51 protein-coding genes, 1 tRNA gene and 1 pseudogene (2 of these 53 running past the window's edge) are annotated in these 57,671 nt (G+C 70.9%); 35 read left to right on the forward strand and 18 right to left on the reverse strand.

Annotation, left to right across the window (positions count from 1 at the left end):
- Nucleotides 1–2,097, forward strand: the 3' portion of a protein-coding gene (gene fxsT, locus ACIGA3_RS27440) for an FxSxx-COOH system tetratricopeptide repeat protein (RefSeq protein WP_399720772.1). Its footprint begins 921 nt before the window's first position; the window shows 2,097 of its 3,018 coding nt (coding positions 922–3,018); the start codon falls outside the window, past its left edge; the stop codon is at nucleotides 2,095–2,097.
- A gap of 81 nt (nucleotides 2,098–2,178) precedes the next feature.
- Here the strand turns inward: fxsT and ACIGA3_RS27445 are convergent, their stop codons facing one another.
- The 4 genes from ACIGA3_RS27445 to ACIGA3_RS27460 form a co-directional block, all read right to left on the reverse strand.
- Complete coding sequence (locus tag ACIGA3_RS27445) at nucleotides 2,179–6,000, reverse strand: multifunctional oxoglutarate decarboxylase/oxoglutarate dehydrogenase thiamine pyrophosphate-binding subunit/dihydrolipoyllysine-residue succinyltransferase subunit (RefSeq protein WP_399720775.1); 3,822 nt, start codon at nucleotides 5,998–6,000, stop codon at nucleotides 2,179–2,181.
- Between the two features lie 316 nt (nucleotides 6,001–6,316).
- Complete coding sequence (locus ACIGA3_RS27450; RefSeq protein WP_399720777.1) at nucleotides 6,317–7,429, reverse strand: ATP-binding protein; 1,113 nt, start codon at nucleotides 7,427–7,429, stop codon at nucleotides 6,317–6,319.
- The gene (locus ACIGA3_RS27455) at nucleotides 7,426–8,166 is read right to left on the reverse strand and encodes a response regulator transcription factor (RefSeq protein ID WP_399720779.1); all 741 of its coding nucleotides are present in this window, start codon (nucleotides 8,164–8,166) and stop codon (nucleotides 7,426–7,428) included. Before ACIGA3_RS27455 ends, ACIGA3_RS27450 begins: the two co-directional genes overlap by 4 nt.
- 108 nt (nucleotides 8,167–8,274) lie before the next feature.
- Nucleotides 8,275–8,961, reverse strand: a complete 687-nt coding sequence (locus ACIGA3_RS27460; protein WP_399720781.1) for a spermidine synthase — start codon at nucleotides 8,959–8,961, stop codon at nucleotides 8,275–8,277.
- A 126-nt stretch (nucleotides 8,962–9,087) separates the two neighbouring features.
- Here ACIGA3_RS27460 and lon point away from each other — a divergent pair, with 126 nt between their 5' ends.
- A complete protein-coding gene (lon, locus tag ACIGA3_RS27465) occupies nucleotides 9,088–11,505 on the forward strand; it encodes an endopeptidase La (protein ID WP_399720783.1) in 2,418 nt (805 codons plus the stop codon).
- Nucleotides 11,506–11,567: 62 nt separating this feature from the next.
- On the opposite strand, the gene ACIGA3_RS27470 is transcribed toward lon, so the two are convergent.
- Nucleotides 11,568–12,386, reverse strand: a complete 819-nt coding sequence (locus tag ACIGA3_RS27470) for a lysozyme (protein WP_399720785.1) — start codon at nucleotides 12,384–12,386, stop codon at nucleotides 11,568–11,570.
- Nucleotides 12,387–12,614: 228 nt separating this feature from the next.
- On the opposite strand from ACIGA3_RS27470, the gene ACIGA3_RS27475 reads away from it, so the two are divergent.
- A complete protein-coding gene (locus tag ACIGA3_RS27475) occupies nucleotides 12,615–13,106 on the forward strand; it encodes a MarR family winged helix-turn-helix transcriptional regulator (RefSeq protein WP_399720787.1) in 492 nt (163 codons plus the stop codon).
- A gap of 73 nt (nucleotides 13,107–13,179) precedes the next feature.
- Here ACIGA3_RS27475 and ACIGA3_RS27480 read toward each other — a convergent pair whose 3' ends face one another.
- Entirely contained in the window at nucleotides 13,180–13,968 is a 789-nt protein-coding gene (locus ACIGA3_RS27480) for a protein phosphatase 2C domain-containing protein (protein ID WP_399720789.1), read from the reverse strand.
- A gap of 381 nt (nucleotides 13,969–14,349) precedes the next feature.
- On the opposite strand from ACIGA3_RS27480, the gene ACIGA3_RS27485 reads away from it, so the two are divergent.
- Genes ACIGA3_RS27485 through ACIGA3_RS27505 form a run of 5 tightly spaced genes read left to right on the forward strand, consistent with a single transcriptional unit; the run spans nucleotide 14,350 to nucleotide 19,964 of the window.
- The gene (locus ACIGA3_RS27485) at nucleotides 14,350–17,124 is read left to right on the forward strand and encodes a nitrate- and nitrite sensing domain-containing protein (RefSeq protein ID WP_399720791.1); all 2,775 of its coding nucleotides are present in this window, start codon (nucleotides 14,350–14,352) and stop codon (nucleotides 17,122–17,124) included.
- Entirely contained in the window at nucleotides 17,121–17,621 is a 501-nt protein-coding gene (locus ACIGA3_RS27490) for a roadblock/LC7 domain-containing protein (protein WP_399720793.1), read from the forward strand. The genes ACIGA3_RS27485 and ACIGA3_RS27490 overlap by 4 nt, the downstream gene beginning before the upstream one ends.
- A complete protein-coding gene (locus ACIGA3_RS27495; RefSeq protein ID WP_399720795.1) occupies nucleotides 17,618–18,040 on the forward strand; it encodes a DUF742 domain-containing protein in 423 nt (140 codons plus the stop codon). The genes ACIGA3_RS27490 and ACIGA3_RS27495 overlap by 4 nt, the downstream gene beginning before the upstream one ends.
- Complete coding sequence (locus ACIGA3_RS27500; RefSeq protein WP_399720797.1) at nucleotides 18,021–18,677, forward strand: GTP-binding protein; 657 nt, start codon at nucleotides 18,021–18,023, stop codon at nucleotides 18,675–18,677. Before ACIGA3_RS27495 ends, ACIGA3_RS27500 begins: the two co-directional genes overlap by 20 nt.
- A 30-nt stretch (nucleotides 18,678–18,707) precedes the next feature.
- The gene (locus tag ACIGA3_RS27505) at nucleotides 18,708–19,964 is read left to right on the forward strand and encodes a styrene monooxygenase/indole monooxygenase family protein (protein WP_399720799.1); all 1,257 of its coding nucleotides are present in this window, start codon (nucleotides 18,708–18,710) and stop codon (nucleotides 19,962–19,964) included.
- A 44-nt stretch (nucleotides 19,965–20,008) separates the two neighbouring features.
- Here ACIGA3_RS27505 and ACIGA3_RS27510 read toward each other — a convergent pair whose 3' ends face one another.
- The 8 genes from ACIGA3_RS27510 to ligD form a co-directional block, all read right to left on the reverse strand.
- Nucleotides 20,009–21,055, reverse strand: a complete 1,047-nt coding sequence (locus tag ACIGA3_RS27510) for an NlpC/P60 family protein (RefSeq protein WP_399720801.1) — start codon at nucleotides 21,053–21,055, stop codon at nucleotides 20,009–20,011.
- Nucleotides 21,056–21,168: 113 nt separating this feature from the next.
- Nucleotides 21,169–21,480: a hypothetical protein gene (locus ACIGA3_RS27515; RefSeq protein ID WP_135789774.1), complete on the reverse strand. Its 312-nt coding sequence runs from the start codon at nucleotides 21,478–21,480 to the stop codon at nucleotides 21,169–21,171.
- A 4-nt stretch (nucleotides 21,481–21,484) separates the two neighbouring features.
- A complete protein-coding gene (locus tag ACIGA3_RS27520; RefSeq protein WP_399720802.1) occupies nucleotides 21,485–22,144 on the reverse strand; it encodes a TetR/AcrR family transcriptional regulator in 660 nt (219 codons plus the stop codon).
- Nucleotides 22,145–22,209: 65 nt separating this feature from the next.
- Nucleotides 22,210–23,148, reverse strand: a complete 939-nt coding sequence (locus ACIGA3_RS27525; protein ID WP_399720804.1) for a diiron oxygenase — start codon at nucleotides 23,146–23,148, stop codon at nucleotides 22,210–22,212.
- A gap of 129 nt (nucleotides 23,149–23,277) precedes the next feature.
- Nucleotides 23,278–24,735, reverse strand: a complete 1,458-nt coding sequence (locus ACIGA3_RS27530; protein ID WP_399720949.1) for a penicillin-binding transpeptidase domain-containing protein — start codon at nucleotides 24,733–24,735, stop codon at nucleotides 23,278–23,280.
- A gap of 32 nt (nucleotides 24,736–24,767) precedes the next feature.
- Complete coding sequence (locus ACIGA3_RS27535) at nucleotides 24,768–26,129, reverse strand: FtsW/RodA/SpoVE family cell cycle protein (RefSeq protein ID WP_399720806.1); 1,362 nt, start codon at nucleotides 26,127–26,129, stop codon at nucleotides 24,768–24,770.
- Between the two features lie 25 nt (nucleotides 26,130–26,154).
- The gene (locus ACIGA3_RS27540; RefSeq protein WP_399720807.1) at nucleotides 26,155–26,574 is read right to left on the reverse strand and encodes an SH3 domain-containing protein; all 420 of its coding nucleotides are present in this window, start codon (nucleotides 26,572–26,574) and stop codon (nucleotides 26,155–26,157) included.
- Between the two features lie 144 nt (nucleotides 26,575–26,718).
- Complete coding sequence (ligD, locus tag ACIGA3_RS27545; protein WP_399720809.1) at nucleotides 26,719–27,600, reverse strand: non-homologous end-joining DNA ligase; 882 nt, start codon at nucleotides 27,598–27,600, stop codon at nucleotides 26,719–26,721.
- Between the two features lie 65 nt (nucleotides 27,601–27,665).
- Between ligD and ACIGA3_RS27550 the strand changes: the two genes are divergently transcribed.
- From ACIGA3_RS27550 to ACIGA3_RS27560, 3 genes are all read left to right on the forward strand, one after another.
- Nucleotides 27,666–28,715 carry a Ku protein gene (locus tag ACIGA3_RS27550; protein ID WP_399720811.1) on the forward strand — a complete coding sequence of 350 codons (1,050 nt, stop codon included), beginning with the start codon at nucleotides 27,666–27,668 and terminating at the stop codon, nucleotides 28,713–28,715.
- A 454-nt stretch (nucleotides 28,716–29,169) separates the two neighbouring features.
- Nucleotides 29,170–30,237 (forward strand): hypothetical protein, encoded by a 1,068-nt coding sequence (locus ACIGA3_RS27555; RefSeq protein ID WP_399720812.1) that lies wholly within the window; start codon nucleotides 29,170–29,172, stop codon nucleotides 30,235–30,237.
- Nucleotides 30,238–30,401: 164 nt separating this feature from the next.
- Nucleotides 30,402–30,797 carry a hypothetical protein gene (locus ACIGA3_RS27560; protein WP_399720814.1) on the forward strand — a complete coding sequence of 132 codons (396 nt, stop codon included), beginning with the start codon at nucleotides 30,402–30,404 and terminating at the stop codon, nucleotides 30,795–30,797.
- 30 nt (nucleotides 30,798–30,827) lie between these two features.
- Here ACIGA3_RS27560 and ACIGA3_RS27565 read toward each other — a convergent pair whose 3' ends face one another.
- The 3 genes from ACIGA3_RS27565 to ACIGA3_RS27575 are packed head-to-tail and all read right to left on the reverse strand — an operon-like array spanning nucleotide 30,828 to nucleotide 31,807.
- Complete coding sequence (locus tag ACIGA3_RS27565; protein WP_399720816.1) at nucleotides 30,828–31,109, reverse strand: hypothetical protein; 282 nt, start codon at nucleotides 31,107–31,109, stop codon at nucleotides 30,828–30,830.
- Nucleotides 31,110–31,133: 24 nt separating this feature from the next.
- Nucleotides 31,134–31,547: a type II toxin-antitoxin system VapC family toxin gene (locus tag ACIGA3_RS27570; protein ID WP_399720817.1), complete on the reverse strand. Its 414-nt coding sequence runs from the start codon at nucleotides 31,545–31,547 to the stop codon at nucleotides 31,134–31,136.
- A complete protein-coding gene (locus tag ACIGA3_RS27575) occupies nucleotides 31,544–31,807 on the reverse strand; it encodes a CopG family transcriptional regulator (protein WP_399720819.1) in 264 nt (87 codons plus the stop codon). Before ACIGA3_RS27575 ends, ACIGA3_RS27570 begins: the two co-directional genes overlap by 4 nt.
- A gap of 341 nt (nucleotides 31,808–32,148) precedes the next feature.
- Between ACIGA3_RS27575 and ACIGA3_RS27580 the strand changes: the two are divergent.
- A pseudogene (locus ACIGA3_RS27580) lies at nucleotides 32,149–32,358 on the forward strand (hypothetical protein); the annotation flags it as partial.
- A 224-nt stretch (nucleotides 32,359–32,582) separates the two neighbouring features.
- On the opposite strand, the gene ACIGA3_RS27585 reads toward ACIGA3_RS27580, so the two are convergent.
- A tRNA-Arg gene (locus ACIGA3_RS27585) sits at nucleotides 32,583–32,654 on the reverse strand.
- A gap of 185 nt (nucleotides 32,655–32,839) precedes the next feature.
- Between ACIGA3_RS27585 and ACIGA3_RS27590 the strand changes: the two genes are divergently transcribed.
- From ACIGA3_RS27590 to atpD, 23 genes are all read left to right on the forward strand, one after another.
- The gene (locus tag ACIGA3_RS27590; RefSeq protein WP_399720821.1) at nucleotides 32,840–33,295 is read left to right on the forward strand and encodes a response regulator; all 456 of its coding nucleotides are present in this window, start codon (nucleotides 32,840–32,842) and stop codon (nucleotides 33,293–33,295) included.
- A gap of 81 nt (nucleotides 33,296–33,376) precedes the next feature.
- Nucleotides 33,377–34,432 carry an ArgS-related anticodon-binding protein NrtL gene (nrtL, locus tag ACIGA3_RS27595; RefSeq protein ID WP_399720823.1) on the forward strand — a complete coding sequence of 352 codons (1,056 nt, stop codon included), beginning with the start codon at nucleotides 33,377–33,379 and terminating at the stop codon, nucleotides 34,430–34,432.
- Between the two features lie 24 nt (nucleotides 34,433–34,456).
- Nucleotides 34,457–35,848, forward strand: coding sequence for a diaminopimelate decarboxylase (gene lysA, locus ACIGA3_RS27600; protein ID WP_399720825.1), 1,392 nt, complete (start codon nucleotides 34,457–34,459; stop codon nucleotides 35,846–35,848).
- Nucleotides 35,849–35,983: 135 nt separating this feature from the next.
- Nucleotides 35,984–37,276, forward strand: a complete 1,293-nt coding sequence (locus ACIGA3_RS27605) for a homoserine dehydrogenase (protein ID WP_399720827.1) — start codon at nucleotides 35,984–35,986, stop codon at nucleotides 37,274–37,276.
- A gap of 6 nt (nucleotides 37,277–37,282) precedes the next feature.
- On the forward strand, nucleotides 37,283–38,341 hold the full coding sequence (gene thrC, locus ACIGA3_RS27610) for a threonine synthase (RefSeq protein WP_399720829.1): 1,059 nt from the start codon (nucleotides 37,283–37,285) through the stop codon (nucleotides 38,339–38,341).
- Nucleotides 38,342–38,591: 250 nt separating this feature from the next.
- A complete protein-coding gene (thrB, locus tag ACIGA3_RS27615; RefSeq protein WP_399720830.1) occupies nucleotides 38,592–39,509 on the forward strand; it encodes a homoserine kinase in 918 nt (305 codons plus the stop codon).
- Between the two features lie 406 nt (nucleotides 39,510–39,915).
- Entirely contained in the window at nucleotides 39,916–41,928 is a 2,013-nt protein-coding gene (gene rho / locus ACIGA3_RS27620; protein ID WP_399720832.1) for a transcription termination factor Rho, read from the forward strand.
- Nucleotides 41,929–42,276: 348 nt separating this feature from the next.
- Entirely contained in the window at nucleotides 42,277–43,407 is a 1,131-nt protein-coding gene (locus tag ACIGA3_RS27625; protein ID WP_399720834.1) for an LCP family protein, read from the forward strand.
- A gap of 177 nt (nucleotides 43,408–43,584) precedes the next feature.
- Entirely contained in the window at nucleotides 43,585–43,806 is a 222-nt protein-coding gene (rpmE, locus tag ACIGA3_RS27630; RefSeq protein WP_388995447.1) for a 50S ribosomal protein L31, read from the forward strand.
- Between the two features lie 113 nt (nucleotides 43,807–43,919).
- Nucleotides 43,920–44,996, forward strand: a complete 1,077-nt coding sequence (prfA, locus tag ACIGA3_RS27635; RefSeq protein WP_399720836.1) for a peptide chain release factor 1 — start codon at nucleotides 43,920–43,922, stop codon at nucleotides 44,994–44,996.
- A 101-nt stretch (nucleotides 44,997–45,097) separates the two neighbouring features.
- Nucleotides 45,098–45,937: a peptide chain release factor N(5)-glutamine methyltransferase gene (gene prmC, locus ACIGA3_RS27640; RefSeq protein WP_399720950.1), complete on the forward strand. Its 840-nt coding sequence runs from the start codon at nucleotides 45,098–45,100 to the stop codon at nucleotides 45,935–45,937.
- A 52-nt stretch (nucleotides 45,938–45,989) separates the two neighbouring features.
- Nucleotides 45,990–46,637: an L-threonylcarbamoyladenylate synthase gene (locus ACIGA3_RS27645; RefSeq protein ID WP_161145756.1), complete on the forward strand. Its 648-nt coding sequence runs from the start codon at nucleotides 45,990–45,992 to the stop codon at nucleotides 46,635–46,637.
- A gap of 52 nt (nucleotides 46,638–46,689) precedes the next feature.
- Nucleotides 46,690–47,349 (forward strand): protein-tyrosine-phosphatase, encoded by a 660-nt coding sequence (locus tag ACIGA3_RS27650; protein ID WP_399720838.1) that lies wholly within the window; start codon nucleotides 46,690–46,692, stop codon nucleotides 47,347–47,349.
- Between the two features lie 118 nt (nucleotides 47,350–47,467).
- Nucleotides 47,468–48,706 carry a serine hydroxymethyltransferase gene (glyA, locus tag ACIGA3_RS27655; protein WP_399720840.1) on the forward strand — a complete coding sequence of 413 codons (1,239 nt, stop codon included), beginning with the start codon at nucleotides 47,468–47,470 and terminating at the stop codon, nucleotides 48,704–48,706.
- Between the two features lie 128 nt (nucleotides 48,707–48,834).
- Nucleotides 48,835–50,163: an MraY family glycosyltransferase gene (locus ACIGA3_RS27660; protein ID WP_399720842.1), complete on the forward strand. Its 1,329-nt coding sequence runs from the start codon at nucleotides 48,835–48,837 to the stop codon at nucleotides 50,161–50,163.
- 301 nt (nucleotides 50,164–50,464) lie between these two features.
- Entirely contained in the window at nucleotides 50,465–50,905 is a 441-nt protein-coding gene (locus ACIGA3_RS27665; protein ID WP_399720952.1) for a hypothetical protein, read from the forward strand.
- A 210-nt stretch (nucleotides 50,906–51,115) separates the two neighbouring features.
- Entirely contained in the window at nucleotides 51,116–51,952 is an 837-nt protein-coding gene (gene atpB, locus ACIGA3_RS27670) for a F0F1 ATP synthase subunit A (protein ID WP_399720844.1), read from the forward strand.
- Between the two features lie 75 nt (nucleotides 51,953–52,027).
- Nucleotides 52,028–52,276, forward strand: coding sequence for an ATP synthase subunit C (locus tag ACIGA3_RS27675; protein ID WP_030610088.1), 249 nt, complete (start codon nucleotides 52,028–52,030; stop codon nucleotides 52,274–52,276).
- A 38-nt stretch (nucleotides 52,277–52,314) separates the two neighbouring features.
- Nucleotides 52,315–52,860 carry a F0F1 ATP synthase subunit B gene (locus ACIGA3_RS27680; protein WP_217461617.1) on the forward strand — a complete coding sequence of 182 codons (546 nt, stop codon included), beginning with the start codon at nucleotides 52,315–52,317 and terminating at the stop codon, nucleotides 52,858–52,860.
- Nucleotides 52,857–53,672, forward strand: coding sequence for a F0F1 ATP synthase subunit delta (locus ACIGA3_RS27685; protein WP_399720846.1), 816 nt, complete (start codon nucleotides 52,857–52,859; stop codon nucleotides 53,670–53,672). Before ACIGA3_RS27680 ends, ACIGA3_RS27685 begins: the two co-directional genes overlap by 4 nt.
- Before the next feature lie 134 nt (nucleotides 53,673–53,806).
- Entirely contained in the window at nucleotides 53,807–55,399 is a 1,593-nt protein-coding gene (gene atpA, locus ACIGA3_RS27690) for a F0F1 ATP synthase subunit alpha (protein ID WP_399720847.1), read from the forward strand.
- A 21-nt stretch (nucleotides 55,400–55,420) separates the two neighbouring features.
- Nucleotides 55,421–56,338, forward strand: a complete 918-nt coding sequence (locus ACIGA3_RS27695; RefSeq protein WP_399720848.1) for a F0F1 ATP synthase subunit gamma — start codon at nucleotides 55,421–55,423, stop codon at nucleotides 56,336–56,338.
- Nucleotides 56,339–57,671: the 5' portion of a F0F1 ATP synthase subunit beta gene (gene atpD, locus ACIGA3_RS27700; RefSeq protein ID WP_399720849.1), read on the forward strand. The gene runs 104 nt beyond the window's last position; 1,333 of the gene's 1,437 nt are visible here — the first part of the coding sequence; its start codon is at nucleotides 56,339–56,341; the stop codon falls past the right edge of the window.

The raw sequence follows: 57,671 nt of genomic DNA on the forward strand, positions 1-57,671 counted from the left end.
CCCGGCCACGTCCTCATCACCTCCCGCAACCCCGAGTGGAGCGAGCACAACAGCAGGCTCCTCGAAGTCCCCGTCTACGACCGGGACGAGTCGGTCGCCTTCATCCGCCGCCGCGCGCCCCGGCTCAGCGAACCCGACGCCGACCAGCTCGCCCAGGCCCTCGAGGACCTGCCGCTGCTGCTCGACCAGACCGCGGGCTGGCTCAACGACTCCGACCTGTCGGTGGAGGAGTACATCGCCCTGCTGGACGGCGGGATCGACCAGGACGTGGTCAAGGTGTCCGCGGACTTCCCGCTCGCCTTCCAGACCGCCTGGTCGATACTGCTGAACAAGCTCCGCGAGACCGTCCCCGAATCCGTCGACCTGCTCCGGCTGTGCACCTTCTTCGCCCCCGGCTTCATCCCGGTCCGGCTACTGAAGGACATGAACCACGACGACCTGCCCGAACAGCTCGCCGGACTGCTGGACGACCCGCTGCTGTGGAACAAGGCCGTCAACCAGCTCCGCCAGTACTCCGTGGTCCGGCTGGAGTCGCACGAGGCCATGCTGGACGAGGTCGTCGCCTCCGGCGAGTCCGTCTATCTGCACCGGATGGTCCACCAGATCGTGCACAAGGACATGCCCGAGGCCGACCGGAAAGAGTTCATCGAGGTGGTCCGCCGCGCCCTGGCCGAAGCCGACCCCGGCCGCCCCACCGACACCCGCAACTGGGACGCGTACGCCGAGATCGTCCCGCACCTCAAATACGCCGACGTGCTGCGCAGCAAGGACCGCAAGGTGCAGGGGCTGGTGCTCAACTGCCTGCGGTACATGCTGTTCGCGGGGGAGTACACCGCGGGCGTCAACCTCGGCGGCCGCGCCCTGCGCTCCTGGCGCGCACTGCTCGGCGAGTCCCACCCCCGGGTGTGGGAGGTCACCTACCACTACGCCAACCTGCTCCGCTCGGCCGGCCGCTTCCAGGAGACCGAGGCCATCGACCGGGCCGCCCGCGAGCAACTCCGCGCCGAACGGGGCGAACACGACCTCGACCATCTGAGGATGGCCGGCGGACTCGCCGCCGACCTGCGCGAACTCGGCCAGTACGACGACGCCCTCGAACTCGACCAGTGGCTGTACCCCACCTACCGCGAGCTGTTCGGCGAGCACGACTCCCGCACCCTCAACGCCCAGAACAACCTCGGCTTCACCCTGCGCCTCCTCGGCCGCTACGAGCAGGCCCGCGGCTTCGACACCCGCACCCTGGAGGCCCGCCGCCAGCTGCTCAAGGGCCGCCACCCCTGGACCCTGTTCTCCGAGGTCTCCTACGCCGTCGACCTGCGCCTGCTGGGCCGCTACTCCGAGGCCGAGTCCATCCAGGCCAAGAACGTCCGCGAGTACCGCATCGTCATGGGCCCGGACAACCAGAACACCCTGCGCGCCGAGCACAACCTCGCCCTGTGCAAGCTGCGCGGCGGCGACCGGGCGGCGGCGGGCGGGCTGCTCACCCGCGTACTGGAAGGGCTGGAGCGCAAGCTCGGCGACACCCACACGCACACCCTGGCCGCCGCCGTCAGCCAGAGCTGCTTCGCCCGCGAGCACGGCGACATCGACCAGGCCCGCGAGGCCAGCGAATCCGTCCTCGCCCGCTACGAACTGCTGCTGCCCGAGGGCCACCCCTTCATCATCGGTGCCCGCGCCAACCACGCGCTGGTGCTGCGCAGCGTCGGCGAACGCGACCACGCCCACGTGCTGATCGAGGAGAGCCTCGCCGACATGTCCGCCGCGCTCGGCGAGACCCACCCCTACGCCCTGGGCTGCGCCGTCAACGCGGCCGCGCTGCGCAACCTCGTCGGGGACACCGAGTCCGCAGCCGACCTCAGCCAGATCACCATCCTGCGCGCCACCGACACCCTCGGCCGCACCCACCCCCTCACCCTGACCGCCCGCGTCGCCTACGCGGCCGACCTGCGCGCCCTGCGCGACCGCCAGCAGGCGGAGAAGGTCGAACAGGAGGCCCTGGCCGACCTCGCCGCCACCCTCGGCCCCCAGCACGTCCACACCATCTCCGCCCGCTCCCGCAACCGCCCCTACTGGGACTTCGAGCCGCAGGCCAGCTGAGAGCGGACAACGCGGAAGGGCCCGGCCCCCCGGATCAGATCCAGGGGGCCGGGCCCTTCAACGCTGCTCAGCGAGCGGAGGTCAGGCTTCGAAGACCTCGTTCACCAGCTGCTCCTGCTCCGCCTGGTGGCGCTTCGCGGAGCCCACCGCCGGGGACGAGCCGTGCGCGCGCGAGATGCGCCGCAGCCGCTCGCCCGCCGGGACGTCGGCACCGACGGCCAGGTCCAGGTGGTCGATCAGGTTGAGCGCGATGAACGGCCACGCACCCTGGTTCGCCGGCTCCTCCTGCACCCACAGGTACTTCTCGGCGTTCGGGTACTTGTTGACCTCGGCCTGGAGCTCCTCGCCCGGCAGCGGGTACAGCCGCTCGATGCGGATGATCGCCGTGTCCGTGGCGCCGCGCTTCTGCCGCCCGGCCTCCAGGTCGTAGTACACCTTGCCCGAGCAGAAGACGACCTTGCGGACCGCCGCCGGGTCGACCGTGCTGTCGCCGATGACCGGACGGAACTCGCCGGAGGTGAACTCCTCCGCCTTCGAGGCGGCCGCCTTCAGGCGCAGCATCGACTTCGGGGTGAAGACGATCAGCGGCTTGTGGTCCGGGTTGTGGACCTGCCACCGCAGCAGGTGGAAGTAGTTCGCCGGCGAGGTCGGCATGGCGACCGTCATGTTGTTCTGCGCGCAGAGCTGCAGGAACCGCTCCGGGCGGGCCGAGGAGTGGTCCGGGCCCTGGCCCTCGTAACCGTGCGGCAGGAGCAGGACCACACCGGAGGTCTGGTTCCACTTCTGCTCGGCCGAGGAGATGAACTCGTCCACGACCGTCTGCGCGCCGTTGACGAAGTCGCCGAACTGCGCCTCCCACATCACCAGCGCGTCCGGGCGGGCCAGCGAGTAGCCGTACTCGAAGCCCATCGCCGCGTACTCGGAGAGCAGGGAGTTGTAGACGTTCAGCCGCGCCTGGTCCTCGGAGAGGTACTGGAGCGGGGTGTACTCCTCGCCGGTCTCCCGGTCGATGAGCACCGCGTGGCGCTGGCCGAAGGTGCCGCGCTGGGAGTCCTGGCCCGCGAGACGGACCGGGGTGCCCTCCAGCAGCAGCGAACCGATGGCCAGGGTCTCGCCCATGCCCCAGTCGATCGTGCCGTCCTCCACCATCGCCGCCCGGCGCTGGAGCTGGGGCTGCAGCCGCGGGTGGACGGTGATGTTGTCCGGGACGTTGACCTGGGACTCCGCGATCCGCTTGACGACCTCCGCGGAGATCGCGGTCGGGACCGCCGCCGGGAAGCCGTCCTTCGGCGCCGGGGACTCGCCCTGCGCCGGCTGCGACGTGACCTCGCGGACCTCGGTGAAGACCTTCTCCAGCTGGCCCTGATAGTCCTGGAGCGCCTGCTCGGCCTCCTCCAGGGTGATGTCACCACGACCGATCAGGGACTCGGTGTACAGCTTGCGCACCGAGCGCTTCTTGTCGATCAGGTCGTACATCAGCGGCTGGGTGAAGGCCGGGTTGTCCGACTCGTTGTGACCGCGGCGGCGGTAGCAGATGAGGTCGATCACCACGTCCTTGTTGAACGCCTGACGGAACTCGAAGGCGAGCCGCGCGACGCGGACCACGGCCTCCGGGTCGTCGCCGTTCACGTGGAAGATCGGGGCCTCGATCATGCGGGCCACGTCCGTCGCGTACATGGAGGAACGCGAGGACTCGGGGGCCGCGGTGAAGCCGACCTGGTTGTTGATGACGATGTGGACCGTGCCGCCGGTGCGGTAGCCGCGCAGCTGCGACATGTTCAGGGTCTCGGCCACCACGCCCTGGCCCGCGAAGGCCGCGTCGCCGTGGATCGCCACCGGCAGCACGGTGAAGTCCGTGCCGCCCTTGTTGATGATGTCCTGCTTGGCGCGGGCGACGCCCTCCAGGACCGGGTCGACCGCCTCCAGGTGCGAGGGGTTGGCGACCAGGGAGACCGCGATCTGCTCGCCGTCCAGGCCGGTGAAGGTGCCCTCGGCGCCCAGGTGGTACTTCACGTCGCCGGAGCCGTGCATCGACTTCGGGTCGAGGTTGCCCTCGAACTCCCGGAAGATCTGCGCGTACGACTTGCCGACGATGTTGGCGAGGATGTTCAGCCGGCCGCGGTGGGCCATGCCGATGATGACCTCGTCCAGGCGCGACTCGGCGGCCGAGTCGATGACCGCGTCGAGCAGCGGGATGACGGACTCGCCGCCCTCCAGGGAGAACCGCTTCTGGCCGACGTACTTCGTCTGCAGGAAGGTCTCGAACGCCTCCGCCGCGTTCAGGCGGCGCAGGATGCGCAGCTGCTCCTCGCGCTCCGGCTTGGAGTGCGGGCGCTCGACGCGGTCCTGGATCCACTTGCGCTGCTTGGGGTCCTGGATGTGCATGAACTCGATGCCGATGGTGCGGCAGTACGAGTCACGCAGCACGCCCAGGATGTCGCGCAGCTTCATCAGGGACTTGCCGGCGAAGCCGCCGACGGCGAACTCGCGCTCCAGGTCCCACAGGGTGAGCCCGTGCTCGGTGATGTCCAGGTCGGGGTGCTTGCGCTGCTGGTACTCCAGCGGGTCGGTGTCGGCCATGACGTGGCCGCGGACCCGGTAGGAGTGGATCAGCTCGAAGACGCGGGCGGCCTTGGTGACGTCGTCGTCGTGGGAGGCGTCGATGTCCTTGAGCCAGCGGACCGGCTCGTAGGGGATGCGCAGCGCCTCGAAGATGTCGTCGTAGAAGCCGTTCTCACCGAGGAGAAGGTTGGCGACCTGGCGCAGGAACTCGCCGGAGGCGGCGCCCTGGATGGTCCGGTGGTCGTAGGTCGACGTGAGCGTCATGACCTTGGAGACACCGAGCTTGTTCAGGGTGTCCTGGCTGGTGCCCTGGAACTCCGCCGGGTAGTCCATGGAGCCGACGCCCATGATCACCGACTGGCCGGGCATCAGGCGCGGCACGGAGTGCACGGTGCCGAGGCCGCCGGGGTTGGTCAGGGAGACCGTGACACCGGTGAAGTCGTCCATCGTGAGCTTGCCCTCGCGGGCGCGGCGGACGATGTCCTCGTAGGCCTGCCAGAACTCGAAGAAGTTCAGCGTCTCGGCCTTCTTGATGGCCGCGACGACCAGCTGGCGGTCGCCGTTGGGCTTCACCAGGTCGATGGCCAGACCGAGGTTGACGTGCGGCGGCTTGACCAGGGTCGGCTTGCCGTCCTTCTCGCCGAACGACCAGTTCATCGGCGGCATGGCCTTGATGGCCTGCACCATGGCGAACCCGATGAGGTGCGTGAAGGAGATCTTCCCGCCGCGGGCCCGCTTGAGGTGGTTGTTGATGACGATGCGGTTGTCGAACAGCAGCTTCACCGGGACCGCGCGGACCGAGGTGGCGGTCGGCAGCTCCAGCGAGGCGTTCATGTTCTTCACCACGGCGGCGGCCGGACCACGCAGCGTGACCAGCTCGGGACCCTCGGGGGCCTCCGTGGCGGGCGCTGCGGCGGCCTTCGGCTTCGCGGCCGGCTGGGCCGGCTTCGCCGGGGCCTGGGCGGCCGGAGCCGCCTTCGCCGCGGGTGCCTGGGCCGGAGCCTGGGCGGGCGCTGCGGCGGGCTTGGCAGCCGGAGCCTGGGCCTGGGCGGGCGCGGCCGGAGCCGGCGCGGCCTGGGCCGGTGGAGCGGTGGGGGTGGTGGGGGTGGTGCCCGCGGCCCCCGCGGCCGCGGTACCCGCCGGAGCCGGGGCGGCGGGCGCCCCCGGCTTGTAGTCGGCGAAGAAGTCCCACCAGGCACGGTCTACCGAATTCGGGTCCTGGAGGTACTGCTGATAGATCTCATCGACGAGCCACTCGTTCGGGCCGAAGGCCGCGGCGGGGTTCTTCCCGGCTTGGTCGTCGGTGGAGACGTTCGAGTTACTGGGGGACTGTGGCGACACGGCGGCAACCGCCCTCTTCCGCTTCACAAGGTGATGGACAGCGGGAATAAAGGCTACGCCTCCCTGAGCGGGAAGGTCAGGTCGGGCCCGTTCATCGTCGCGTAAGTCACATCGGGAACCGCGTTTCGGGCCGTGAAATGGCGGGAAACAAGCGGGGTTCCGCATGTGGGCGAAGGGCTGAGGGTGCGGCGGAGCGGGGCCGTGAGCGTCATCGCTCGGCGCATCGCGCGGGCCCGTCCCTGATCACACGCGTCCGGCTGCGCGAACGTCCGTGGATCTTGATCTTCCGAGCTGAACCCTACGTCAACTCGGAGCGTCAACTCGACGCCGGAACAGCTCCTGGAAGGGTGACGATGATCCGGCATCCGCGCTCGGATTCGGCCACACCGATCCGGCCGCCGTGCAGATCCACCGCCCAACGGGCGATGGCCAGCCCCAGACCGGTGCCGCCGTCGCTGCCCGGACCGTGCGGGCGGGTCACCTGGCCCCGGTTGAACCGCTCGAACACGCGGTGCCACTCCGACCGGGGGATGCCCGGACCCTCGTCCAGCACCTCCAGCTCCAGCGACTCCGGACGCGACCCGCGCCGGGCCCGCACCGTCACCCGGCCGTGCGGCGGGCTGTGCTTGACCGCGTTGTCTATGAGGTTCGCCACGACCTGGTGGATGCGCTCGGGATCGGCGTGCGCGGTCAGCTCCGGCGGGGACACGTCCAGGTGCAGATGCACGTCGGTACGGGTGTGGCTGCCGGAGCCGGAGGCGAGTCCGGCGCGCGCCGAGGCGACCATGTTGGCCTCCTTGAGCACCCCGGACAGATACGGCCACACCTCGAAGCGGCGGGCCTTCAGCGGGACCACGCCGTTGTCGAGGCGGGAGAGGTCGAGCAGGGTCTCCACCAGCCGGCCAAGACGGTCGGTCTGGCGCAGCGCGGTGCGCATGGTCTCGGGGTCGGCCTCGGTGACGCCGTCGACGATGTTCTCCAGCACCGCGCGCAGCCCCGCGATGGGGGTGCGCAGCTCGTGCGAGACGTTCGCCACCAGCTCCTTGCGCTGGAGGTCCTGTGCCTCCAGCTCGTCCGCCATGACGTTGATCGTCACGGCCAGGTCGCCGAGTTCGTCGCGGCGGCCCTCGCTCACCCGGCGCGTGTAGTCGCCGTGCGAGATGGAGCGGGCCACCGCGTTCATCTCGTCCAGCGGCGCGGTGAGCGAGTGGGCCACGAACTGGGTGATCAGCAGCGTGGCGATCATCGAGAAGACCGTGATGAAGCGCAGTTCGGTCTTGGTGTGCACCGCGATCATGGAGAGACCGGTGGTGATCAGCACCGAGATGACGACCAGCGCGCCCAGCTTGGTCTTGATCGAGAACGGGCGTACACCGCCCCAGGGTCCGCCCCCGGCGCGCCGGCGCCCCGCTTCCCGTCCCAGACTCACGGCGTCGGCGTCTCCAGCGCGTAACCGACCCCGTGCACCGTGCGGATGCGCTCGGCGCCGATCTTCCGGCGCAGCGCCTTGATGTGACTGTCCACGGTCCGGGTGCCGGAGGCGTCCGCCCAGTCCCACACCTCGGCCAGCAGCTGCTCCCGGGAGAGCACCGCGCGCGGGGTGTTGGCCAGGCACACCAGCAGGTCGAACTCGGTGGGCGTCAGGTGCACGTCGTCGGACTTCACCCGCACCCGGCGCTGGGCGTGGTCGATCTCCAGCTCGCCGAGGCGGAGTATGCCGGAGCGGGGGGTGGTCGCGGCGAGCGCGGCGCGCTCCATGCGGCGCAGCAGGACGTGCACGCGCGCGGCCAGCTCCCGCATGGAGAACGGCTTGGTCATGTAGTCGTCGGCGCCGACCCCGAGACCCACCAGCATGTCGGTCTCGTCGTCGCGCGCGGTGAGCATCATCACCGGCACCGGGCGGGACGCCTGCACGCGGCGGCAGACCTCCAGGCCGTCGAAGCCGGGCAGCATGATGTCGAGGATCAGCAGGTCGGGCTGCCACGCCTCGGCCGTGTCGACCGCCGACGGACCGTCACCGGCGGTCTGCACGAGGAATCCCTCGGCGCGGAGCCGGGCCGCGACAGCGTCGACGATCGTGGGGTCGTCCTCGACGACCAGGACCCGGCGCTGCGCGCCCTGAGACGTCGTCGCCGCGCTGGTCTGGGAGGTGTGTGTCTGCTCCATCGCCCGCCCCTGTTGCTTTCCGGAATCCGTGGGGTGATCCCATGACTGCGATTGACGCTTGAATGATCCGCGTCACGCTGCACATTACGGGGACACGCCGGGCCGTCGCTATCCAGGTCGGACGGCGAGATGGACCACGTCGGGAACGCCACGGGCAACGGGGACCTCTTCGGTACGCACCTGTCGGAACCCGGCATTCCGCAAGGTTCCTTCAAATTCCGGAGAGGGCTGCGCGGACCAGGTGGCCAGTACCCCGCCAGGTCTCAACACCCTTGCGCACGCGGCGAGTCCGCGTGGTGTGTACAGGCTCTCGTTGCCCTCCGTGACGGTCCAGCCGGGGCCGTTGTCGATGTCGAGGCACAGCGCGTCGAACGTGTCCGATGTCTCATTGACGTAAGCGACGAGATCCGCCTCCACGACGCGCGTACGCGGGTCGGCCAGCGCCCCGGCGGAGATCGGGGCCAGCGGGCCGCCGCGGTGCCAGTCGATGACGGCGGGCTCGCGCTCGATCACGGTGATCCGTCCCCAGCGGGGGTCGGCGGCCGCGTGCGCCAGGGAGAAGCCCACGCCGAGCCCGCCGATCAGCACCTCCGGAGCCGGGCGGTCGTCCAGCGCGTCCCGCGCCGCGTCCACGAGCAGCCGCTCCGAGCGTCCGTCGGAAGTGTCCATCAGGAAACACCCGTTGGCGATGATCTGGAGCAACTCCCCGCTCCGGCGCAGCACCACCTCTCCGTACGGTCCCTCGCGCCGGTCCAAGACCACGGGGTCCACGGGTCTGTCGTGCGTGGCAGTCATGCCGACATCCTGCCCCGCTCGCCGCGGAAGTCTTCGTTCGCCCAGAGCGAACGATGTTCGGGGAACATTCAACGGCTGCTGAGCATTGAGTCAGTGTTGCTCAAGTTGACTGCCATAGGGGAGATCATGGCTGATGAGTCCACAGCGTTCACGCTCGTTCTGCCCGTGCTGCCGCTCGACGACGAGGTCGTGCTGCCCGGCATGGTCGTTCCGCTGGATCTGAGCGACGCCGAGGTGCGGGCCGCCGTGGAGGCCGCCCAGGCCGCCGCGCGTGCGGAGTCCGGCAAGCCGAAGGTGCTGCTGGTCCCGCGCATCGACGGCACTTACGCGAAGACCGGTGTGCTGGGCACCGTCGAGCAGGTCGGCAGACTCGCCGACGGCGACCCCGGCGCCCTGGTCAAGGGGCGCGACCGGGTCCGCATCGGCGCGGGCACGACCGGCCCCGGCGCCGCCCTGTGGGTCGAGGGCACCCGTGTCGAGGAGTCCGTGCCCGACCCCCTGCCCGGCCAGGTGACCGACCTGGTCAAGGAGTACAAGGCGCTGGCCACCACCTGGCTGCGCAAACGCGGCGCCTGGCAGGTCGTGGACCGGGTCCAGGCCATCGACGACGTCTCCGCGCTCGCCGACAACTCCGGTTACTCGCCCTTCCTCACCACCGACCAGAAGACCGAGCTGCTGGAGACCACCGACCCGGTGGCCCGCCTGAAGCTCGCCACCCAGCAGCTCCGCGACCACCTCGCCGAGCAGGACGTGGCCGAGACCATCGCCAAGGACGTCCAGGAGGGCGTCGACAAGCAGCAGCGCGAGTTCCTGCTGCGGCGCCAGCTGGAAGCGGTCCGCAAGGAACTGCGCGAGCTGAACGGCGACGGCCCGGACGCGGCCGAGGAGTCCGACGACTACCGCGCCCGCGTGGAGTCCGCCGACCTGCCCGAGCACGTCCGCGAGGCCGCGCTCAAGGAAGTGGAGAAGCTGGAGCGCTCCTCCGACCAGTCGCCCGAGGGCTCCTGGATTCGCACCTGGCTGGACACCGTCCTGGAGTTGCCGTGGAACGAGCGGACCGAGGACACCTACGACATCCAGGGCGCCAAGGAGATCCTGGACGCCGAGCACGCCGGTCTGGACGACGTGAAGGCGCGCATCACCGAGTACCTCGCGGTGCGCAAGCGGCGCGGTGAGCGCGGCCTCGGTGTGATCGGCGGGCGGCGCGGCGGTGCCGTGCTCGCGCTGGTCGGCCCGCCCGGCGTCGGCAAGACCAGCCTCGGTGAGTCCGTGGCGCACGCGATGGGGCGGAAGTTCGTCCGGGTCGCCCTCGGCGGCGTCCGCGACGAGGCGGAGATCCGGGGCCACCGGCGCACCTACGTCGGCGCGCTGCCCGGCCGTATCGTCCGCGCGGTCAAGGAGGCCGGGTCGATGAACCCGGTCGTGCTGCTGGACGAGATCGACAAGGTCGGCTCGGACTTCCGGGGCGACCCGGCCGCCGCCCTGCTCGAAGTGCTGGACCCGGCGCAGAACCACACCTTCCGCGACCACTACCTGGAGGTCGAACTCGACCTGTCCGACGTGGTCTTCCTCGCCACCGCCAATGTGCTGGAGGCGATCCCGGAGGCGCTGGCCGACCGGATGGAGATCGTCCGGCTGGACGGCTACACCGAGGACGAGAAGGTCGTCATCGCCCGCGACCACCTGCTCCCGCGCCAGCTGGAGCGGGCCGGCCTGACCGGCGACGAGGTCACGCTGGAGGAGGGCGCGCTGCGCAGGCTCGCCGGGGAGTACACCCGCGAGGCGGGCGTGCGCACCCTGGAGCGGACCGTGGCACGGCTGCTGCGCAAGGTCGCGGCCCAGCACGAACTGGGCGAGCGGGAGCTGCCGTTCACCGTCCGCGAGGAGGATCTGCGCGGCCTGGTCGGGCGTCCGCACCACGTGCCCGAGTCCGCGCAGGACCCGGCCGAGCGCCGTACCGCCGTACCCGGCGTGGCGACCGGGCTCGCGGTCACCGGGGCGGGCGGCGACGTGCTGTACGTCGAGGCGTCGCTCGCCGACCCGGAGACGGGCGCGGCGGGGCTGGCCCTGACCGGGCAGCTCGGTGACGTGATGAAGGAGTCGGCGCAGATCGCGCTGAGCTTCCTGCGCAGCCGGGGCGCCGAACTGGAGCTGCCGGTGGCCGACCTGAAGGACCGGGGTGTGCACATCCACTTCCCGGCCGGCGCGGTCCCGAAGGACGGGCCGAGCGCGGGCATCACCATGACGACCGCGCTGGCCTCCCTGCTCTCCGGACGGCTGGTCCGCACGGACGTGGCGATGACCGGTGAGGTCTCGCTGACCGGGCGGGTGCTGCCGATCGGCGGGCTGAAGCAGAAGCTGCTCGCCGCGCACCGCGCCGGGGTGACCACCGTGATCATCCCCAAGCGCAACGAGGCCGACCTGGACGACGTCCCGGCCGAGGTGCTGGAGAAGCTCGACGTGCACGCGGTGACCGATGTCCGCCAGGTGCTGGAGCTGGCCCTCGCGCCCGCCACCGTGGCGGAGGTCCCGGTCGCGGCCTGAACAGGGCGAAGGCCCGAGTCCCCCATGCGAGGGGGGCTCGGGCCTTTCGCGTACGTACGTCCTTATCCGTTGGCCAGGGCCTGCACCCGGTCCAGGGCGCCGTTGAACCGGTCGTGGTCGCCGACCGTCGGGCCGGAGGAGGTGTACTGCCACATCGTGTGGAAGCCCCAGCCCGCGGGCAGCGTGCCCGGCGCGGTGGCGTACCGGGCGATCCACAGCGGGTTGACCGCGCCGAAGGCGGCGCTGTTGCCCGTGCACTGGGTCCACCAGCTCGTCGCCGTGTAGATCACCGCGTCCCGGCCGGTGCGCGCCCGGTAGGTGTTCAGGAAGTCCGCGATCCAGTTGGTCATCGCGGCGCCGGCCATGCCGTAACAGGCGTCGCCGTACGGGTTCCACTCGATGTCGAGCACGCCGGGCAGCGTCCGGCCGTCACGCGACCAGCCGCCGCCGTGGTCCACGAAGTAGTTGGCCTGCACCGCGCCGCTCGTGGTGTCCGGGGTGGCGAAGTGGTACGCGCCCCGGATCATGCCCACGTTGTAGGAGCCGTTGTACTGCTGGGCGAAGGACGGGTTGGTGTAGTAGGTGCCCTCCGTGGCCTTCGTGTAGGCCCAGCGGACGCCGCTGTTCCACAGCGTGGCCCAGTCGACGTTGCCCTGGTGGCCGGAGACGTCGACGCCCTCGGTCTGGGCGGCGCGGGTGCCCGCCGGGGCACCGGAGCGGCCGTCGTGGGAGAGGACGCCCATGCCGAGGTAGGCGTCGCCGCGGTGGGGCGCGGCCTGGGCGGGAGCGGCGGAGAGGACCAGGGAGAGCGCGCCGAGCAGGGCCGTGAGCAGCACGGCGAGCGTGCGCGGGCGGGCGGGGCCGGGTCTGTGCACGGGCATGGCGTGGCCTTTCGGGAGGGAAGGTGGGGGACCTGAAATGACCGACGAGCCTGTTTGCGTGGGCCCGCCGCGAGGGGGCCCGTCCAAGAAGCTACGCACGTAGATACGGGGGTGGGAAGAGGGTCCGGATGCCGCCGTTGGTCTACGCCTGCGAAATACTGACCGAGCTGCGGCGATGACGGGGTCCGGCAGAAAATTTCAGACGCGAAACCGGGCAGGGGTACTGAGGTGCACGAGGACGGGAACAACGGTACGGGCGGTGGCGCCGCACCCGTGGCGCCGCGCTGTGTCGACCAGGAATTCCTGGCGCTGGAGCGCGAACTGACGGTGCTGCTGCGGCGGGCGCGGGCCAACCAGGGCGAGATGGCCCGCGAGGTCCACCCCGACCTGGAGCCCGCCGCGTACGGCCTGCTCATCCGGCTCGACGAGCAGGGCGCCCAGCGGGCCACCGACCTGGCCGCCTACATCGGCGTCGGCAAGGCCACCATGTCCCGCCAGCTGCGCGCCCTGGAGGAGCTGGGTCTGATCGCCCGCGAGCCCGATCCGGCCGACGGCCGCGCCTGGCTGGTCACCCTCACCGACGAGGGCCGGGGCCGGGTGGGCCAGGTCAGGGAGGCCCGCCGCGCCCGCTACGTCAGCCAGCTCGCCCACTGGGATCGCCGTGAGGTAGCCGAACTCGCCCGGCTGCTGCACGAGTTGAACGGCATCGCGGAGAAGTAGCCGCTTTTCTCGGGGCCCTCGCAGCGCTCTCACAGCGGGGGCCCTCACAGCGGGGCCCTCACAGCGGGGGCCCTCACAGCTCCACGTGGACGGCCGTCGCGTCGTCGTGCGTCTTGCTGCGGCCCAGGAACGCCCGCTCCTCGCTGTCCGCCGACTCCAGCTCCCGCACCCGGTCCACCAGGGCGCGGGTGCCCTCCTTGGCGACCAGGTCGAACAGGGCCGTCCAGTCGCCCTCGTGGAACTTCTCCGTCCAGCGGGCCGCGCCGTCCGTCAGCGCCACCAGTGAGCGCACCTGGCCGCGCGGCACCGTGCCGGTGACCGCGCGCCGGGCCACCGAGGGGTCGGCGGCGGCCGTGAAGAAGCCGCCCTCCTTGTTGCGCAGCTCGGCGTCCACCCGTTCCGCGCTCGCCAGCGCCGTACGCGGCAGCCGGTCCAGCCGGTCGTCCAGTACCGGGGTCACCGTGCCGTCCGGGGCGCGCAGCAGCAGCGCGGAGTCCGAGAGCACCAGGTACTCGACCGTCTGTGCCGACCAGCGGACCAGCACCACCGTCGCCTGGGGCGTACGCGGGTGAGAAAGGTCACAGGTGATCAGATGGGCCTCGGATGTTTGGCGGATCGCCCGGCTGAGAATCTCCGCCAGCGTCAGATCTCGGTGGGAAACGGTCAGTTCGGTCAGCGCGCCGCCCAGCCGGGCGGTGAACCAGGGCACCGGGTGGGAGCAGCCCGGCGGGTGCGGGGGCGGTGTCACTCCGTCCAGCAAGATCACGCAACCGCCCTGACCGCAGGCGGGTAGTCCGACACCCGCGAAGTCCTCGTTGGGCCGGTCGGCGCCGCCGGGTTCCGAGACGAGATCAGTGCGCATCCCGCCAGTCTGCACGAACCCTTCACGAGGCGGGGCAACGGCCGGAGTGTGCGCCCTCCTTGGCGCGACCGAGCGGCTCGGGCGCCGGAATTGGCGGCAAATGGCATGGTCCGGGAATGCGTGGCGGCGAATATTGCCAAAGCCTGCCCCCCGCGTCCAACCGGCCCGCCGTGCAAGGGTGCCCGGCGCGCCGTCACGACTTGCCCGCCAACTCCCCTCCGATGTTCACTCCTTCGGGTGGCGGGTCAGGTGATGCGCGGCCACTGCCCACCGGCGCTGGGAGGGTCGGGAACCACGAACCGGGTGTACGCACCACTTGGCACCGAGACGACGGGGCGCCGCCCGGCCCTTCCGTAGACGAGTTCAGGATTGCGAGCACCGGTGCAGAAGAAGCGGCCTCGGCGCACAGGCAGGCAGACGGCCCCCCAGGGGACCGAACAGACCCCCGTGGGCGCTGGACGTCCCACCCATGTGCGCAACCGGCTGATCGTCGCCGTGGCCGTGGTGGCCGCCGCCATAGCCGGAGCAGGCGCCCCCGCCCTGCTCACCGCCTCAGGGGACCTCCATGAGTCCCAGGAGCTGGTGACCCGGGCGGAGGAGACCCAGGACGCCCTCGCGCTCGCCCACTCGCTGGCCGACGAACGCGACGAGGTCACCTCCTATGTCGCCGCCGGACGCCCGAAGACCAAGGCGCCCTCCGAGCAGCGCGGCACCCGCGTCGACCGCCAGGTCGAGGACCTGCGCGCGGACACCGACCTGCCGGCCCGGCTGCGTACCGCGCTGGACGGCATCGCCACCGTCCGCCGCACCGCCCTGACCGGCAAGTCCGACGCGCTGCGTACCCACCAGGCGTACTCGGCCACCATCACCGAACTGCACCGGCTCGCCGAGGAACTGGCCGAGCGGACGCCCCCGCGCGCCGGCTCCGGCGCCTACGCGCTCGCCGAACTGGACTCCGCCGTCCAGCAGTCCGCCGCCGCGCGCGGCCTGCTGCTGGCCGCGCTCAGCGTCCCCTCCACGCCCCGCACCGTGATCAGCCCCGTCACCGGGCTGCCCGTCACCACCAGCGGCAGCACCGAGGCCGACACCGCCCGCCGCGACGCGCTCACCGCCGCCGCCCAGCGGGCCCGGCTGCGCGCCGACGCCGGTCTCGCCACCTTCCGCGAGACCGCGCCCAAGGAGGCCGTCACCTCCTACGACTCCACGGTCACCGGCCCGGAGGTCAACTCCGCCGACAAGTACCTGGACTTCCTCACCGCCCAGCCCGCCTTCGGCGACCGGCAGCTCGCCGTCAGCGCCAAGAAGCTGGACGCCGCGCTCTCCGCCCGCGTCGACCTGATGCGCGGCGCCGAGTCCGCTCTCTACGAGCGCCAGGGGCAGAAGCTGGCCACCCTCCGGGACGACGACGTCACCGGTCTTGAGATCCGTATCGCGGTGCTCGGCGCCCTGATGCTGGTCACCGTCGGCATCGCCACCGCCATGGCGCGCACCCTGACCCGGCCGCTGTCCGTGCTGCGCCGGGGCTCGGCCCGCCTGGCCGGCGCCGAGGACCTCGCCGGGCAGGAGCCGATCGCCTTCACCGGCCGCAACGACGAGTTCGCCCAGGTCGTCCGCTCCGTCAATGCCCTGCACGCGCACGCCGTCACCCTGCACGAGCGGGTCGCCACCCTGGAGGCCGACCGCAAGCACCTGGTCGGCCAGCGGCAGAAGATGGCCGACGCCCGCGAGGCGCTGCGTACCGAACTCTCCGACTCCAGCGCCCAGTTGGAGCGGCTGCGGGAGAGCATCGGCGGCACCTTCGTCAATCTCGCGCTGCGCACCCTCGGCCTGGTCGAGCGCCAGCTCTCCGTCATCGAGGGGCTGGAGGAGCGCGAGCAGGACCCCGAGCGGCTGGCCACCCTGTTCAAGCTGGACCACTTCGCCACGGTCATGCGCCGGCACAGCGAGAACCTCCTGGTCCTCTCCGGCACCGAGCACATCCAGCCCGCCCACGGGCCGGTCCCGCTGGTCGACGTGGTCCGCGCGGCCGTCAGCGAGATCGAGCGGTACGAACGGGTCCGTATCGCCGCCCTGCCCCCGCACGCCCATGTGGTCGGCTTCGCCGCCGACGACCTCTCCCACCTGCTGGCCGAACTGATGGAGAACGCCAGCTCGTTCTCCCCGCCGGACCTGCCCGTCGAGGTCTCCGCCTGGCTGCTGGAGTCCGGCGAGGTCATGCTGTCGGTGCAGGACGAGGGCATCGGCATGGCCGCCGAGCGCATGGAGCGGCTCAACGGCCGCCTCGCCGACTTCGACCCGGAGTCGCCGTACGAGCAGGAGGGCGAGGACGGACTCGGCCTCGGGCTGTACGTCGTCGCCCGGCTCGCCCACCGGCACGGCATCCGGGTGCAGCTGCGCGAGCAGAAGCAGGGCGGGGTCGCCGCCGTCGTCGTGCTGCCGCAGTCGTTGCTCGCCGAGACCCCCGTCGGCGCGGTCCCGCACCACGCCACCCGCACGGCCGCCACCCAGAGCTTCTCGCTGCCCGGCGCCGACGCCGAAGCCAACTCCAACGTGCTGCGCGGCCGTCTCAAGGGCACCGACCCGCTCGTCGCCCTCGCCGAGAAGGCCGTACTGGAGAGCGGCGAGGCGGTGATCCCGAGGCAGGCCACCCGCGAACTGCCGCCCGAGACGGTGCCCGACAAGGTGCCCGAGGCGCTGCCGGAGTCGGCCCCCGAGACCACGATGGAGCTGCTGCTCCCGCCGGCCGCCCCCGCCGACGGGGACGCGGCCGTCACCCCCGAGCCCGTCACCCCCGAGCCCGTCACCCCCGAGCCCGTCACCCCCGAGCCCGTCACCCCCGAGCCCGCCGCCCCCCTCCCCGCCGAGGCCACGCACGACCGCGCCCCGGACGAGACGGAGGAGGAGCTGACGAGTAAGGGTCTGCCCAAGCGCACCCCGAAGATCACCGCTCCCGAGGCCCCGCCCCGCCCGCGCGCCACCGGTGTGGACGCCGAGGCCCTGCGCCGCAGGCTCGGCGGCTTCCGCCAGGGGGCACAGGCCGGTTACCGGGACGTGGAAGCGGAGATCGCCGAGCACACGGCGCAGAACCAGCGGCCCACCACCAGCGAAAACGCCGAAGAATCCACGGGGGGCCACGCCGAGGAGGCAAGCAGTTGACCACGCCCAGTACCTACGGACTGAGCAGTGAAGCCCGCAACCTGCATTGGCTGCTGACCAACCTGGTCGAGGAAGTACCCGGTATCCAGTCGGTCGCGGTCGTCTCCTCCGACGGCCTGCTCCTGCTGTCGTCCGACCCCAGCCGTACCGAGGCGGAGCGGCAGAACCGGCCGGTGACCAAGGGCCCGCGAGGCTCCGCCGCCGACCTGGCCACCATCGTCTCCGGCATCGGCAGCCTCACCGTGGGCGCCGCCAAGCTGATGGACTCCGGCTCGGTCAAGCACACCATGGTCGCCATGGACGAGGGCAGCCTCTTCGTCATGTCGATCAGCGACGGCTCGCTGCTCGGTGTGCACGGCTCCGCCGAGTGCGACATGAGCGTGATCGCGTACCACATGGCGCTCTTCGTCGGCCGGGCCGGACATGTGCTGACCCCGGAACTCCGCAGCGAACTGCGGAAATCCATGGAGTCCGAGCCGAGCGGGAGCAGCCGATGAGCACCATCGTCAGGAAGACGCAGCTCCCCTCGCGCGGCAGCGACCGCAAGGCCGCCCGCGTGCGCCCCTACTCGCTCACCGGCGGCCGCACCCGCTTCGGCCACGTCCTCCTGGTGGAGACGTTCGTGGCCACCACCGCGGCGCTCGACGCCCCGGAGGAGCGCAGGGAACTGGCGAACGGCACCGCTCCGCGTGTGATGCCGGAGATGGTCGCCATCGTCGAACTGTGCCGCCGTATGCGCACGGTGGCCGAGATCGCCGCGCTGCTGAGAATGCCGCTCGGCGTGGTCCGGGTGCTCCTCAGCGACCTCGCGGACCAGGGAAAGATCCGTGTTTACGGCACCGGAACCGGTCACGGCACCGGCCGTCCGGACCGCGCGCTGCTGGAAAGGGTGCTGAGTGGACTCCGCCGTCTCTGACGTGACCGCCCCCGTCGGGAACGCTCCTCTCGTCGACGGCGTGGCCGAGCCCGTCGAGGAACTGAAGTCCTGGCAGCAGGACCGCAGCCGGGCACCCGTCGCCACGAAGATCGTGGTGGCGGGCGGGTTCGGCGTCGGCAAGACCACCCTGGTCACCGCGGTCTCGGAGATCACCCCGCTCCAGACCGAGGCGCTGATGACCCAGGCGAGCGAGGAGACCGACGACCTCACCGCCACGCCGGGCAAGACCTCCACGACCGTGGCCATGGACTTCGGCCGCATCACGCTCGACGACGACCTGGTGCTCTACCTGTTTGGCACGCCGGGCCAGCAGCGGTTCTGGTTCATGTGGGACGACCTGGTGCGCGGCGCGATAGGCGCCGTGGTCCTGGCCGACACCCGGCGGCTCAAGGACTGCTTCCCGGCGCTGGACTACTTCGAGAGCTGTGGCCTGCCGTACGTGGTCGCGGTCAACCACTTCGACGGCAGCGAGATGTTCGGGCCGGAGGACGTGCGGGAGGCACTGACCATACCCGCCCACATCCCTGTCATGATCATGGATGCGCGGCGCCGGATCTCAGCGATCGAGACCCTCCTGGCCCTGGTGGGCCACGCGCTCGACGTAACCCCCGAGTAGTCCCCAGCCCCTCGTAGGAGACACCCCCGCATGCGGAAGATACTCGTCGTCGGAGCCGGCCAGTCCGGTCTCCAGCTCGCCCTCGGCCTCCAGTCGCACGGCTACGAGGTCACCCTGATGTCCAACCGGACGGCGGACGAGATCCGTTCCGGCCGGGTCATGTCGACACAGTGCATGTTCGACACGGCGCTCCAGCACGAGCGTGACCTCCAGCTGAACTTCTGGGAGTCCCAGGCCCCGAAGATCGAGGGGCTCGGCGTCTCGGTCGCCGCCCCCGGCTCCTTCGACCCGGGCCCCTCCCAGCGGGCCATCGACTGGGTCGGCAAGCTGGACGGGTACGCGCAGTCGGTGGACCAGCGGGTGAAGATGGCCGGCTGGATGGAGACCTTCGCCCAGCGCGGCGGCCAGCTGGTCATCCACGGCGCGGCCGTCGGCGACCTCGACTACTTCTCCCGCACCTACGACCTCGTGCTGGTCTCGGCCGGCAAGGGCGAGCTGGTGTCGATGTTCGGCCGCGACCCGGAGCGCTCCCCGTACACCGAGCCGCAGCGCGCGCTCGCGGTGGCGTACGTGCACGGGCTGGGTCCGCGTCCGGAGCACCCGGAGTTCGACGCGGTCCGCTGCAACCTGGTGCCCGGCGTCGGCGAGATGTTCGTGATGCCCACCCTGACCACCTCGGGCCGCGCGGACATCCTGTTCTGGGAGGGCATACCCGGTGGCCCGCTCGACGTGTTCAACGGCGTCAAGGACCCCACCGAGCACCTCTCCCTGACCCTGGAACTCATGGAGAAGTTCCTGCCCTGGGAGTACGCGCGCGCCACCAAGGTCGAACTGACCGACGCCGGCGGCACTCTCGCGGGCCGCTACGCGCCGACCGTGCGCAACCCCGTCGGCCGGCTGCCCGGCGGCGGCCTGGTCCTCGGTGTGGCCGACGTGGTCGTGGCCAACGACCCGATCACCGGCCAGGGTTCCAACTCGGCGTCCAAGTGCGCCGCCGCCTACCTCGACTCCATCCTGGAGCACGGCGAGCAGCCCTTCGACGAGGAGTGGATGCGGGCCACCTTCGACCGCTACTGGGCCACCGCCCAGCACGTCACCAAGTGGACCAACGCCATGCTGGCCCCGCCGCCGGAGCACATCCTCAACCTCATCGGCGCCGCCGGCCAGCTCCAGCCGGTCGCCGACCGCTTCGCCAACGGCTTCAACGACCCCGCCGACTTCGAGAACTTCTTCTACGACCCCGCGAAGACGGAGGCGTACGTGGGCTCGGTCGCCGCCGGAGCCTGACGCGCGCCGACACCCCGACGATCCTCCGGCCCCGTGCCCGCCTGCTACAGGCGGCGCGGGGCCGCGTCGGGTCGTACGGCGCCCAGGACCGGGTTGGCCGCCAGGGGGGAGATCTTGACGTTCTCGCCGGTGCGGGGGGCCTGGACCACCTTGCCGTCGCCGAGATAGAGGGCGACGTGGGTGGCTTCGGGGAAGTAGATGACGAGGTCGCCGGGGCGCAGGGTGTTGAGGGGGACGTGGGGGAGGCGGGCCCACTGTTCCTGGCTGGTGCGGGGGATCGGGGTGCCCGCGCGGGCCCAGGCGCGTGAGGTCAGGCCCGAGCAGTCGAAGGAGGCGGGGCCCGTCGCGCCCCAGAGGTAGGGCTTGCCGATCTGGTCCAGGGCGTAGCGGACCGCCTGGCCGCCCTCCGCCGAGGCGGGCCGGTCGTCGTCCCCGAGGGTGCCGGCCTCGGTGAGGCGCCGCTGTGCCTCGGCCACGCCGTCCTGCTCCAGCCGGGACACCTCGCCCTGCTGCTCCGGGGTGAGCGAGGCGAGGAGACGTTCCACCTCGGACAGGCGCTTCGTCACGTCGTCGCGCTGCTTCTTCTGCCGCGCGGCCAGGGTGAGCTGGGTGTCCAGGGCCTTGCGGGCCGACCTGGCCAGGGCGTCCGCGCGCTTCTCGGCGCCGGTCAGCCGGTCCAGGGTGGCGGCACGGTCGGTGGCGACGCGGCCGATGACATGGCCCTCGTCGAGCGCCTGCTGCGGGTCGTCGGCGAGGAGCAGACGGACGTAGACGGAGAAGCCCGAGTTGTTCTGGTACTGCTGGCGGGCGAGCCGTCCGGCCTCACCCCGGCTGCCCTGCAACGCCAGCTTGGCTTGCGCCAGTTCACCGTCCAGCCGCTTCACCTCGGACCGCTGCGCGGTCAGCTTCTCCGCGGTGGCGTTGTAGGTCTCGGTGGCCTGTTCGGTCTGCCGGTACAGCCGCTGAAGGTCCGTCAGCAGCTCGGCCACCGGCCGCTGCGGCTCCGGCGCGGCCACCGCGGACACGGGCGCGAGCGCGACCTGGGCCGCCATCGCGGCCGTACAGGCCAGGCGCAGCAAGGTTCCTGACACGACATCACCTCCGGTGCGAGGAGCGGCGGACGTCCCGCCCACTCCCTACCGCGAGCTTCTGCCGCGTCCCGCCGGGTCCGCCAGCCGAACGTGCGCGGACCGGCGCAACCTTGTCACCCGGTCGGGTCGTCCGGCTTGCCGTGCGGCGTGTTGTCCCGCCTCGGCCGGGACCAGGGCCAGCGGAGCCGGTCGGCGTCGCCCAGGCCCTCGGGGTCGTGCACGTACTTCCACCCCCGCACCAGCCCCAGCCTCTTGGTGTGCCCGCGCGGAGTGCGCCGGTAGACCAGCACGGTGGGCGGGCCGCCGGCCGCGTCGGGGACGGGGATGCGGTACGTCTTCGGGGGGTGGCCGGTCGGGCCGAGCAGCACGGGCAGCACCCGGCCGTCCATCGGGCCGCCCTCGAAGGGGGTGTCCTGACTCTTCACGCCCTCAGTGTCGGTCATCCCCGCTGATCGCGGCGACGACGGCCGCCGTCTGCGGGTCGCGCCCGGCGGTCACCACCAGTACGGCAATGAACTGCTCGACCAGCCAGTCCCGCAGCTCGTCCCGGGGCGGCTGCTTGCCGTCGTCCAGCCAGATCAGCGACGACGCCTCGACCGCCGCGATCCACATCCGCACCGTCATCCGCAGCCGGGGCCCCGGCTCGGCCACCCCGAGGTGGCTGAAGAGATGCTCGGCGGCGGTCCGGCGCACCTCGTCCACGATGGCCGTCGTCCGGGAGGTGCCCACCACGCTGCCGCCCTGGAGCAGCGCGCTGAACCCGGTGTCGTGCTCGTCCACGAAGGCCAGATAGCGGTCCAGGGCGCGCCCGAGCCGGGGTGTCAGCGGCCCCTGCCGGGGCTCGTCGAAGCAGAGCCGCAGCGCCTCGGCGGCCGACTTCAGCGCGGCCTCGTACAGCTGCTGCTTGCCGCCGGGGAAGTAGCGGTAGACCAGTGGGCGGGAGACCCCGGCCGCCTCCGCCACGTCGTCCAGCGACACGTCCTCGGGCGCGCGGTGCGCGAAGAGGGACAGCGCCGAGTCCAGAAGCTGGCTGCGGCGCTGCTCCACACTGAGGCGTCGGTAGGCGGGGGTGGCGGCCTGCGGGGTCATGCCTGGCAGCGTAATCGCTCCCTCCCCGGCCGCCTCCCGGAGCGGGCGCTTCCGGTCGTCCGCCGCTACGCCAGCAGGCCCGACGCCTTCCACAGCCGCCGCCCGGCGCCGCGCAGGACGCCGATCTCGTCCAGGAAGTCGGTGAGCCGGCTCGCGCCGGTCTGCATCACCTCGCGCCGGTGTCCGCTGGCCTTGACCTGGGCCAGTGCCTCGCGCTTGTCGAGGCCGACGTTGGTGTACACCTCCGGGTTGATGAAGGCGATGGAGAAGATCCGCGCGAACTCGCCGGAGGTGACGCGGGTGAACTCCCGCGACCACTTCGGCGCCGTCACCATCTGGCGGCGCAGCTCCTCACGGGCGTACCGGACATGCCGGGCCTCCTCCACCACGTGGATGCGTGTGACGCCCCGGATCAGGGGCTGCACCCGCTCGTCGGGGAAGGTCAGCCGCTGCATCCAGTCCAGCACCTCCTCGCCGAGCAGGGTGGCGGTGAAGGAGCCGGGCGTGGTGGAGATGGTCTTGAACAGGCGCCCGAGGTTCTGGTGGGCCCGGCTCACCGGGTACCAGGGGGTGCCGCCGCGGGTGATCACGCGGGCGAACATCTTGGAGTGCCGGCACTCGTCCTCGATCTCGGTGAGCGCGTACCGCACATGGGCGCTGGTCGCCGGCTTGTCGTAGATGTGCCGGACCAGCAGCTGCATCAGGATCAGCTCGAACCAGATGCCCAGCGAGGCGAGCGCGGCCGCCTCGTGCCGGGAGAGGTCGATGCGCTGCTCCTCGCTCATCCGGTGCCACAGCGGGGTGCCGTACAGCGACACCAGCTCCGGGGGCCAGAACCACTTGCCCTCCTCGAAGGGCGCGTCCCAGTCCAGCTCCTTGTCCGGGTCGAAGGAGTGCTTGGCGGAAGAGACGAGCAGTCGCTCGGCCACCTGCTCCCGGTCCTTGAGCAGGCCCAGCGCGTCGCGCAGCCCGTCGAGCGCGTCCGCTTCCGTCAGGGTCGTCATGGCTCCGTCACCTCGTCAGCCGGGGGGTACGTCGTCGTCCGCCTCTTATGAGACTGCGTGTCAGCAAGGGCGTCAATCCCTTACGCACGACTTTTACCGACGACGAACCCCCTTACAGCCGCGCCCGGTTCAGGACCCCAGCACCGCCCGCATCACGTCCCGGGCGATCGGCGCCGCGTCCCCGCCCCCGCTGATCTCCCCCCGGTCCGCCGAGGCGTCCTCCACCACCACCGCGACCGCCACCTCCGGCTCCGGGGTGCCGTCCGCCTGCGCCCAGGACACGAACCAGGCGTACGGCACCCCGGTGTTGCCGACCCCGTGCTGGGCGGTGCCCGTCTTGCCGCCGACCGTGGCACCCCGGATCGCCGCGTTGCCGCCCGTGCCCCGCTCGACCGCGTCCCGCATCAGCTCCTTCAGCTGGAACGCCGTCGACGGCCGCATCACCCGCGTCAGCGGATGCGCGGCGCCGCCCGCGACCGTCTCGCCCCCGGACCGGGTGGTCCGCTCCACCAGATACGGCGCCCGCGCCTGCCCTCCGTTCGCCACCGCCGCCGAGACCATCGCCATCTGGAGCGGGGTCGCCCGCGTGTTGTACTGACCGATCGAGGACAACCCCAGCTGCGCCTTGTCCACCACCGTGTCGAAGGTGGACGGCGACACCGCGAACGGCACCCTCAGCCCGGTGTCGTTGAAGCCGAAGGCCCGCGCCGTCGCCGACATGTCCGGCAGTCCCACGTCCACGCCCAGCTTGGCGAACACCGTGTTGCAGGACCAGGCGAACGCCTCCCGCAGCGAGGCGTCCCGGCAGCCGTCGGCCTCGTTGGTCAGCCGGGTCGTGGTGCCCGGCAGCCGGTACGGGTCGGGGGAGTCGGTGGGCGCGTCCAGATCCGTGATCACCCCCGCGTCCAGCGCGGCCGCCGCCGTGACCACCTTGAACGTAGACCCCGGCGGATACGTCTGCCGCACCGCCCGGTTGAGCATCGGCTTGTCCGGATCGGCGTTCAGCCGCTCCCACGCCGCCGACGCGCCCGCACCGTTCCCCGACAGCCGCGCCGGGTCGTACGACGGGGTCGACACCAGCGCCAGCACCTTGCCCGTGGCCGGCTCGATCGCCGCCACCGCCCCCTTGCGCCCGCCCAGCCCCCGGAACGCGGCCCGCTGCGCCTTCGCGTTCAGCGTGGTGACGACGTTCCCGCCCGGCCCCGGCTCACCCGCCACGTCGTTCCACACCGGGAACCCCGACAGCAGCGGATCGGTGCCGGACAGCAGCCCGTCCTCCGCGTGCTCCAGGAACGTGGAGCCGAACCGCTGCGAGGCGAAGCCGGTCACCGGGGCGTACAACGGGCCGTCCCGGTAGGTGCGTTCGTAGCGCAGCTGCTCGCCGGTGTCGCGTGAGCCGGTCACCGGCGCGCCACCGACCAGGATGTTCCCGCGCGGCTGCTGATAACGGGCGATGGCCGCGCGCCGGTTGGCCGGATTGCCGTCGTATTTGTTCGCCTCAACGACCTGCACCCGGGCCGCGTTGACCAGCAGGGCCAGCAGGAGCAGGCCGCAGAAGGCCAGCGCGTGCCGGATGTACGGGGCCATCGGGTGGTTGCCGCCGTACTCGCCGGGTCCGCTCACGGGGCCTCCTCGCCGTCGTACTGGCTGCGCGCCGAATCGCTCACCCGGATCAGCAGGGCCACGATCGCCCAGTTGGTGACCACCGAGGAGCCGCCCTGGGCGAGGAACGGCATCGCCATGCCGGTCAGCGGGATCAGCCCGGTCACCCCGCCCGCGATCACGAACACCTGGAGCGCCAGGATCGAGGACAGCCCCACCACCAGCAGCCGCCCGAACGGCTCGCGCAGGGCGAGGGCCGCCCGGAAGCCGCGCTCCACCAGCAGGGCGTACAGCAGGAAGATCGCCGCCAGTCCGGCCAGGCCCAGCTCCTCACCGGCCGTCGCCAGGATGAAGTCCGACTTGGTGGCGAAGCCGATCAGCGTGGAGTGGCCGAGCCCCAGCCCGGTGCCGGACATCCCGCCGGCCGCGAACGCGAACAGCGACTGCGCCAGCTGGTTGGGGCCCTGACCGGCGTCGATGGTGCCGAAGGGGTGCAGCCAGTCCTCGATCCTGCCGTGCACATGCGGCTCCAGGTGCCCGACCGCCCACGCGCCGAGCACCGCGAGCACCAGACCGACCGCGATCCAGCCCGTCCGGCCGGTCGCCACGTACAGCAGCACCACGAACAGACCGAAGAACAGCAGCGAGGTGCCGAGGTCGCGCTCCAGGACCAGCACACCGACGCTCAGCAGCCAGATCGTCACGATCGGCCCGAGCACCCGCCCGGTCGGGAACTGGAAACGCCAGATCCGGCGCCCGGTGTACGCGAGCGCGCTGCGGTTCGCGGCCAGGTAGGCGGCGAAGAACACCGCCAGCAGCACCTTGGCGAACTCGCCCGGCTGGATGGAGAACCCGGCGACCCTGATCCAGATCCGGGCGCCGTTGACCGCCGGGAACAGGATCGGCAGCAGCAACAGCACCAGCGCCGCCGCCACGCACACGTACGAGTACCGCTGGAGCACCCGGTGGTCGCGCAGCACCAGCACCACCCCGATGAACAGCCCGACCCCGAGCGTGGACCACACCAGCTGCGCCGGAGCCGCCCGGTCGGCCGGGGTCTGGAGGTCCAGCCGGTAGATCAGCACCAGCCCGAGCCCGTTCAGCAGCACCGCGATGGGCAGCGGCAGCGGATCGGCGTACGGCGCGCGCAGCCGCACCGCGAGATGCGCGAGCAGCGCCAGGCCGCCGAGCCCGGCCCCGTAGCCCACCGCGCCGGGCGGCACGGCACCGGTGCGGGCCAGGCCCACCGCGCAGTAGCCGTACACCGACAGCAGCACGGCCAGCACGATCAGGGCCAGCTCCACCCCGCGCCGCCGGGGCAGCCGAGAGCTCGGGGCGGTCGCTCGGGAGGCGGGCGGCGCGGTCCCGGCCTGGGTCATCTGCTGGTGTTCCGCTGGCGGGTCGTCAGCACCAGCGCGGGACGGGCCCGACGTTGCCGATGTACCGGGCCGAGGCCCACGCCCAGGTGCCGTCGGTGAGCAGGTACCAGAGCGGGTTGCCGCTCACCCGGTCGCCGTTCACCTTGCAGTAGATGGACACGTGCTCGCCCTGCGCCGCGAACCGGATGCGGCGGGTGCCGCGGTCCGGGCGGTCGCGCAGCCAGATGCCGCCCTTGGCCGTGACCACACCCTCGTACCGGCGCGGGTCGCGGTCGCCCCGGCCGCCCGCGTGCCCGTCGGGACCCCCGGCGCCGTCCTGCTGCTGAGCGGCCGGCGCACCGCCGGCCGGGCCGTCCGCGGCACCGGCGGGCACGGCCCCGCCGAGCAGTACGCCCGTCACGGCCGCCAGTGCCAGGCCGTGGAAGAGGACGGAACGCAGGGACATGGAAGACCTCCGAAAGCGGTCGGAACTGACTAACCGCCACATTAGGAGCCCCAGGGTGCGCCTGCGCGCCGCAGTGGGCCATCGGGGAGGGGAGTCCCGTGTCCTTGCTCCACTCGGCCCGCCTCCGGCCCCCGGAGGGTGTGACTACGGCAGCCGGGCCGCCCGCCGCGGGTCCAGCAGGCCCGCGAGGAGATCCCCGTACCGCTCCACCCGAGGCGTGATGTCCTCGGCCAGGAACTCCAGGTCGGCCGGTTCGCGGCAGCGCTCGACCTCGTCCCAGGTGACCGGCGTCGAGACGGTCGGGGCGCTGCGGGCGCGCAGGGTGTAGGGGGCGGCCGTGGTCTTGCGGGCGGCGTTCTGGCTCCAGTCGACGAACACCTTGCCCGGCCTCAGGCTGCGCGTCATCCGGTGCAGCACCAGCCCCGGCATCGCCCGCTCCGCCTCCACCGCGAGCGCCTTGGCGTAGTCGCTCGCCTCCCCCGACGAGCCGCCCCGCACCGCCGCCAGCAGATGCAGCCCCTTGGACCCGGCGGTCTTGGCGTACGCCTCGATCCCGTCCGCCGCGAGCCGCTCCCGCAGCCACAGGGCGACCTCGCAGCAGTGGACGACCGTCGCGGGCGCGCCGGGGTCGAGGTCGAACACCAGCCGGTCGGCCTCGTCCGGGGTCTGGACCAGCCACTGGTGGGTGTGGAACTCGGTCACCAGGTTCGCCGCCCACACCAGACTCGACAGGTCCTGGACCACCACCATCCGGGCCGCGCCCGCCGAACGGGGGACCTCGGCGGTCGTGACCCAGTCGGGCGTACCCGGCGGCACGTTCTTGGTGAAGAACACCTGTCCCCCCGGGCCGTCCGGATAGCGCAGGAAGGACACCGCCCGGTCGCGCAGATGCGGCAGCAGCACCCCGGCGGCGGTGGCGTAGTAGTGCAGCAGCTCGCCCTTGGTGAAGCCGGTCTCCGGATACAGCACCTTCTCCAGATTGCTGAGCGTGACCCGCCGCCCCTCCACCTCCGTCACTGGCGTCATAGGATGACAATCCCAGAAATGGGACGAATGGGATAAATCAGAACCGTACGGAAGGGACCCGGCACGTGCGATCCATATGGAACGGCGCCATCTCCTTCGGCCTCGTCAGCATCCCCATCAAGCTGGTGAACGCCACCGAGAGCCACGCGGTCTCCTTCCGCCAGGTCCACAGCGAGGACAACGGCCGCATCCGCTACCGCAAGGTCTGCGAACTGGAGGACCGCGAGGTCACCCAGTCCGAGATCGGCAAGGCGTACGAGGGCGCCGACGGCGAGATGATCCCGATCACCGAGGACGACCTCTCCCACCTCCCGCTGCCCACCGCCCGCACGATCGAGATCGTCGCCTTCGTACCGGCCGAGCGCATCGACCCGCTCCAGATGGACGCGGCGTACTACATCGCCGCCGCCGGAGCCCCCGCCGCCAAGCCGTACACCCTGCTGCGCGAGGCCCTCAAGCGGAGCCGCAAGGTCGCCATCGCCAAGTTCGCGCTGCGCGGCCGGGAGCGGCTGGGCATGCTGCGCGTGGTCGGCGACGTCATCGTCCTGCACGGCCTGCTCTGGCCCGACGAGGTACGCGCCCCCGAGGGCGTCGCCCCGGACGTGGACGTCACCGTCCGCGACCAGGAGCTGGACCTCGCCGACGCCCTGATGGACACCCTCGGCGAGGTTGACCTCGCCGACCTCCATGACGAGTACCGCGAGGCGCTGGAAGAGGTCATCGCCGCCAAGGCCGCCGGCGAGACCCCGCCCGAGGCCCCCGCCCCGGCCGACGGCGGCAAGGTCCTCGACCTGATGGCGGCCCTGGAGAAGAGCGTCCGCGAGGCCCGCGAGTCCCGGGGCGGGGAGGGCGAGGCGGAGGTGCGGAACCTCCACGGCCGGGGGACCCCCAAGGAGACGGGGGCGAAGAAGTCGACGGCCACTACGGGGAAGGCGGCCGCCAAGAAGACGGCGAGCCCGCGCAAGTCGACGTCGAAGGCGGGGGAGGGGGCGGGGGCACGGAAGCAGGCGGCGAAGTCCACGTCCAAGTCCACCTCGAAGGCTGCGGCGAAGAAGCCTGCGGCCAAGAAGGCGCCTGCGAAGAAGTCGGCGGCGAAGGGGAAACGGTCGGCTTGAGGAGGGAGAGGGCGGTCGGGGTGAGGAGGGAGAGGGCGGTCGGGGTGAGGCGTGCCGGAGTCGCCGGTACGAGGGAACGCGGGGCGTCGGCGTGGGCGGTGGCCGTGGTGGGCGGGGGCGTGAGCGTGGTGTCGGCGTGGGCCGTGGCCGTGGTGTGAGGTGGGGCGATGGCGTAACGCTCGTCACCTTGCCCTGCTCACGCCCGCGCGCCCCACTCGTGCCCTCTCCGCCCCGGTCCCCGTTCACATCTCGCCCCGCCCATGCGCACCCACCTCGGTCACCTTGCCGCCCCGCCGGGGGAGTTGGGGTGGTGGCGCCGGCTTACGCCAGGCCGGCGCCCGGCGGCCAAGATCGGGATCAGTCGCGTAGCCAGGGTCGGCGCCCGCGCACGCGGCCGCGTCCCGTACCTCGGATTCACCTCCCCGAACGGCGCACCCTCAGGCACGATGAACATGTGACATACGTGGTGACCGTGACGATGGCCCCGCCCCAGGGGGCCCCGGAACTCGACGCGCTGCGCCGGGAGGGAGTCGTCTTCCTGCTGCGCAAGGGCTTCGACTCGCTGGAGGCGGTCGAGGGCCCGGACGGCATGGAGGTCGATCTGCTGGACGACGTGATCGCCGCCCATCCCGGCGGGGCCCTGCTGAAGCTGTTCGTGGACGCCCCGGCGCTGGAGTTCGCGGAGGAAGCGGCGCGCGAGGTGGTGACGGAGCTGATGGAACGCACCGAGCCGCTCGCCGACTGGCGCCTGACCCGCTGCGCGGTGGAGCTGAACTCCGAACTCATCCAGGAGAGCCTGGACGCGGCCGACGGCCCCGACGCCCCACCGTCCGACCCGGCCGAACGCGCCCGGCGCCACGCGGCGGGTACGGTGCCCGCGCCCCCGGACACCCCCGGCCACTCCGAGAGCCATGCGATGCGCACGCGGCTGCGTGAACTCGCCCCGGCGCTCACGTCGTTCACCCTGGAAGCCTTCGGCCACCACGAGTCGGTGCCGGAGTGCGAGGTGGGCAGGGAGGCGGCGGAGATAGCGGCGGGCGCCGTGGTCTACGCCATCGACCTCCTGGTGGACGAACTCTTCACCGACCTGGCCGCCCTGGAGGACGACGGCCCCACGGTCGCCCGCAGCAACGCCACGTTCATGATCCTGGACGACCTGCCCCCGCACCTGGCGGACACGTACACGGTCCTGTTCACCCGCCGCCTCACGGTCACCGCGATCACCCTGACGGGCCGGCTCACCCGCCCCCCGTTCGACCACCCCACCTGCCTGGCCGAGGAACTCCTCCTCAAGTCCCTCCTGAACCAGGCCGAGGTGACAGCCGACCTCTACAGCCTCCTGACGGACGAGGTCACCCAGGCCCTCGAAACCTTCGCCACCACCCTGCACCCCCCGACCCCGGCCGAAGCCGCCGTCCCCGACGACCCGGACACGTGGTTCACGCCGTACACCCCCGTCTCCCCGGTGCATCCTTACGCTGCGAACGAGAACGAGGAAACGCTGACGGAGTTGCCGGACTGACCGCCACAGCAACGTTTCAGCAGGTCACGGCGTCCCCGAAAAGGGTGATCTTCGCCCGGCAATGGCCAAGGAAGCGCGGATGACCGGGCACGGTGGTGCCGTCCCGGCGGACACCCAGGGACCCATCGGGGGAACCGTCCGCCGCGAGACGGAGAGGACCTGCCGTGAAGTCACGCGACCGGATCGCCCTCGCAGCCGCCGCACTTACCCTGGCAGTCGGCGCGACCACCGCCCCGACCGCGAACGCCGCACCGTCCGCCGCCCCGAGGTGCTCCGCCTGGAAGGCGATCACCATCACCGGCGGCCGCGCCAAGTACCGAGAGTGCACCAAGACGGCCAACGGCAAGCAGCAGGTCAACGGCACCTTCCAGCTATGGGACACCAAGCACGACGGCAAGTCCGTCCAGGCGTACGCGCGAACCGACTACAACCACTGGTACGGCGACAAGGTCACCTGGGAACACTTCTACGGCTGGGGCAACGAAAAGCACCCCAGCGCGCAGATCTCCTCGGGCTGGCACGGGGGCGACGACTTCGAGCTGACGATCGAGCTCAAGTGACGTGAGGTGGGGGGCTGGTGCCCCGAACCTTCAAAGCCCTCCAACGACAAGCCGCCCGACACCGGCCTCCACCAGCGAGCCCACGGAGTCCAGCCGCTCTGCGGCCACGAGGAGCCGCTCGTACTCCGCGCGCAGCACGGGAATCCGGAAGTAACCGATCACCCGCACCAACTCATCCAGGGCCAGCTCGACTTCATCATTATCGATCAGCGCGACGACCGACCCGAGCGCGGTCGAGGGCGGCTTTTCACCCCTCACTCGTTGCGCGATGTTCCCGGCGACGGAACGCAGGAGATTTTCGGGAGAGCCCAAGGGCTCATACCGAGAGATCCCGCCTCAGATTTTGATGACCGTCGCACGCGACCCGCACAGTGCGGTGAGGTCCTCCGGGTCAGAGGTGAGGATGGTGACGGGCCCAGGGGCGGCGAGGGAGGTCGCGCTCAGCATGGCGTCGATCGCGTGTTTGTGGCCGTGCAGGCCGGCATCGGCCAGGAGGGTCGCGGCATGGCGGGCGATCGGTTCGGTGACCGGCTCCACGATGAGGCGGGAGAGGGTCCACTCCAGCGCGGGGCGGTTGATGCGCGGATGGGCCACTTCCACCAGGGTGGCAGCGGACGTGATCACGCGCAGGTCATCGGCGCGGGCGAGCGCGAGCCAGGCGGTGACCGTCCGGTCACGCAGCACGGCCTTGGCCAGTCCTTCGCTGTCGAGCACCAGCGTGCCACCCGGAGCGGCCGGGGAGCGTGTCACGCCGCGTTCTTCCCATCACTGGTCTGCTGCTCCCGGGCCTGGTGCAGCTGATCCCGCAGGGCCTGCACCTCGTCCTCGGTAATGGGACCGTGCCCTGCCTCTGCGACCTGGATGAGTTCGTTGAGGTTGTCGCGCTCGATCTGCCGGGCGACGGCGGCAGCCACGTAGGCGGACAGGCCGGAGGGGCCACTGCGGGCGCGGGCGGCGTCGGCGATGTCCCGCGGCATCGTGATCGAGTACTTCTGGGTGGGCTCGCTCATGCTCCTTATGCTACTGCGAGTGCTACCAGTCTGAGCGGTACACGGCCGCACATACGCGAAGACCCCGAAGGCGCTGATGGCGGGGTCTTTGGGCTTCCCGCGAAGTGCCCCCGGCAGGATTTGAACCTGCGCACACGGCTTCGGAGAACCTCTGCGTGTGACGGCTGGACGCAGCTCAGCGGCTTGCGTGGGGCACTCCTGAGCCTGCCAGGCCACGAATAGGCCGGGCACCTGGCCCGAAGACCCGTTCGTCCCAGAAGCGACTGAGGTGGCCGCTCGTCCAGAGGTCGGTGTGCCAAGTCGCCTGTGTTGACGGCCCAGCTGGTGCTGACCCGCAGGCACCGCGTCGGGTCGCGCAGCTCGACCTCTCCCTCGCCGTGGTCACGGAAATGTCCGGCAAGCTGGAGATCGCCGTCCGCCATTACGAAACGCTCGCTGTCGACGACCGACTCTCCCGCCGGGACCGCGCAAGGGCCCGCCTGTGGGTGGGTACGGCACTGAGCAAGAACGGCCGGCATGACTACGCGACCCGCGTCATGCGGGCCGCTTCCCTTGGGGAGAGGGAGCGGACGAGCGCTGTCGTACGGATCAGCCACTGCTCTGGATTCCAAAAGCGGATAGCACCGGCCCGTGGGCCGAAATGACGTGAGGCCGGTGAAAACCCACGCCCACACCCACGCCCACACCCACACCCACGCCCACGCCCGCACATACGCGAAGACCCCGGCCTCAGCGTTTCCGCTGTTGACGGGGTCTTTGGGCACCTAATTCAAGGTGCCCCCGGCAGGATTCGAACCTGCGCACACGGCTCCGGAGGCCGTTGCTCTATCCCCTGAGCTACGGGGGCGTGTCGGGCGTTGCGCTGGGCGCTTGCGGCGACGGGTAGAACCCTAGCAGGTCTTCCGGGGTGATCAGGAACGGGTTTGCGCAGGCGGGGTCGGCCCATGGGCGGGGGCCGAGCAGGGCCAGGGTGCGGCCGCAGCGCCCGTTCGGCGTCCACTCGCAAGCGGGCTACCCCCGTCAGAGCGAGAAGTGCAGAAAACCGGGACGCGACCCCCCGCCCCGACCTACTCTCGAGTTGTGTCAGGCGCGTCTGGCCGGGTGCTTGTTGTGGACGACAGCAAGGGAATCCGGCAGCTGATCAAGGTCAACCTCGAGCTGGAAGGGCTTGAGGTGGTGACCGCGGTCGATGGTGCCGAGTGTCTCGACGTGGTGCACCACGTGCGCCCCGACGTGGTCACGCTCGACGTCGTCATGCCCCGGCTCGACGGGCTGAGTACCGCCGCCCGCCTCCGCGCCGACCCCCGCACCCGCGACCTCCCGCTCGCCATCATCAGCGCGTGCACCCAGTACGAGGTGGAGAGCGGGCTCGACGCCGGCGTCGACGCCTTCCTGCCCAAGCCCTTCGAGCCCGACGAACTCGTCCGCCTGGTCAAGGGGCTCCTGGAGCGGAGCGACCGGCGCGACGGCGTCTGCTTCGGCGGCTAGCCACCCGTACCGGTCCGCCCACCCGTACCGGCCCGCCCACCCGTACCGGCCCGCCCCTCCCGCCTCCCCTAGGCTTGTCCCGTGACCCCCGCCGAGCTCTCCCGTACCGTCCTGGACGCGGTGCGCCGTGCCGTGGACGCAGGGGAGCTGAGCGTGGACCTGCCGGAACGGGTCACCGTGACCGAGCCCGGCCCCGGCGGGTGCGGTGACTACGCCACCAACGTCGCCCTCCGCCTCGCCCGCCCCGCCGGACAGCCCCCGCTGCGCGTCGCCGAGATCCTGCGTGCGCGGCTCCTCGACGCCGAGGGAGCCGAGGGAGCCGAGGGAGCCCAGGGAGTAGGGGACGTCGTCGTCACCGGGCCGGGGTTCCTCAACATCAGCCTCCGCGCACGCGACGACCTGCTCACCGGGCTCGTCCGGGAGATCCGCGAGCGCGGCACGGAGTACGGGCACGGCGACGCCCTCGCCGGGCGGACCGTCGTGCTGCGGGTGCCGTACGAGGTACGCGCCGAGGTCGTCGCCGACGCCGTCGCGCGGATCGTGGCCACCCAGGGCGGCCGGACCGAGATAGAGCATGGCGAGCCCGTCGATCTGCGGCCCGTACCGGCGCCGGAGGACCCCGCGCCGCTCGGACCCGACGCCGCCCGCTGGGCCCTGCTGCACCCCGCCGCGCACGACCGGCCCCGGATCACCGCCGACCACCTCGTCCAGCGCGAGACCAACCCCCTCTTCCGCGTCCGCTACGCCCACGCCCGCGTACGCGCCCTCACCCGCAACGCCCACGACCTCGGCTTCGCCGCCGAACCGGGCGAACTGGGCTCCGCCGGTACGGCCGACGCCGGCGGACCGAGGGCTGGTGCCCACCCCGCGAGTACCTCCCACCCCCTCCAGACCCCCCTGACCGACCACCCCCGCATCCTCCTCGCCGCCGCCACCCAGCACGCCCCCGACCGCCTCGCCCGCCACCTCCTCACCGTCGCCGACGCCCTCCTCCCGCTGCTCCCGGAGGTTCTTCCCGTCGGGGAGGAGAAACCCACGGCCGCCCATCGCGCCCGGCTGGCGCTTGCCGAAGCCGCCGGGGCGGTGCTTGCCGGTGGCCTGTCCCTGCTCGGCATCGACGCACCCGAACACCTCTGAGATCCGAGAACAGAGAGCCACGTCATGAGCCGTTCCGCCCACCCCGCCGGGCCCCGTCACGCCGATGTCCTGACCGAGGGGCACTACTCCGCCCCGCCGGCCGACCTCAACGCCCTCGACCCCAAGGTGTGGGCCCGCACCGTCGACCGGGACGAGGACGGTGCCGCGACCGTCGGCGGCATCCCCGTGACCCGGCTCGCGGAGGAGTTCGGCACCCCGGCCTACATCCTCGACGAGTCCGACTTCCGGGCCAGGGCCCGCGCCTGGCGCACCGCGTTCGGCACCGAGGCCGACGTCTTCTACGCCGGCAAGGCGTTCCTCTCCCGTGCCGTCGTGCGCTGGCTGGACGAGGAGGGGCTCAACCTCGACGTCTGTTCCGGCGGCGAACTGGCCACCGCGCTGTCCGCCGGGATGGACCCCGCGCGCATCGCCTTCCACGGCAACAACAAGTCCGTCGAGGAGATCACCCGCGCCGTCGAGGCGGGCGTCGGCCGGATCGTGCTCGACTCCTTCCAGGAGATCGCCCGCGTCGCGCACATCGCGCAGGGGCTCGGCAAGCGGCAGAAGGCGCAGATCCGCATCACCGTCGGCGTCGAGGCGCACACCCACGAGTTCATCGCCACCGCCCACGAGGACCAGAAGTTCGGCATCCCGCTCGCGGGCGGCCAGGCCGCGGAGGCCGTACGGCGCGCCCTCACCCTCGACGGGCTCGAACTCATCGGCATCCACAGCCACATCGGCTCGCAGATCTTCGACATGTCCGGCTTCGAGGTCGCCGCCCACCGCGTCGTCGGCCTGCTGAAGGACATCCGCGACGAGCACGGCGTCGAGCTGCCCGAGATCGACCTCGGTGGCGGCCTCGGCATCGCCTACACCAGCTCCGACGACCCCCGCGAGCCGCACGAGATCGCCAAGGCGCTCACCGAGATCGTCACCCGCGAGTGCGAGGCGGCCCGGCTGCGCGTCCCCCGTATCTCCGTCGAGCCCGGCCGCGCCATCGTCGGGCCGACCGCGTTCACGCTGTACGAGGTCGGCACCGTCAAGCCGCTCGAGGGCCTGCGCACCTACGTCTCCGTCGACGGCGGCATGTCGGACAACATCCGCACCGCGCTGTACGACGCCGAGTACAGCGTCGCCCTCGTCTCGCGCACAAGCGACGCCGAGCCCATGCTCGCCCGCGTCGTCGGCAAGCACTGCGAGAGCGGGGACATCGTGGTCAAGGACGCGTTCCTCCCCGCCGACCTGGCGCCGGGCGACCTGATCGCCGTACCGGCCACGGGTGCCTACTGCCGGTCCATGGCCAGCAACTACAACCACGTCCTGCGTCCGCCGGTCGTCGCGGTCGGCGACGGCGAGGCGCGGGTGATCGTCCGGCGCGAGACCGAGGAGGACCTGCTCCGGCTCGACGTCGGCTGAACCCCCGCTGGGGCCGCCCGAGGCCCCGGTCCGGGAACACGAAACAGACGTCTCACGATCCGGACGAAGGGTAGAAAGCCCCGTCCGGTGAGTGAGACTGGTCAAACCGTAGACGGTGAGAGGAAACGAGGTCGGATGATGCGTACGCGTCCGCTGAAGGTGGCGCTGCTGGGCTGTGGAGTGGTCGGCTCCGAGGTGGCGCGCATCATGACGACGCACGCCGACGACCTCGCCGCCCGCATCGGCGCCCCGGTCGAACTGGCCGGGGTCGCCGTACGGAGGCCCTCGAAGGTGCGCGACGGCATCGACCCGGCGCTCGTCACCACCGACGCGACCGCCCTGGTCAAGCGCGGTGACATCGACGTGGTGGTGGAGGTCATCGGCGGCATCGAGCCCGCCCGCGCCCTCATCACCACCGCCCTGGAGCACGGCGCGTCCGTCGTCTCGGCCAACAAGGCCCTGCTCGCCCAGGACGGCGCCGCCCTGCACGCCGCCGCCGAGGAGCACGGCCGGGACCTCTACTACGAGGCCGCCGTCGCCGGTGCCATCCCGCTGATCCGCCCGCTGCGCGAGTCCCTCGCCGGCGACAAGGTCAACCGCGTGCTCGGCATCGTCAACGGCACCACCAACTTCATCCTCGACAAGATGGACTCCACCGGCGCCGGCTACCAGGAGGCCCTGGACGAGGCCACCGCGCTCGGGTACGCCGAGGCCGACCCCACCGCCGACGTCGAGGGCTTCGACGCCGCCGCCAAGGCCGCCATCCTGGCCGGGATCGCCTTCCACACCCGTGTCCGCCTCGACGACGTGCACCGCGAGGGCATGACCGAGGTCACCGCGGCCGACTTCCGCTCGGCGCGGGAGATGGGCTGCACCATCAAGCTGCTCGCCATCTGCGAGCGGGCCAGGGACGGCGCCTCGGTCACCGCCCGCGTGCACCCCGCGATGATCCCGCTGAGCCACCCGCTGGCCTCGGTGCGCGGCGCGTACAACGCGGTCTTCGTGGAGTCCGACGCGGCCGGGCAGCTGATGTTCTACGGCCCCGGCGCCGGCGGCGCGCCCACCGCCTCGGCCGTCCTCGGCGACCTCGTCGCCGTCTGCCGTAACCGTCTCAACGGCACGACCGGGCCCGGCGAGTCGGCGTACGCGGCACTGCCCGTCTCCCCGATGGGGGACGTCGTCACGCGGTACCACATCAGCCTCGACGTCGCCGACAAACCGGGTGTCCTGGCCCAGGTCGCCACGGTCTTCGCCGAGCACGGGGTGTCCATCGATACGGTTCGGCAGCAGGGGAAGGACGGCGAGGCGTCCCTCGTCGTCGTCACCCACCGGGCCTCCGACGCGTCCCTGACGGGGACGGTGGAGGCGCTGCGCAAGCTCGACACCGTGCGGGGTGTCGCCAGCATCATGCGGGTTGAAGGGGAGTAAGCGGCAATGACCCACCAGTGGCGCGGAATCATCGAGGAGTACCGGGACAGGCTGCCGGTCACCAGCAGCACGCCGGTCGTGACGCTCCGCGAGGGCGGTACGCCTCTCGTGCCCGCGCAGGTGCTCTCCGAGCGCACGGGCTGCGCGGTCCACCTCAAGGTGGAAGGGGCCAACCCCACCGGTTCGTTCAAGGACCGGGGCATGACCATGGCCATCACGCGGGCCAAGGAGGAGGGTGCCAAGGCGGTCATCTGCGCCTCCACCGGCAACACCTCCGCCTCGGCCGCCGCCTACGCGGTGCGCGCGGGCATGGTCTGCGCCGTGCTCGTCCCGCAGGGCAAGATCGCCCTCGGCAAGATGGGGCAGGCCCTCGTGCACGGGGCGAAGATCCTCCAGGTCGACGGCAACTTCGACGACTGCCTCGACCTCGCGCGGGCCTTGAGCGACAACTACCCGGTGGCGCTGGTCAATTCGGTCAACCCGGTGCGTATCGAGGGCCAGAAGACGGCCGCGTTCGAGATCGTGGACATGCTGGGCGACGCCCCCGACATCCATGTCCTCCCGGTCGGCAACGCGGGCAACATCACGGCTTACTGGAAGGGCTACCGGGAGTACGCCGCCGACGGCCCGGCCACCCGCACCCCGCGCATGTGGGGCTATCAGGCGTCCGGCAGCGCGCCCATCGTGCGCGGCGAGATCGTCAAGGACCCCTCCACCGTCGCCACCGCCATCCGGATCGGCAACCCCGCCTCCTGGCAGTACGCGCTGGCCGCGCGGGACGAATCCGGCGGGCACATCGACGAGGTGACGGACCGTGAGATCCTGCGCGCCTACCGGCTGTTGGCCGCGCAGGAGGGCGTCTTCGTGGAGCCCGCCTCCGCCGCCTCGGTCGCCGGACTGCTCAAGGCCGCCGAACAGGGCAAGGTCGACCCCGGCCAGACCATCGTCTGCACCGTCACCGGCAATGGTCTGAAGGACCTCGACTGGGCCGTGGCCGGCGCACCGCCGCCGGTCACCGTGCCGGTGGACGCGTCCATCGCCGCCGAGCGTCTCGGCCTCGCCTGAGGGAAGGGTGCACAGGGGGCTTGCGACACGCATCGTGCGCCTCCTGTGCGCCCTATGTCGCGGCAGAACCTTCCTTCGATAAGCTGGGGGCAACCCGCCCACCGCACATGCCCACGCGTGTGGCACGGGGCCGCGCCGTCCCAAGTGGCCCGACGGGTCTTCGTACGTCATCGAGTGTCCGCACCGGATGCCCCTCGCGGGCCATTCGGCAGTCACGTCCGTCACGCAGCTCAAGGAGAGTCTTCGAGCGATGGCCGGTCCCGCCTTCCGCGCCGCCGCCGTCCGGGTGCGCGTCCCCGCCACCAGCGCCAATCTCGGTCCGGGCTTCGACGCCCTGGGCCTGGCGCTGGGGTTGTACGACGACGTGGTCGTCCGGGTCGCCGACTCCGGTCTGCACATCGACATCGCGGGCGAGGGCGGTGAGACGCTCCCGCGCGACGAGCGCCATCTGCTCGTACGCGCCCTGCGCACCGCCTTCGACCTGCTGGGCGGACAGCCGCGCGGGCTGGAGATCGTCTGCGCCAACCGCATCCCGCACGGCCGCGGCCTCGGCTCCTCCTCCGCCGCCATCTGCGCGGGAATCGTCGCCGCGCGCGCGGTGACCATAGGCGGCGAGGCCCGCCTCGACGACACCGCGCTGCTGGAGCTGGCCACCGAGATCGAGGGCCACCCGGACAACGTCGCGGCCTGTCTGCTCGGCGGGTTCACCCTTTCCTGGCTGGAGTCCGGCGCCGCCCGCGCCATCAGGATGGAGCCCGACCGTTCCATCGTTCCGGTGGTTTTCGTGCCCGGGAAGCCCGTACTCACCGAGACCGCGCGCGGACTGCTCCCGCGCACCGTCCCGCATGTCGACGCCGCCGCCAACGCGGGCCGTGCCGCACTGCTCGTCGAGGCCCTGACCCGGCGTCCCGAACTGCTGCTGCCCGCCACCGAGGACCGGCTGCACCAGGACTACCGCGCCCCCGCCATGCCGGACAGCGCGGCACTGGTGGAACGGCTGCGCGCGGACGGCGTACCAGCCGTCATCTCCGGTGCCGGACCTACCGTCATGGCGCTCACCGACGAGGCCACCGCCGACAAGGTGGAGGCCCTCGCGGGCGGCGACTGGGCGGCCAACCGGCTGAGCCTCGACACCCGGGGGGCGAGCGTGCTGCCGCTTGCGCCCTGACACCCGGTTGCCGGATTTGGAGAGGGGGAATGTTTGTTGCATCCGGTAGTGTTAATCTCAAGTCTGCACCCGGCCCCACCATGGCGAGGTGCTTCGTGTCCCCGTCAGGGACAGACATTCTTCCGGGAGCCTCCCAAGCCACTCCGTGTTCCGTGCGCCGTACCTGGGCAGTACGTCGTGTGGGGGCACTGAGCGAGTCGTAGGGCACGCTCCGGAATCGGCGCCACCGCGCCACGTGACACCGGGTGTCACGGCTCGCGGGGAGCGCCATCACCAGAAATTCTCTTCCGCCGCTTCAAGGCGGACCACCGCCCCGGCTCGGTACTTACCCACAGAACCGATGCCGGACAGCACAACCGGTCGCCGAGCCAGACAGGCCGACGTCCGCTCCAGGGAAGGACCCTTCGTGAGCGACACCACCGATCTGATGGGCGCACGTGTCGAGGAGACCGCTGCCGCGCCCGCCACGGACTCCGCGCCTGCCACCGGTGCCGGCTCCCGGCGGCGCCGCGGTACCGGCCTCGACGGCATGGTGCTGGCCGAGCTCCAGCAGGTCGCCTCGGGCCTCGGCATCAGGGGCACCGCGCGGATGCGCAAGAGCCAGCTGATCGAGGTCATCAAGGAGGCCCAGGCCGGGGGAAGCGCCCCCAAGGCCGAGGCCGCCGAGGAGACCAAGCCCAAGCGCCGCGCCACCTCCAAGGCCCGTACGGGTGAGGCCGCCGGCGAGGCGAAGACGGAGAAGTCCGCGCAGCCGGCCGCCGACGAGGCCGCCGCGCAGCAGATCGACATCCCCGGCCAGCCCGCCGCCGAGCGTGGGGGAGAGGACTCCCCGAACGAGCGCCGCCGCCGTCGTGCCACCGCCGACGCGGGCAGCCCGACCGCCGCTGAGTCCGCCGAGACCAAGGGCGAGAAGAGCGAGCCGAAGGGCGACGCCCAGCAGTCGCAGGCCGAGGGCAAGGGCGACGCGGGCGACGGCGAGGGCCGTGGCCGCCGCGACCGCCGTGACCGCGACCGTGACCGGGGCGGCCGTGACCGCGACCGCCGGGGCAAGGGCGACGACCAGCAGGGCGGCGGCGGTCGTCAGGACCGTCAGCAGGGCCAGCAGGGCCAGCAGCAGGGCGGCGGTGGTCGTCAGGACCGCCAGGACCGCCAGGACCGTCAGCAGCAGCAGGACGACGACGACTTCGAGGGCGGCCGCCGTGGCCGTCGCGGCCGCTACCGGGACCGCCGTGGCCGCCGTGGCCGTGACGAGATCGCCGAGCCGCAGGTCAACGAGGACGACGTCCTGATCCCCGTCGCGGGCATCCTGGACATCCTCGACAGCTACGCGTTCATCCGCACCTCCGGCTACCTGCCGGGCCCGAACGACGTGTACGTCTCCCTCGCCCAGGTCCGCAAGAACGGTCTGCGCAAGGGCGACCACACCACCGGCGCGGTCCGCCAGCCGAAGGAGGGCGAGCGCCGCGAGAAGTTCAACGCGCTGGTCCGCCTCGACTCCGTCAACGGCATGGCGCCCGAACACGGCCGCGGGCGGCCGGAGTTCAACAAGCTGACGCCGCTGTACCCGCAGGACCGTCTCCGTCTGGAGTCCGAGTCCTCCGTGCTGACGACCCGCATCATCGACCTCGTGTCGCCGATCGGCAAGGGCCAGCGCGGTCTGATCGTGGCCCCGCCGAAGACCGGCAAGACCATGATCATGCAGGCGATCGCCAACGCGATCACGCACAACAACCCCGAGTGCCACCTGATGGTCGTCCTGGTCGACGAGCGTCCGGAAGAGGTCACCGACATGCAGCGGTCGGTCAAGGGCGAGGTCATCTCCTCGACCTTCGACCGCCCGGCCGAGGACCACACCACGGTCGCCGAGCTGGCCATCGAGCGCGCCAAGCGTCTGGTGGAGCTGGGTCACGACGTCGTCGTGCTGCTCGACTCGATCACGCGTCTGGGCCGTGCGTACAACCTCGCCGCCCCGGCGTCGGGCCGCATCCTCTCCGGTGGTGTCGACTCCACGGCGCTCTACCCGCCCAAGCGCTTCTTCGGTGCCGCGCGCAACATCGAGGACGGTGGCTCGCTGACCATCCTCGCCACCGCGCTCGTCGACACCGGGTCCCGCATGGACGAGGTGATCTTCGAGGAGTTCAAGGGCACCGGCAACATGGAGCTCAAGCTCGACCGGAAGCTCGCCGACAAGCGCATCTTCCCGGCGGTGGACGTCGACGCGTCCGGCACCCGTAAGGAAGAGATCCTGCTCGGCAGCGAGGAGCTGGCCATCACCTGGAAGCTGCGTCGCGTGCTGCACGCGCTCGACCAGCAGCAGGCGATCGAGCTGCTGCTCGACAAGATGAAGCAGACCAAGTCGAACATCGAGTTCCTGACCCAGATCCAGAAGACGACGCCGGCCCCCGGCAACAATGACTGAGCCCCGCTGAGTCACCCCCTCGGGATCTGAGGGCCGCCCCCGCCGCACACGCGACGGGGGCGGCCCCTTTTGCGTGCGGACCGCTCTCACGAGACCTTTGCCACAGGTGTGACGTTCGGTACCGACTTGCCTCGGTACGGCCCCTTACGAGAAAGCGCAGGTGAACGGGGAGACGGTCCGGTTATTCGATCACGGACGGTGATCACTGTCGTACCGGGTGGCGCAGCGCGCTGTGCGAGCCTGTCCCGAGTTTCCCTGTCTGACCAGGTGGAGCGACGATGGAGTGGTGATGACCGCTCCCGACCCTGAACGCAGGGGGTAACCGAACGGACGAGACCTAGGAGCGCAGTGTCCACCGAGAGCACGCCGGAGCCCGGCATACCGGAGACCGGAGACGGCCCCCGCCGCCGCGGCAAGGGGCGCCGCCGCAAGCCCCGCAGCACGGGCCGCAAGGCTCTGCTCGCCACGGCATGGACGGCCGCGGGCGTGGTCGTGCTGGCCGGCGCCGGAGCCGGGTACGTCTACTTCAAGCTCAACGGCAATCTCCACAGCATCGACATCAACCAGGTCCTCGGCCGCGACCGGCCCGCCAAGGCCGACAACGGCTCCCAGAACATCCTGGTCCTCGGCTCCGACACCCGCTCCGGCGCCAACCGCAAGCTCGGCGGCGGCGCGGCCGACAGCGGGGCCCGCTCCGACACGGCGATGATCGTCCACCTCTACAAGGGCCACAAGAAGGCGTCCGTGGTCTCCGTCCCGCGCGACACCCTCATCGACCGCCCCGCCTGCGCCGACACCAAGGGCCACACGTACCCGGCCGCGCGGAACGTCATGTTCAACTCCGCCTACGCCACCGGCGGGGCGCCCTGCGCGGTCAGAACCGTCGAGTCGCTCACCGGCATCCGCATGGACCACTACCTGGAGGTCGACTTCTCGGGCTTCGAGCGCCTAGTCGACGACCTCGGCGGCGTACGCGTCACCACCACCCGCGCCATCAAGGACCCGGACAGCCACCTCGACCTGACGGCCGGCACCCACACCCTCGACGGCGCGCAGGCGCTCGGCCTGGTCCGCACCCGGCACGGCGTCGGCGACGGCTCCGACCTCGGCCGCATCCAGCTCCAGCAGGCGTTCGTCAAGGCCCTGATCGCCCAGACCAAGCAGGTCGGAGTGCTGAGCAACCCCAAGAAGCTCTACGACCTCGCCGACACCGCGACCAGGACCGTCACGACCGACTCCGACCTCGGCTCGGTCAACTCCCTCGCGGACTTCGCGGGCGGCCTCAAGGGCATCAGCGCCTCCGGGATGCACATGGTCACCATGCCGGTCCAGTACGACCCCGCCGACCCCAACCGGGTCCTGCTGGAGCGGACCAAGGCCCGGCAGATCTGGACGGCCCTGCGGAACGACAAGCCGATCCCCGAGTCGGCGACCACGGGTACCGCCACCGGCGGGGCCAAGGGCGTCGTCACCCCCTGAGCCCGCTGAGCCCGCTGCCGGGCTCCCGGACACGTCCCGCCGCCCGTGGGAATAGAAGACGCTCACCCCCGGTTTTGGGGGATGGCGCCAGTCCTGGCAGACTGGTACGTCGGCTCCGGTTCACGCGCCCGCATCCCGCGGTGGCGACCCGGCGCCCTCCCGAACCTAGGAGACACCTTGAAGCGCGACATCCACCCCGAGTACGTCGAGACGCAGGTCAGCTGCACCTGTGGCGCCTCGTTCACCACTCGTAGCACCATCGACTCCGGCACCATCCGTGCCGAGGTCTGCTCCGAGTGCCACCCGTTCTACACGGGCAAGCAGAAGATCCTCGACACCGGTGGCCGTGTGGCCCGCTTCGAGGCCCGCTTCGGCAAGGCTTCCGGCTCCAAGAAGTAGCGAGCCCCCGAACCGCCGGTCCACGGTCGCGCCCCGCGAGGGGCGCGCCCAGGGACCGGCGTTTTTGGTCGCCCGCCAGCCCTTCACCCGCAGTGCAGTACAGGAGCCGAAAGATGTTCGAGGCCGTCGAGGAACTCGTCGCCGAGCACGCCGATCTGGAGAGCAAGCTCGCCGACCCGTCGGTGCACGCCGACCAGGCAAACGCTCGCAAGCTGAACAAGCGCTACGCCGAGCTGACCCCGATCGTCGGCACCTACCGCTCCTGGAAGCAGTGCGGGGACGACATCGAGACCGCGCGCGAGCTGGCGGCCGACGACCCCGACTTCGCCGCCGAGGTCAAGGAGCTGGAGAAGCAGCGCGAGGAGCTCACCGAGAAGCTTCGCCTGCTGCTGGTCCCGCGCGACCCGAGCGACGACAAGGACGTCATCCTGGAGATCAAGGCCGGCGCGGGCGGCGACGAGTCCGCCCTGTTCGCCGGTGACCTCCTGCGCATGTACCTGCGCTACGCCGAGCGGGTCGGCTGGAAGACCGAGATCATCGACGCCACCGAGTCCGAGCTGGGCGGCTACAAGGACGTCCAGGTCGCCGTGAAGACCAAGGGCGGCCAGGGCGCCACCGAGCCCGGCCAGGGCGTGTGGGCCCGCCTGAAGTACGAGGGCGGGGTGCACCGCGTGCAGCGGGTGCCCGCCACCGAGTCCCAGGGCCGCATCCACACCTCCGCCGCGGGCGTGCTCGTCACCCCGGAGGCCGAGGAGGTGGAGGTCGAGATCAACGCGAACGACCTGCGCATCGACGTCTACCGCTCCTCCGGCCCCGGCGGCCAGTCGGTCAACACCACCGACTCCGCGGTGCGCATCACCCACCTGCCCACCGGTGTGGTCGCCTCCTGCCAGAACGAGAAGAGCCAGCTCCAGAACAAGGAGCAGGCGATGCGCATCCTGCGTTCCCGGCTGCTGGCCGCGGCCCAGGAGAAGGCCGAGGCCGAGGCCGCGGACGTCCGCCGCAGCCAGGTCCGCACGGTCGACCGCTCCGAGAAGATCCGCACGTACAACTTCCCGGAGAACCGCATCTCCGACCACCGCGTCGGCTTCAAGGCGTACAACTTGGACCAGGTGCTGGACGGCGAGCTGAACGCGCTGATCCAGGCGTGCGTCGACGCCGACTCGGCGGCGAAGCTCGCGTCCGCGTAAGAAGCGGCACCGCCCACGCAAGGCCACGCAGGACCACGCACGAGGACCGGAGGAGAAGCGTGCAGCAAGACTTCGGGGGGCGACCCCCGAGCCCCCGCAGCGTGCTGCTCGCGGAGGTGGCCCAGGCCACCCAGCGGCTGGCCGCCGCCGGAGTTCCCTCCCCGCGCACCGACGCCGAGGAGCTGGCCGCGTTCGTGCACGGCGTCAAGCGCGGAGCCCTGCACACCGTGCAGGACTCCGACTTCGACGCCCGGTACTGGGAGGTCATCGCCCGCCGCGAGCAGCGCGAACCGCTCCAGCACATCACCGGGCGGGCCTACTTCCGCTATCTGGAGCTCCAGGTCGGCCCCGGTGTCTTCGTGCCCCGGCCGGAGACCGAGTCGGTGGTCGGCTGGGCGATAGACGCGGTACGCGCCATGGACGTCGTCGAGCCCAGCATCGTCGACCTGTGCACCGGCTCCGGCGCCATCGCGCTGGCCCTCGCCCAGGAGGTGCCGCGCTCACGGGTGCACGCGGTCGAGCTGTCCGAGGACGCGCTCAGGTGGACCCGCAAGAACACCGAGGGCTCCCGGGTCGACCTGCGCCAGGGCGACGCCCTGTCCGCCTTCCCGGACCTCGACGGCCAGGTCGACCTGGTCATCTCCAACCCGCCGTACATCCCGCTCACCGAGTGGGAGTACGTCGCCCCCGAGGCCCGCGACTACGACCCCGAGCTGGCCCTGTTCTCCGGCGAGGACGGGCTGGACCTCATCCGGGGCATCGAGCGCACCGCGCACCGGCTGCTGCGCCCCGGCGGGGTCGTCGTCATCGAGCACGCCGACACCCAGGGCGGCCAGGTGCCGTGGATCTTCACCGAGGAGCGGGGCTGGGCCGACGCGGCCGACCACCCCGACCTCAACAACCGCCCCCGGTTCGCCACGGCCCGCAAGGCGACGCCGTGACCACCGCCCGGAACCACCACCAGAGTTACGTGTACGAGGAGGCCCGCTAGACATGGCACGGCGATACGACACCAATGACGCCACCGACCGCGTGACGGGCCTGCGCGAGGCGGCCGCCGCCGTGCGCCGGGGCGAACTGGTGGTGCTGCCGACCGACACGGTCTACGGCATCGGCGCCGACGCGTTCTCCTCGGAAGCCGTCGCCGACCTGCTCGCCGCCAAGGGCCGGGGCCGCAACATGCCCACCCCCGTGCTCATCGGCTCCCCGAACACGCTGCACGGCCTCGTCACCGACTTCTCCGAGCTGGCCTGGGAGCTGGTCGACGCCTTCTGGCCCGGCGCGCTCACCCTGGTCGCCCGGCACCAGCCGTCCCTCCAGTGGGACCTCGGCGACACCCGTGGCACGGTCGCGGTGCGCATGCCGCTGCACCCGGTCGCCATCGAGCTGCTCACCGAGGTCGGCCCGATGGCCGTCTCCTCCGGCAACCTCACCGGCCACCCGGCGCCGGAGAACTGCGACGCCGCGCAGCGCATGCTCGGCGACTCCGTCTCCGTCTACCTCGACGGCGGCCCCACCCCCGGCAACGTGCCCTCGTCCATCGTGGACGTCTCCGGCCCGGTGCCGGTGCTGCTGCGGCAGGGCGCGATCTCCCCGGAGGAGCTGCGGAAGGTCGTACCCGACCTCGAGGTGGCGAATTGACGGCCCCCGGACCGCACGGCCGCGCCGTCCCGCCCGAGCAGGGGGTCACCCCATGCGCGGCATAGGCGGCGCGGATCGCCCGGCGGAGCAGACCACGACGTTCGGGTTCCCGCGCGACACCTTCCGCATCCTCCACGTCAGCACCGGCAACGTCTGCCGCTCACCCATCACCGAGCGGCTGACCCGGCATTTCGTGGCGGAGCGGCTCGGCGTGCTCGGCGGCGGCCTGATCGTGGAGAGCGCCGGCACCTGGGGCCACGAGGGCGCCCGGATGGAGGAGAACGCGGAGACCGTGCTCGCCGAGTTCGGCGCGGACGCCGCCGGGTTCACCGGCCGGGAGCTGCTGGACGAGCACGTCATCATGGCCGACCTGGTGCTGACCGCCACCCGCGACCACCGCGCCCAGGTCATCTCCATGGGCCACTCGGCGGGCCTGCGCACCTTCACGCTGAAGGAGTTCACCCGCCTGGTCCGCGCGATAGACCCAGCCACCCTGCCGCCCCTGGAGGACGGCGTGGTGCTGCGCGCCCGCGCCCTGGTCCGCGCGGCCGCCGCGCTGCGCGGCTGGCTGCTCGCCCCCACCGCCGAGGCGGACGAGGTGTACGACCCCTACGGGGCCCCGCTGCCCTTCTTCCGTTCCGTCGGCGACGAGATACGCGACGCCCTCGACCCGGTCGTCACCGCGCTGACGGGCGTACCCGCCCGCATGTGACGCGCGCCGGGCTCCGGCGCGGGGACGGGCCCGGCGGCCGAGCGTCCGCCTCCACCTCGGCCTACATTGGAGACCTGGGGCCTCGCCCCACGTCACCGTCGACCGTCCGGAGCCCGTCATGTCGGTCACACCCGTGCTGGAAGCGGACACCCTGAGTCGGCAGGACCCCGAGCTGGCCGAGATCCTGCGCGGCGAGCTGGACCGGCAGTCGACGACCCTCCAGCTCACCGCGGCCGAGAACTTCGCCTCGCCCGCCGTGCTCGCCACCCTCGGCTCCGCGCTGGCCAACAAGTACGCCGAGGGCTACCCCGGCGCCCGGCACCACGGCGGCTGCGCGCTGGCCGACACCGCCGAACGCGTCGCCGTGGAGCGAGCCAAGGCCGTCTTCGGCGCCGAGCACGCCAACGTCCAGCCCCACACCGGCTCCTCGGCCGTGCTGGCCGCCTACGCCGCCGTGCTGCGCCCCGGTGACACCGTCCTCGCCCTCGGCCTCGACGACGGCGGCCACCTCACCCACGGCTCGCCCGCGAACTTCTCCGGCCGCTGGTTCGACTTCGTCGGCTACGGGCTGGACCCCGCGACCGGGCTCATCGACCACGACGAGGTGCGCCGGCTGGCCCGCGAGCACCGGCCCAAGGCCATCGTGTGCGGCTCCATCGCCTACCCCCGCCATATCGACTACGCCTTCTTCCGCGAGGTCGCCGACGAGGTCGGGGCCCATCTGATCGTCACCCTCACCCACTCCGCCGGGCTGGTCGCCGGGGGAGCGGCGCCGAGCCCGGTGCCGTACGCCGACCTGGTGTGCGCCACCACGCACAAGACGCTGCGCGGACCGCGCGGCGGTCTGATCCTGTGCGGGGCCGAACTGGCGCAGCGGGTCGACCGCGCCGTCTTCCCGTTCACCCAGGGCGGCGCGCAGATGAACAGCGTCGCCGCGAAGGCCGTCGCGTTCGGTGAGGCGGCCACCCCCGCGTTCGCGGCCTACGCCCACCAGACGGTCGCCAACGCGCGCGTGCTCGCCGGACACCTGGCCGCCGCCGGGTTCACGGTCTCCACCGGCGGCACCGACACCCACCTCATCGTCGCCGACCCCGCCCCGCTCGGCATGGACGGCCGCACCGCGCGCGGCCGGCTCGCGGCCGCCGGTCTGGTGCTGGACTGCTGTGCGCTTGCGCACACCGGCGGCCGGGCGCTCAGGCTCGGCACGGCCGCCGTGACCACCCAGGGCATGGGGGAGCCGGCCATGGCCCGGATCGCCGCGCTGCTGGTCGGCGTGGTCAGCGGCGGGCGGGACCCGGCCGCCGCACGGGCCGAGGTGCGCGCCCTGACCGCCGATTTCCCGCCCTACCCGGAGTGAGGAGAGGTGGCATACAGGTACGGAAGGCCCAGGCCGCAACCGTCGTCGCCACCCGGAAGTCCTCACCATTACCCGTCCCTCGCTAGGGTGAGGGGCTGTGATGGCCAGCGAGATCTGTGGGGATGCCCGTGCGTGAATACCTGCTGACGCTTCTCATCACGGCCGCGGTGACCTACCTGCTGACAGGGCCGGTACGGAAATTCGCGATCGTGGCGGGAGCGATGCCGGAGATCCGGGCACGCGATGTGCACCGGGAGCCCACTCCGCGGCTCGGCGGTATCGCCATGTTCTTCGGACTGTGCGCCGGCCTGCTCGTCGCGGACCACCTGGAGAACCTCAACGAGGTCTTCGTCAACTCCAACGAGCCCCGCGCCCTGCTGTCCGGGGCGGCGCTGATCTGGCTGATCGGCGTGCTGGACGACAAGTTCGAGATCGACGCCCTGATCAAGCTGGGCGGCCAGATGATCGCTGCCGGTGTGATGGTGGTGCAGGGTCTGACGATCCTGTGGCTGCCGGTACCCGGTGTGGGCCTGGTCGCCGTCACCCAGTGGCAGGGCACCCTGCTCACCGTCGCACTGGTCGTCATCACCATCAACGCGGTCAACTTCGTCGACGGCCTCGACGGTCTCGCCGCCGGCATGGTCTGCATCGCCACCGCCGCGTTCTTCATGTACGCCTACCGCATCTGGTACGGCTACGGCATCGAGGCGGCGGCGCCCGCGACGCTGTTCGCGGCGATCCTGATGGGCATGTGTCTGGGCTTCCTGCCGCACAACATGCATCCGGCGCGCATCTTCATGGGCGACTCCGGCTCGATGCTCATCGGCCTGGTCCTGGCGGGCAGCGCCATCTCCGTCACCGGCCAGATCGACCCGGACCGGCTGAACCTGTTCTCCGGTTCCGAGCGCAGCACCGTGCACCAGATGGTGCCCGCGTACATCCCGCTGCTGCTGCCGCTGACGATCATCGCCATCCCGGCCGCCGACCTCGTGCTGGCCATCGTGCGGCGCACCTGGCGCGGCCAGTCGCCGTTCGCGGCGGACCGCGGGCATCTGCACCACCGGCTGCTGGAGATCGGGCACTCGCACAGCCGGGCGGTGCTGATCATGTACTTCTGGTCGGCGCTGATCGGCTTCGGCGTGCTGGCGTACTCGGTGAACTCGGCGTCGATGTGGATCGTGCTCGGGGTGGTCTTCCTCAGCGCCATCGGACTGGTGATGCTGCTCCTGCCGCGCTTCACCCCGCACGCCCCGCGCTGGGCCGAGCGGTTCGTGCCGCCGCGCTACCGCAGGTACGGGGAGTCCGTGGAGGAGGCTGAGGAGTCCTCCGAGGAGGCTGGTGAGGACGCCCCGGCCCTCGCGGAGCCGGCCCCCGTGGCGGCCGTGCCGGGCGTCAACGGGGCGACCGCGATCGGTGCCCGTCCGTATTCCGACAAGGGTCGCAAGGTAAGAATCTGACGAGAGCATTGCCCATTCATGGGGGAGTCGTGGGGGAGCCGTGCGGGGTCAAATTCCCCCAATACCAGACAACTGGGCCCGGCTTCCGCGCGGGCGCACACCATCACCCTCATGTGTGACAGCAGGCACACCCGGCAGGTAAAGACCTCATCAAATAGTTTGTGATACGGTTCACGAGAACCCCGGACAGAACCGAAGGACCTTAGTGCGACGGTCCGTTGGTGCGAGGTAACGATCACCCGGTCCGGGACTACGCTCGTCCATGACGACACCTGCCCCCTGTGAAAGCGGAGTTGCCGCCATGCCGTCCAATGACGCCCGGATTCTTGCCCAGGCCGCCGTGCCCACGGCTGCCGTCGGCGCGATCGCCGCCGTCGTCAGTGGTGTGGTCGCCGGTGGCAAGGGTGCGATCGGGGCCGTCGTGGGCACACTGATCGTCATCCTCTTCATGGGTATCGGTCTTTACGTCCTGCAGCGCACCGCCAGGTCGTTCCCCCAGCTGTTCCAGATGATGGGCCTGATGCTCTACGCGGCCCAACTCCTGCTGCTGGTCGTCTTCGTGGCCGTGTTCAAGAACACGACCCTGTTCAATCCCCGTGCCTTCGCCATCGTTCTCGTGGTGACCACCCTCGCGTGGATCGCCGCACAGGCGCGTGCCCACATGAAGGCCAAGATCCTCTACGTCGATCCCGATGCTCCGTCGAAGGGCGACAAGCCCGAAAAGACGGGGCGTTCGTCGTGAGAGGTAGGGCCGGGATAAAGGCACCGGGGAGATCCTGCTATCGTCCGGTGCCAACTGCGGCATCGCGGGCGCGGGCATCCGAGCTGACGCCTGTTCCACTGCGAGGCGAGATGCCCCCCAGCCGCCCCCACATCCGTAACACCAGTCCCGTGCCGAACCGCGGCCGTACGCCGCGCCGACACAACGAGGTTGCCGTACCCATGCGCCACGATGAAGGAGCCCGCGGTGAGTGCTGACCCGACGCAGACGCTCGCTTTCGACACGAGCTGTCACCTGTTCACCGGGTGCGGCTTCCCGGCTCCGGGCCTGCACTCGTTCCTGTTCAAGCCGCTCTGGGGCGACGCGGACAGCAACCTGTACTTCAACAAGACGATGCTGCTGGCGCTGCTCGGTTCCATCGTCGTCGTGGCCTTCTTCTGGGCCGCTTTCGCCCGGCCGAAGGTTGTCCCGGGCAAGCTCCAGATGATCGCCGAGTCCGGCTACGACTTCATCCGGCGCGGCGTGGTCTACGAGACCATCGGCAAGAAGGAAGGCGAGAAGTACGTACCTCTGGTCGTCTCGCTGTTCTTCTTCGTCTGGATGATGAACCTCTGGTCGATCATCCCGGTCGCCCAGTTCCCGGTGACGGCGATCATCTCGTACCCGGCCGTCCTGGCCCTGATCGTCTACGTCCTCTGGGTCGGTCTGACCTTCAAGCGCCAGGGCTTCGTCGGCGCCTTCAAGAACTTCACCGGTTACGACAAGTCGCTCGGCGCGGTGCTCCCGCTGTCGATGACGATCGAACTGTTCTCGAACCTGCTGGTGCGGCCGTTCACGCACGCCGTGCGACTGTTCGCCAACATGTTCGCCGGTCACACGCTGCTGCTGCTCTTCACGATCGCCAGCTGGTACATGCTGAACGGCATCGGTATCGCCTACTCCGGCGTCTCGTTCGTGATGGTGCTCGTGATGACCGCCTTCGAGCTCTTCATCCAGGCTGTTCAGGCGTACGTCTTCGTACTGCTCACGTGCAGCTTCATCCAGGGCGCGCTCGCCGAGCACCACTGAGCATCCCGCGCCTGACCCATCCAGACATCCGGTGGCCATCCCCCACCGGTCATTGAAAGAGAAGGAAGAACCGGCATGTCCGCTCTCCAGACCCTTGCCGCCGGCGTCGAGATCAAGGGCAACCTCGGCTCCATCGGTTACGGCCTCGCCGCCATCGGCCCGGGCGTCGGCGTCGGCATCATCTTCGGTAACGGCACCCAGGCGCTCGCCCGCCAGCCCGAGGCGGCCGGCCTGATCCGCGCCAACCAGATCCTCGGCTTCGCCTTCTGTGAGGCGCTCGCCCTGATCGGTCTGGTCATGCCGTTCGTCTACCCGAGCTCCTGATCCGACCGACGCCCTTTAGCTAGACGAAAGGCACTGATATGAGCCCCCTGGTTCAGCTGGCGGCTGAGGAGGCCGAGAACCCCCTCATCCCGCCGATCCCAGAGCTCGTCATCGGCCTGATCGCCTTTGTCATCGTCTTCGGCTTCCTCGCCTGGAAGCTCCTCCCGAACATCAACAAGGTTCTGGAGGAGCGCCGCGAAGCGATCGAGGGCGGGATCGAGAAGGCCGAGGCCGCGCAGACCGAGGCTCAGAGCGTCCTTGAGCAGTACAAGGCGCAGCTCGCGGAGGCTCGTCACGAGGCCGCCCGGCTTCGCCAGGAGGCTCAGGAGCAGGGCGCCACGCTCATCGCCGAGATGCGGGCCGAGGGCCAGCGCCAGCGCGAGGAGATCGTCGCCGCCGGTCACACGCAGATCGCGGCCGACCGCAAGGCCGCGTCCGCCTCGCTCCGCCAGGACGTCGGCAAGCTCGCCACCGAACTGGCCGGCAAGCTTGTCGGTGAGTCCCTCGAGGACCACGCCCGGCAGAGCCGTGTGATCGACCGCTTCCTCGACGAGCTCGACGAGAAGGCCGAGGCCACGCGATGAACGGAGCGAGCCGCGAGGCCCTGGCAGCCGCACGGGAGCGTCTCGACGCAGCTACCGACTCCACGTCCGTGGACGCCGCGCAGCTCGCCGACGAGCTGGCGGCCGTCACCGCGCTGCTCGACCGCGAGTCCGGCCTGCGCCGGGCCCTCACCGACCCGGCGCAGTCCGCCGAGGCCAAGGCCGAGCTGGTGCGGCGTCTGATCGGCACCCAGGTGAGCGGTCCGACCGCCGACCTGGTGGCCGGGATGGCCCGCTCCCGCTGGTCGCAGCCCCGCGATCTGGTGGACGCGCTGGAGGAGCTGGCGGACATCGCCGACCTCACCGCCGCGGAGAAGTCGGACACGCTGGACGAGGTCGAGGACGAGCTGTTCCGGTTCGGCCGGATCGTCTCCTCCAACCCCGGCCTGCGTGCCGCGCTGACCGACCGGACGGCGAGCGCCTCGGCCAAGGCCGATCTGGTGCACCGGCTGCTGGGCGGACGGGTCAATCCCGTCACCGAGCGTCTGGTCACCCGACTGGTCACCGCGCCGCGTGGACGTAGCCTGGAAGCGGGACTGGAGTCCCTGTCCAAGCTGGCCGCCGAGCGCCGGGACCGGCTGGTGGCGACCGTCACCTCGGCGGTGCCGCTGAGCGAAGCGCAGAAGCGTCGCCTGAGTGACGCCCTGGCGAAGCTCTACGGCCGCCGGATGCACCTCAACCTGGACGTGGACCCCGATGTGATCGGCGGAATCCGCGTGCAGGTCGGTGACGAGGTCATCAACGGCTCCCTGGCGGACCGGCTGGACGACGCCGCCCGCCGTATGGCGAGCTAGAACTCAACACGTAGTACGTAATTACGGCCCTGGTTGGGCCGTGCAGAGGATTCACCTCGTTCAGGGGGGAGTCCGGAGTCAGACATCCCCCCAAAGTGAAACTTCGGGCCCAACAAGGAGAGCAGGGAACCCAGATGGCGGAGCTCACGATCCGGCCGGAGGAGATCCGGGACGCACTGGAGAACTTCGTCCAGTCGTACAAGCCGGACGCGGCCTCGCGCGAGGAGGTCGGTACGGTCACCGTCGCCGGCGACGGCGTCGCGAAGGTCGAGGGTCTGCCCTCGGCCATGGCCAACGAGCTGCTGAAGTTCGAGGACGGCACCCTCGGTCTCGCCCTCAACCTCGAGGAGCGCGAGATCGGCGCGATCGTCCTCGGTGAGTTCAGCGGCATCGAGGAGGGCCAGCCGGTGCACCGCACCGGAGAGGTCCTCTCGGTCGCGGTCGGCGACGGCTACCTCGGCCGTGTGGTCGACCCGCTGGGCCAGCCGATCGACGGCCTCGGCGAGGTCGAGACCGACGGCCGCCGCGCCCTCGAACTGCAGGCCCCCACGGTCATGGAGCGCCAGTCGGTGCACGAGCCGATGGAGACGGGCTACATGGCGGTCGACGCCATGACCCCGATCGGCCGCGGCCAGCGCCAGCTGATCATCGGTGACCGCCAGACGGGCAAGACCGCCCTGGCCGTCGACACGATCATCAACCAGCGCGACAACTGGCGCACCGGCGACCCGAACAAGCAGGTCCGCTGCATCTACGTCGCCATCGGCCAGAAGGGCTCCACCATCGCCGGCGTACGCCGCGCGCTGGAGGAGAACGGCGCGCTGGAGTACACGACCATCGTCGCCGCCCCGGCGTCCGACCCGGCCGGCTTCAAGTACCTGGCGCCGTACACCGGTTCCGCCATCGGCCAGCACTGGATGTACCAGGGCAAGCACGTCCTGATCGTCTTCGACGACCTGTCGAAGCAGGCCGACGCCTACCGCGCCGTGTCCCTGCTGCTGCGCCGTCCGCCGGGCCGCGAGGCGTACCCCGGTGACGTCTTCTACCTGCACTCCCGTCTGCTGGAGCGCTGCGCGAAGCTCTCCGACGACATGGGCGCCGGCTCGATGACCGGTCTGCCGATCGTCGAGACGAAGGCCAACGACGTCTCGGCGTTCATCCCGACCAACGTCATCTCCATCACCGACGGCCAGTGCTTCCTGGAGTCGGACCTCTTCAACGCCGGTCAGCGTCCCGCGCTGAACGTCGGTATCTCCGTCTCCCGAGTCGGTGGTTCCGCCCAGCACAAGGCGATGAAGCAGGTCTCCGGCCGACTGCGCGTGGACCTCGCCCAGTTCCGTGAGCTGGAGGCGTTCGCCGCCTTCGGTTCCGACCTGGACCAGGCTTCCAAGAACCAGCTGGACCGCGGTCAGCGGATGACCGAGCTGCTGAAGCAGAACCAGTACCAGCCGATGTCCACCGAGGACCAGGTCGTCTCCGTCTGGGCCGGTGGTACGGGCCGCATGGACGACGTCCCGGTCGACGACGTCCGCCGCTTCGACAAGGAGCTGCTGGAGTTCCTGCACCGCAAGCACCAGGGCCTGATGACCTCCATCAAGGAGGGCGGCAAGATGTCCGACGACACCCTGCAGGCCATCGGTGACGCGATCGCGGAGTTCAAGAAGCAGTTCGAGACCTCGGACGGCAAGCTCCTCGGCGACGACACCCCGGCCGCTCCCGCCAAGTGACGTAAGGAAGGGACCTGACTCATGGGAGCCCAGCTCCGGGTCTACAAGCGTCGCATCCGATCCGTCACCGCGACCAAGAAGATCACCAAGGCGATGGAGATGATCGCCGCCTCGCGTGTCGTCAAGGCGCAGCGCAAGGTGGCGGCCTCCAAGCCGTACGCGGACGAGCTGACCCGCGCGGTCAAGGCGGTCGCCACCGGGTCGAACACCAAGCACCCGCTCACCACGGAGGCGGAGAACCCGACCCGTGCCGCGGTCCTGCTCCTCACGAGCGACCGCGGCCTGGCCGGCGCCTTCAACTCCAACGCCATCAAGGCGGGCGAGCAGCTGACCGAGCGCCTCGAGCGCGAGGGCAAGCAGGTGGAGACGTTCATCGTCGGCCGCCGCGGTGTCGCCCACTACAACTTCCGTGAGCGCAAGGTCGCGGAGTCGTGGACGGGCTTCACCGACGAGCCGACGTACGCGGACGCCAAGAAGGTCGCGGCGCCCCTGATCGAGGCCATCGAGACGCCCGACGCGGACGGCGGCGTGGACGAGCTCTACATCGTCTTCACCGAGTTCGTCTCGATGATGACGCAGACGGCGGTCACCCAGCGACTGCTGCCGCTGAGCCTCGACGAGGTCGCGGAGGAGAGCGCCGGCGACGGTGAGATCCTCCCGCTGTACGACTTCGAGCCCTCGGCGGAGGACGTCCTCGACGCCCTCCTGCCGCGGTACGTGGAGAGCCGTATCTACAACGCGATGCTCCAGTCGGCCGCTTCGAAGCACGCCGCCACGCGGCGCGCGATGAAGTCGGCCACCGACAACGCGGGCGAGCTGATCAACACGCTCTCCCGTCTTGCCAACGCGGCCCGCCAGGCCGAAATCACCCAGGAAATCAGCGAGATCGTCGGTGGCGCGAGCGCCCTGGCCGACGCGACCGCGGGGAGTGACCGATAAATGACCACCACTGTTGAGACCGCGGCGGCCACGGGCCGCGTCGCCCGCGTCATCGGCCCGGTCGTCGACGTGGAGTTCCCCGTCGACGCGATGCCGGAGATCTACAACGCCCTGACCGTCGAGGTCGCCGACCCGGCGCACCACGGCGAGAAGAAGACGCTGACCCTGGAAGTCGCCCAGCACCTGGGTGGCGGCCTGGTCCGCACCATCTCCATGCAGCCCACCGACGGTCTGGTCCGCCAGTCCGTGGTGACGGACAGCGGCGACGCCATCTCCGTCCCGGTCGGCGACTTCACCAAGGGCAAGGTGTTCAACACCCTCGGTGAGGTGCTGAACGTCGACGAGAAGCACACCGGCGAGCGCTGGCCGATCCACCGCAAGGCCCCGAACTTCGACGAGCTCGAGTCGAAGACCGAGATGTTCGAGACGGGCGTCAAGGTCATCGACCTGCTCACCCCGTACGTCAAGGGCGGCAAGATCGGCCTGTTCGGCGGTGCCGGTGTCGGCAAGACGGTGCTCATCCAGGAGATGATCTACCGTGTCGCCAACAACCACGACGGTGTCTCCGTGTTCGCCGGTGTCGGTGAGCGCACGCGTGAGGGCAACGACCTCATCGCGGAGATGACCGAGTCGGGCGTCATCGACAAGACCGCGCTGGTCTTCGGTCAGATGGACGAGCCGCCGGGCACCCGTCTGCGCGTCGCGCTGGCCGGCCTCACCATGGCCGAGTACTTCCGTGACGTCCAGAAGCAGGACGTGCTGTTCTTCATCGACAACATCTTCCGCTTCACGCAGGCCGGTTCCGAGGTCTCCACGCTGCTCGGCCGTATGCCGTCCGCCGTGGGTTACCAGCCGAACCTGGCCGACGAGATGGGCCTCCTGCAGGAGCGCATCACCTCGACGCGCGGTCACTCGATCACCTCGATGCAGGCGATCTACGTCCCCGCGGACGACCTGACCGACCCGGCCCCGGCCACCACGTTCGCCCACCTCGACGCGACGACGGTTCTCTCCCGTCCGATCTCGGAGAAGGGCATCTACCCGGCCGTGGACCCGCTGGACTCCACGTCCCGCATCCTGGACCCGCGGTACATCGCGCAGGACCACTACGACTGCGCCATGCGCGTCAAGAACATCCTGCAGAAGTACAAGGACCTCCAGGACATCATCGCCATCCTCGGCATCGATGAGCTGGGCGAGGAGGACAGGCTCGTCGTCCACCGCGCCCGTCGCGTGGAGCGCTTCCTGTCCCAGAACACCCACGTCGCCAAGCAGTTCACCGGCGTGGACGGTTCGGACGTTCCGGTGGACGAGACCATCGCCGCGTTCAACG

Source organism: Streptomyces sp. NPDC085596 (genome assembly GCF_044541565.1).
Taxonomy (GTDB): Bacteria; Actinomycetota; Actinomycetes; order Streptomycetales; family Streptomycetaceae; genus Streptomyces.

Coding starts and splice junctions, on each gene's coding strand:
- ACIGA3_RS27530 (WP_399720949.1), bottom strand. CDS start 24,735: ATGGCCCCGTACATCCGGCACGCGCTGGCCTTCTGCGGCCTGCTCCTG.
- ACIGA3_RS27455 (WP_399720779.1), bottom strand. CDS start 8,166: ATGGAGCAGACACACACCTCCCAGACCAGCGCGGCGACGACGTCTCAG.
- ACIGA3_RS27505 (WP_399720799.1), top strand. CDS start 18,708: ATGCGGAAGATACTCGTCGTCGGAGCCGGCCAGTCCGGTCTCCAGCTC.
- ACIGA3_RS27645 (WP_161145756.1), top strand. CDS start 45,990: ATGGCACGGCGATACGACACCAATGACGCCACCGACCGCGTGACGGGC.
- thrC (WP_399720829.1), top strand. CDS start 37,283: ATGACCCACCAGTGGCGCGGAATCATCGAGGAGTACCGGGACAGGCTG.
- ACIGA3_RS27685 (WP_399720846.1), top strand. CDS start 52,857: ATGAACGGAGCGAGCCGCGAGGCCCTGGCAGCCGCACGGGAGCGTCTC.
- ACIGA3_RS27675 (WP_030610088.1), top strand. CDS start 52,028: ATGTCCGCTCTCCAGACCCTTGCCGCCGGCGTCGAGATCAAGGGCAAC.
- atpB (WP_399720844.1), top strand. CDS start 51,116: ATGAAGGAGCCCGCGGTGAGTGCTGACCCGACGCAGACGCTCGCTTTC.
- ACIGA3_RS27665 (WP_399720952.1), top strand. CDS start 50,465: ATGCCGTCCAATGACGCCCGGATTCTTGCCCAGGCCGCCGTGCCCACG.
- lysA (WP_399720825.1), top strand. CDS start 34,457: ATGAGCCGTTCCGCCCACCCCGCCGGGCCCCGTCACGCCGATGTCCTG.
- ligD (WP_399720809.1), bottom strand. CDS start 27,600: ATGACGCCAGTGACGGAGGTGGAGGGGCGGCGGGTCACGCTCAGCAAT.
- ACIGA3_RS27525 (WP_399720804.1), bottom strand. CDS start 23,148: ATGACGACCCTGACGGAAGCGGACGCGCTCGACGGGCTGCGCGACGCG.
- atpA (WP_399720847.1), top strand. CDS start 53,807: ATGGCGGAGCTCACGATCCGGCCGGAGGAGATCCGGGACGCACTGGAG.
- ACIGA3_RS27535 (WP_399720806.1), bottom strand. CDS start 26,129: ATGACCCAGGCCGGGACCGCGCCGCCCGCCTCCCGAGCGACCGCCCCG.
- prfA (WP_399720836.1), top strand. CDS start 43,920: ATGTTCGAGGCCGTCGAGGAACTCGTCGCCGAGCACGCCGATCTGGAG.
- ACIGA3_RS27650 (WP_399720838.1), top strand. CDS start 46,690: ATGCGCGGCATAGGCGGCGCGGATCGCCCGGCGGAGCAGACCACGACG.
- ACIGA3_RS27575 (WP_399720819.1), bottom strand. CDS start 31,807: ATGAGCGAGCCCACCCAGAAGTACTCGATCACGATGCCGCGGGACATC.
- ACIGA3_RS27460 (WP_399720781.1), bottom strand. CDS start 8,961: ATGACTGCCACGCACGACAGACCCGTGGACCCCGTGGTCTTGGACCGG.
- glyA (WP_399720840.1), top strand. CDS start 47,468: ATGTCGGTCACACCCGTGCTGGAAGCGGACACCCTGAGTCGGCAGGAC.
- ACIGA3_RS27605 (WP_399720827.1), top strand. CDS start 35,984: ATGATGCGTACGCGTCCGCTGAAGGTGGCGCTGCTGGGCTGTGGAGTG.
- thrB (WP_399720830.1), top strand. CDS start 38,592: ATGGCCGGTCCCGCCTTCCGCGCCGCCGCCGTCCGGGTGCGCGTCCCC.
- ACIGA3_RS27520 (WP_399720802.1), bottom strand. CDS start 22,144: ATGACCCCGCAGGCCGCCACCCCCGCCTACCGACGCCTCAGTGTGGAG.
- lon (WP_399720783.1), top strand. CDS start 9,088: ATGGCTGATGAGTCCACAGCGTTCACGCTCGTTCTGCCCGTGCTGCCG.
- ACIGA3_RS27540 (WP_399720807.1), bottom strand. CDS start 26,574: ATGTCCCTGCGTTCCGTCCTCTTCCACGGCCTGGCACTGGCGGCCGTG.
- ACIGA3_RS27495 (WP_399720795.1), top strand. CDS start 17,618: ATGAGCACCATCGTCAGGAAGACGCAGCTCCCCTCGCGCGGCAGCGAC.
- ACIGA3_RS27695 (WP_399720848.1), top strand. CDS start 55,421: ATGGGAGCCCAGCTCCGGGTCTACAAGCGTCGCATCCGATCCGTCACC.
- ACIGA3_RS27480 (WP_399720789.1), bottom strand. CDS start 13,968: ATGCGCACTGATCTCGTCTCGGAACCCGGCGGCGCCGACCGGCCCAAC.
- ACIGA3_RS27680 (WP_217461617.1), top strand. CDS start 52,315: ATGAGCCCCCTGGTTCAGCTGGCGGCTGAGGAGGCCGAGAACCCCCTC.
- ACIGA3_RS27470 (WP_399720785.1), bottom strand. CDS start 12,386: ATGCCCGTGCACAGACCCGGCCCCGCCCGCCCGCGCACGCTCGCCGTG.